The organism is Bacillus sp. ISL-47 (assembly GCF_018613175.1).
GTDB lineage: Bacteria > Bacillota > Bacilli > Bacillales > Cytobacillaceae > Cytobacillus.
The window spans coordinates 1-57671 of the sequence record NZ_JAGGQS010000048.1 but is presented as its reverse complement, the minus strand read 5'-3'; the positions used below and the strand labels follow the sequence as shown (position 1 = coordinate 57671).

The window sequence follows — 57671 nt, the reverse complement described above, 5'->3', positions numbered from 1 at the left end:
ATAGATAATTTGAAACTCCTTGCTATTTTGGATCAGTGCACCTTTTACTTCATTATTATCTTTTATTAAGTCAACAACTGCAGATTGTTCATGAAAATCAATTCCTATTTCAATCGCATAATCACGCATTGGTTTCGTAATGTTTTTTCCAAGCCCTGTTCCTGCGTAAACTCTTCTCGGTTGAGAATGGCCAGGAGTAATAATCACTTTTTCTCTTTCAAGGCTGATACCAAATTTACTTTCTAGTTCATTCACTCTGACCGTACATTCTTCAGCTAAAGCTCTAGCTAACCTTTTATCAGATAAATGTCTGCCGCCTTCTACTATATCCTGGATAAACTGTTCCGGAGAATCTTCAGGAGAAAAAATGGCTGAATGCACACTATCAGAAATAACTGAGGATCCACCAAGCCCTGCTTTTCCCTTCGTGACCAAAGCCACAGATGCTCCCTCTTCTTTTGCGGAAATCGCAGAAGCCAATGCTGCCTGCCCGCCGCCTATAACCATAACATCATAATGATAATATTGGATTGCTCTCATCCCCTTAGCCAGCTCCATAATGCATAACGATTTGCATCTTCATTTAATTCGGCAATAGCAGTTGTTAACGGTATTTCTTTCGGGCAGACCTGAATACAATTTTGGGAGTTCCCGCAGTTTGCTATCCCTTCCTCGCTAATTATAACTTCTAATCTATGATCCTTCTGCTGAGCCCCCGTTGGATGCATGTTAAAGTATTTTGTCTGCCCTAATGCCTGAGGCCCAATAAAGGGAGAACCGCTATTTACATTGGGACAAGCCTCCAGGCAGCATCCGCAGGTCATACAGGTGGAATATTTGTATGCTTCCTGCTGTGCATCAGAAGAAATCAGCGGACCAGCACCCATAGGATAAGTTCCATCAATGGGAATCCAGCCTTTAATTTTCTTGAGGGCACTAAACATTCTTTCTCTATTAACAACGAGGTCCTTCTCAACAGGAAAGGTTTCCATTGGCTCTAAAATAATAGGCTGTTCCAGGCGATCAACCAATGCCGAACACGCTTGTCTGACTTTTCCATTTATTTTCATGCTGCAAGCACCGCAGACTTCTTCCAGGCAATTATACTCCCAAGCTACTGATCTTACATTTTCACCCTGTGCGTTAACAGGATTTTTCTGTATCTCCATTAACGCTGAAATAACATTCATATTTTTCCGGAAAGGGATGTTAAATTCCTCCCAGTAAAATGCTTCACCTTCAGCATCTTTGCGTTTGATTCTCAGCTTAATAGAAGCTGCTGCCATGTTATCACCTTCCTTTCTATGTGTTAGATGTTTCTTCTTTTTTCCCTGAAGTGACAATGTCATATCTTCTTGGCCTTGGAGCTATATATTTTAGGTCTACCGGCTCATAAGATAGGCTTGGACCGAAGGGGGTATAGGTGGCAATTGTTGTTTTGAGCCAATTTTCGTCATCTCTTACGGGGAATTCAGGTTTATAGTGCGCTCCCCTGCTTTCATTCCTGTTAAGAGCTCCTACCGTAATAACTCTTGCAAGCTCAAGCATATTTTTAAGCTGTCGGACAAAGGGAACGGTTCTGTTATGCCATCTGGATGTATCATCTATTCCGATGTTCTTGAAGCGTTCCTGAAGTTCCTGAAGCTTCTCATCTGTTTGCTGGAGCCGGTCGTTATACCTAACCACTGTTACGTTGTCCACCATCCAATCACTCATTTCAACATGAAGCTGGTATGGGTTTTCACTGCCGTTCATCTTATAGATCTTTTCAATTTCTTCTTCTTGTTTTTTTTGTTCTTTTTCAAAAAGGGATAATGGAATGTCTTCACAGGACTTTTCAAGCCTATTTACATAACTGACTGCATTCGGGCCTGTAACCATTCCGCCATAGATTGCTGAAACTAATGAATTGGCTCCAAGCCGATTACCTCCATGATATTGGTAATCACATTCTCCACATGCAAACAGGCCAGGAATATTGGTCATTTGGTCATAATCCACCCAGAGGCCTCCCATTGAATAATGCATGGCCGGGAATATTTTCATCGGCAGCTTCCTTGGATCATCTCCGACAAACTTTTCATAGATATCAAGAATTCCGCCAAGTTTGCGCTGCAATAATTCTGAAGGAAGGTGGGAAAGATCAAGGTAAACCATATTCTCCCCGTTGATTCCAAGCTTGAGGTCTACACAAACGTGAAAAATTTCCCGTGTTGCAATATCCCTTGGTACCAGATTCCCGTAAGCGGGATACTTTTCTTCAAGAAAATACCATGGTTTACCATCGCGGTAAACCCAGACTCTTCCTCCCTCACCGCGTGCTGACTCTGACATTAACCTGAGTTTATCGTCTCCCGGGATAGCTGTCGGGTGAATTTGTATAAATTCACCGTTTGCATACCTGGCCCCTTGCTGGTACGCAATACTATGTGAGCTCCCGGTATTTATAATGGAATTGGTGCTTTTCCGAAATATATTACCTATTCCCCCTGTGGCTAAAATAACAGCATCTGACTTAAAGGTTTGAAGTTCCATAGATTTTAAATTTTGGGCTGTAATTCCCCTGCATTTTCCTTCATCATCTTTAATAAGCGATACCAATTCCCAATATTCAAACTTCTCAACCAAGCCTTCCGCTTCATATCTTCGAACCTGCTCGTCAAGGGCATAAAGAATTTGCTGTCCTGTTGTGGAACCTGCAAAAGCCGTCCTTGAATATTTTGCTCCTCCCAATCTCCTGAAATCAATATGACCTTCTTCTGTGCGATTAAATTGAACCCCCATTCTGGCTAATAAATAAATGATATCCGGAGCTGCTTCACACATTGCTTTTACAGGAGGCTGATTGGCTAAAAAATCACCGCCATATATCGTATCATCAAAGTGTTCCCATACTGAATCTCCCTCTCCCTTTGTATTTACCGCCCCGTTTATTCCGCCTTGTGCACATACCGAATGTGAACGGCGAACTGGAACAAGGGAGAATAATTTCACTTTCTTTTTTGCTTCTGCAATTTTTATAGTAGCCATTAACCCGGCTAAGCCGCCGCCAATCACTATAATTTCCTGATTTTGCATGGTATCCCTTCTCCCGTTTAAATTCAGATCATAAATATTGACCTTTTTGTGTATAAAAGTTGAGGTCCCGACCTTCCACTCCAATCAAAGGGTGCCAAACTTTAACTTAGCATAAAGTTTACATAACAAATGAAATCAAACTTCCCAGGCCCAGGCCAGCCAGAATAATAAAAATTCCGAAGCATAGGTTCATGACAATTTTTTGCGAAGAAGGACCCACAGTTATTCCCCAGGTTATAAGTGAAGTTGAAAGCCCATTAGTAAAATGATAAGTGGTGCTGAGTACACCAGCCATATAAAAAATCATCATAAATGGATTTGCGAGATGTTCGCTCACAAGCTGATGATTAACCTCGATTTGGCTGATAGCAGGACTTATCCTAAGCGCCCAAACATGATAAATAACGAAAATAAAGGTAATAATTCCTGTTACTCTTTGGAGCAGAAAACTAATATTCCGATTGTATTTGTACACATGTGCATTTGGCTTTGAAATGAAAGAAAGATAGATTCCATAGACAGCATGAAAGAATAAAGGAATTGCTATAAATCCAATTTCAAGGATAAAGAGAAATGGCAGGCTAAGCATAAATTCAATATGTTCATCATATTTTTCACTTCCGAAAATAGCCAAGGCATTCCCCATTAAATGCTGAATTAAAAAAAGGCCTAGCGGGATAATTCCCGCTAGTGAATGCAGTCTGGATAGGATAAATTTCTTTCTGGAAGATGAAAGAGGCGTCACTGTGGCTGTTTGCACGACTCTTCCCTCACTTCCATTGCTATCCATTCTGAAACTTGTATTTCCTCCAAGCGTAAAATAGCGTCAACTTGTTCTTCAGCATCTTGGATCTTATCCCGTGTCATTGTTTTAAACTTTTCGATGAGTTCTTTTCTCGAAGCTGCTTTTTCAGGGTCTCCTTTTGGGTAATCAGTTGATTCAATGAAAGTTCTTCCATCTTTTAGTGTAATAATTACTTTAGCTCCCCATTTTTGCGGATATGCATTTTCAAAGTATGGATCCTCTTGCACATCCACTTTTTTCATTAGCTCGTTTATTACAGGTGAATGCAAAATCTCTTCATTATAATCAATTAATGAGGCTGAGCCTTTAACAGCAATCAGAGCGGCGCAAAATTGGCTGCTGAATTTTGAAGCGTATACAGTTTTAGGAGTAGGGTTATCAGTAATATTAAGGACTGTTTGATAAGTGCCGATTGAGATATTTTGAATTTGATCATGTTGGAGGGAGTTTTCTTTCATGATGTCCAGGATACAATCCATTGCTGGATGGGTGTGTCGGCATGATGCATGAATTTTAAAGCTATTTTCCATTATTTTAAATTCACTGCCGAGATTCATGGTGATTTTTTCAGGATCATATTTTTCAGACATCGCATTAAAGAAGCCTCTTCTGCCTTCCAGGATTTTGGAAGCAGATGTAAAGTTCTTCCTTGCCAGAAGGGCTGCAAGAGCCCCATTGTACGCAGCTTTTGCTGTGTGAAGCTGTTTCGTATTGGCACCATCTTCAATAAATTCCCATAACCCAGCAGCCTGAGTACCAGCATTTCCAAGTGCATACATTGTCTGCTCAACAGATAATTTTAGAAGTTTAGCCACAGCAGCTGCAGAACCAAAAGTTCCGCATGTAGCTGTGTTATGCCAGTAATAATAATGTGAAGGGGACACTGCTTCCCCAATTCGATAACAGATTTCATACCCAACCGCCACAGCAGTTATTAATTCTCTTCCGCTTAGCTGATACGCCTCTGCCACTGCTACTGCAGCTGGAATAACCACAGTCCCGGCATGAATAATGGAAGATTTATGAATGTCATCCAGCTCAACAATATGGCTTGCTGCAGCATTAACCAGGCAGGCATTGCCAATGGAGGACTTACCGCCAGTTACTAGGCTTGCTTGTTCATTACCTCCCCATTCATTTAGCAATTCTTTTATAGATTGAACCGGTTTTTCATCTTTGCCGGCAAGAGCAGATCCGTACCAGTCCAAAATACATAATTTCGTAAATTCTACTACTTCGTCAGGCAAATCTTCGAAACTTATTTTATTGGCATACTCAGCTAATGTTTTGGTTAGTATCATTTTACTTCCCCCACCTTCGCTCCTAATACAGATTGTAAAACGCTGATAATATCATCATACTGTTCTACCACATGGGCCCCTGATTCCTTAAGCGCTTCCATTTTAAGTGAAGGGCGTCCAGTATTTCCTGAAATCATGGCACCGGCATGCCCAAAAACAGTTCCTTCCGGCATTGATTCAGTAAATTTACCAGCGACAAAGGATATAAGCGGCTTTGTAAACCCTCCTTCTTTTAATAATTTGGCCGCGTCTTCTTCAAAAGACGTTCCCGGTTCCGAAAAGGTAACAACTGCTTCTGTTTCGTCATCCTTTTCAAAAAGAATAAGAAGGTCCCTGATCGTTGATCCTATTAAACTATCGCCGCCAATGCCAATGCTAGTTGTAACTCCATAACCTGCTCTTTTTACCATCCAGGATGTTTCCGCTGTCATTCCGCCGCTGCGGGAAATGACACCTACACTTCCAGGCACAAAACAACGTTCAGGGCGGTCGCCGCCTATGGATCCCATTTTGATTCTATCCTTGGGATTGATCAATCCCACTGTATTGGGACCAATAATCGTGACCTTTTCTTTACGTGCAGCATGTAATAGTTTTACTGCATCATGCTGAGGTATATTTTCTGTTGTAACCACAATCAGCTTTATGCCGTTAGCTATTGCCTCAAGTGCAGCATCTAAGGCAAACGCGGGAGGGACAACTATAAGGGATGCATTGATATCATGTACTTTAACTGCCTCAGCCACTGTATCGTATACCGGAACACCTTGAACATGCTGTCCGCCTTTCCCTGGAGTAATACCGGCAAATATCTTTGTTCCATAGGCGAGCGTATGGCTGACGATCATGGAAGCTTCCCTGCCTGTTATTCCCTGTACAGCCATTCTTGTATTATGATCGATTAGAATTGACATTTAAGACACTCCCTTCATCTTTTTAATCATTTCCGCTGCCGCTTCTTCGATTGTCAGGTCTTCTCCAAAATAAGTAATGCCTGCTTCAAGGAAAATTCTTTTGCCTTCCTCATCGTTTACACCGGCTTCCCTTACTACGATAGGAAAAGTTTTAGGGTTTATGCCTAATTCATGTATTGCTTCTACAATTCCCCTTGCCATAACATCTATCTGTGTATTATTGGTAATGTTATGCGCTACAAAAAGGCCTTTAACTCCTTTTTTGGAAAGTATGCCTTTCGTCAATCCTTTTACTTTTTCTTCTGAAGGATTACCTCCTGTTTCTGTGTAATTTGCCGGGTGTGCACCTAAATTAGTGAGGGCATCAAAGCTAAGCAAGCTTCCTCCTCCGCCTCCGCACATAAAACCAATTTCTCCGCCATCCATTTCGGTATATCGAGCAGTGCCGCGATAATCTGCGTCATTGACTTTTACCATTTCTTTCTCCAGTTCGGTTAAAGGTCTCCAGGACCGCTCACTTCCAGATTCCACCTTTCCCTCAAGCTCTGGGTGCCGGTAAAGTGCAGCATCGTCCACTCCCATTACCGAAGCGGCTGCAATGACATTCTCATCCTTTGTCAGAACCAAAGGGTTAATCTCTAAAATATAACTGTCATATTTTATAAACACTTCATATAGCTTACAAAGAATGGCCGTTGCTTTAACTAAAGGCTTTCCTGTAACACCCAGCTTGCTCCAAATTTCTTTCGCCTGGTATGGGTAAAGCTGAGAGAATGGTTCAACATGAAAAACCACAACCTTTTCAGGTGCATCCTTTACAAGATCTTCTACTTCAATGCCACCCTCAGTTGTAGCAATAATTACTGGAACTTGCTTTTGAGAATCAATTGTAATTGAAACATACCATTCTTCATCAATATCAATCTTCTCTTCTAGCAGCACTTTTTCAACTGGAAAGTTCCTAACTGTCATTTCCAGTATTTCATCTGCTTTCCTTTTTGCTTCCTCTACAGTATTTGCAAACTTAATAGCTCCTGCTTTACCTCTCTTTCCTACTGGCACAAGTGCTTTTAAAACACATGGATTAGATAGGTGCAGATCCGTAATTTCCTCACTATTTGAAATGACTGAATGTCCTGGTACAGGAATTCCACTTTCTTTTAGGATTGTTTTACTTACATCTTCCAGCATTCGCCCCATTCTTGTTTTCCTCCTATTGGATATTGGATCCATTTTATAAAAAAGGGAAAGTTTATTTCCCTTCTTCCTTTAAACTTTTAATTAATGATTCGCCGGTTCGGAAAATATGTTCAGATAAAAGATTAGCCGCTGTTTCTTTGTCTTTATTAATGACTGCTTCAACTATTTTTCTATGTTCAATATTCGAGGTCTCTTGCTGGCCTGAAAGCAGATGAGGCGTTTGCTGAGGAAATCCATTCCATAATGTTCCAATAAATGAATTCAGCCGTTCCCACTTACACCGTTTTACCAGCATTCGATGGAACTCAATATTGTATTGAATAAAAGTATCAACGTCATCTGTTCTTTCCATTTCATTTACCAGAAAAGTAAGCTGTTCTACATCTTCCTCTGTAAGCAAATCCACACTTTGGTACACAGCCATTTTTTCAAGCTCAGCTCTTAAAGCATATATTTCTTCAATATCCTCAATATTAATGGATTTCACGACGGCCCCTTTATGTGGTTCAAGCCTTATAAGGCCCTCTGATTCCAACTTTCTGAATGCCTCTCTAATAGGCATCCTGCTAACACCCATTTTCTCAGCCAGATCGGACTGTTTTAATCGTTCTCCAGGTTTAAAATCTCCTCTGATAATGGCTTCCCTAATAACATTACATACTTTTAAGTGCAATGTATCTCTGTTTTCAATTCTTAAATCCTGATTCAATGACATTTTTAAATCCTTTCCTATTCCTATTTTAGCTTTAGGATATAGGATCCAATTTAACATGTCTATAGTTTTCAGCTATTTTTTGAATTTTTATAAAAATCCGATCCAATTCCACCATGTTACAGCTGTAAAAATGGTTACCAGAATCATAATCATAGTCATATGAAGTCCCGGTATCACAAACTCTTTCTGTTGGATTTGGCCAGTGCTGTGAACGATGATATTGGGTGTTGCTTCGACAACCAGTATATAACCGTGCAAACATGCCAGAGAGGCTGTAATGCAAATAAGCACAGGGTCAGCACCAGCTTTAGCTGATAATCCGATAAAAATTGGAATCAAAGTGACAACAGCGGTTGATACATTTGCTACTGCAAGATGCAAAATTTGGGTGATGAACAAAATAAAAATAACGCCTATAACTGGGGATCGGAGCAAATCAATGATCCAGTCTGCACTTAAACTCCCACCAACTAATTCAGCGGCACCCGAATGATTGAATCCATAGCCCAGGGATAAAGTAACTCCCATTATGAGAATAGTATCGAAATTAATTTTCACCATATTCTCCCACTTTGAACAGCCCACACCTGGCAGCGCCATCAATATGACGCCTATTAAAGCAGGAATACTTGGATGCAGGCCATGTAAAGATTCTGTAAACCAAAGCCCAACAATAAGCGTTAAAATTCCTATACATTTTTTTTCAGCGAGATTAATAGGACCTATATCTTTCAATTTGTTTCTCATTTCCTTTTTCACATGGTGAAATTCTTGACGGTCTTCAGGCAAGGGAAAAGATTTAATCAATACATACCAGGCCGCAGGAATAAGGAGAAGCCAAATGGGAAATGTGTAAATAAACCATTGAATATAAGTAATTTGAATCCCCAGGAATTGTTTTAAAAGCTCAACCGTTAAAATATTGCCAATTGCTGCTGTCATAACTACTGTTCCGCTTATCGTTCCGCCAAATGCTACCCCCAGCAGAATCATCTTGCGAAGGTTCTCATTTTCCTTCACTCCAATTTGATCAAGTGACATTTGTGCAACCGGCAGCAACAAAGTCGCTCTTACAGCAACAGCTGGGATAAAAAACGCTTGAATTTGGGGAATTATAAGGATGCTCGCTAATAGCCCTTTTGCTGTACCTGCCCACTTCGCTAAAATAAAATAAGCCAGCCTTTTGGCAAGAGGAGTATCATTTACCCCTTCTGCAAGCATCATTCCGCCTATTATAAGAAAGATAGCTGGGGATGAAAAACCGCTAAAGACAATCTCCATCGTAACAACTTTGAACAATAACATTAGAACAAGCAGTAAGATTGCAGTAACACCAAGTTCCAAGGGCTCGAACGTCCAATAAAAAACACTTAGTGCCAACAGCGCAAGCATGACTTTTCCCGAATAATTCTCCCCAGGCAATATTGCATATATGGCTGCTGCAAAGATAATTCCCGATAAAAGCATAATGATTTTTGAAGAATGAACAGAAATTGCCCGGGAAGCTTTTGGCACGAAATTTACTTTTGCCTTGGTATTCGGAGTACCCATTCTAGTCTCCTTCTTTCTTTAAGCTAAATTCGGCCAGCAGCTTCAACCGGTTTGCATAAATTAAAGAAGATATCCAAATCCTCCAGTTCTTCAAACCTATAAATTAAATCTATTAATCTATTTTTGGACTCTCCATTAATAATGTTTCCTGTTACGTCCTTAAACTTCTCGATTAATTGCTCATCTGTCATAGGCAGATCCTTGCTTCCGATAGCATGCTCCACAAAATGGTTAAGCTCTCTTCCATCTGTCAGTTTCACTGTTAATTTTGCTTGATCTTCTTTTATCTTTTCATCAATTGTTAAGTTTATTTTAGACCTTAAAGCCTTTACTTCAGGTTTATTTACAAACTCACCCGTAAACTCATTTACACCTGCTTTTAGATTGAGGAAGCCTGCAGCCACACAATGATATACACTAAACTTGCCTTCCAGCCCTGTTGAAAATTTAGTCTTTCCGGTAAGTTCTTTAACAAGCGGGTGTCCAGTTATTGTGATTTCTGCAATATCGTCAGCCTTTAAGTTATGGGCTTTTTGGATTGTTATTATACCGTCAATTGCAGGATGGGTCACGATTCCACTGGCAAATGGTTTATAGCTGTTCTTCTCAATTTCCCATTTATCTCCCCAGTTATCTGTCAGAAGCTCCAACTTATTTTCTTCAGATAAAACGCTGATAAACCCACGTTCTGCTTCCAATGCTTTTTTAGAACTTGTAAATCCTTCGCCTGCAATGAATGCAGCAAGCATCCCATTCATAGCCGCTTTTCCCGGATGGTAAGGCTTCGTCATGGTTCCAAACATTTCCCTTAACCCGGTAGGATCTGTAGCGGCAATCCCAATGGCAAAGGAGGTTCTTTCCTCGTCCAGCTCCAATAACTTGCCCATTGCCGCAGCGGCTCCAATTCCCCCTACACTGCCTGTTATATGCCACCCCCGCCAATAATGGGAAGGATAAACAGACAGGGCTAGTCTGGCCTGTACCTCACACCCTATAATAAAGGCCTCTAAAACCTCTTTCCCTGTTTTTTTCTTAAATTCGCTATAAGCTAATACAGCAGGGAAAACAGGTGAAGAAGGATGAAGGACCGTTTCAAGCAGTGTATCATCAAAATCATAGATGTGGGAGGACATTCCGTTTAGCAAAGCAGCAAAAAGCATATCCGCCTTTTCTTTTCTTCCCAGAATGGTCGCTTGCGGGCTGCTTTCCATCAATTTTGAAACATTTAAAACCTTGTCCATCGACTCATGATTGGCTGCCCCAATAGCAACGCCCAGCCAGTTTAATAGACTTCTTTTTGCTTCGTAAACAGCATTTTCGCTGATTTCGCCAAATTTTGTACGGATGATATTTCTGGCAATTTGACTGGTTACCATATAGATCTCTCCTTATTATAAAGCTGAATACTGCAATAACCCTTTTGCTTTTTTGTATACAGGATAATCCACCAATTTATTTCGAACAGAAATAGATGCACTTCCCTTTTGTTCTGCCTCTTCAAATGCTTCTACAATTTCCCTTGCCTCTTCCAATACTTTTTCATCCGGGGTGAAGACCTCATGGATTACATGCAGCTGTTTCGGGTGGATGGCCAGCTTGGATTTAAAACCTGAAATTCTGGCACGGACTGCCTCTTTCTTAAGTCCATCCTCACTAGAAAGATCCGGGTATACTGCGTCTACTGGGCTGCCAATTCCAGCTGCCCTTGATGCGTTTACAATCTGTGACCTTGCATAATAAAGCTCCTCGCCCCCATCCGTAAGCTCGCAATCTATATCAAGCGAGTAGTCAATGGAACCAAACACAAGCCTTGGGATTAAGGAATGAGAATTGGCAATTTCATAGGCAAAGTGAACGCCAGACGCTGTTTCGATAAGGGGCAGTACTTCAAAACGTTCCCCTTTTCTGCCTGTTCTATCAAGCAGCTCAATCACTGTTTGGCAAATAACTTTCATATTGCTGCCGCTTTCCGATTTCGGAACAATAATCCCCTTCGCTCCTGATTCCACGGCACACTCGATGTCTTTTCTCCAATACACTGTAGTAAAATCATTGACTCTAATATATACGTCTTTTTCAGCCGGATAATTTAGTAAATAGTTTTTTGCTCTTTCCCTTGCTATCTCTTTTTCATTCATGGCTACAGCATCTTCCAAATCGAAAATAACGCTGTCTGCTTCACTGGATATTGCTTTTCCCATCATTTTTTCAGAAATAGCTGGAACAAATAAATAGGAACGCTTTGGTGCCATCGTAACTCCCCCTTAATGGATATTGGATCCTATTCTTGTGAAGAAATAACTTACTCAATTACTTGAGTAAGCGCATTCCCTGCCCTCATGATGTGATTTTCAACCAGCTGCCTAAGCATAATAGGATCCTTCAATTCAAGTGCTCTTAGCATTTGTTTATGTTCTTCATTCGAAACAAACATTGTTTTTGGAATGAGGCTTGGAACATGTGCAGGATAACCCTCAATAAATTCCTTCGTCAGCAATTTTATTTTTTTCCAATTGCACCCCTTTTGAAGCAGCAGGTGAAACTGATGATTATGGGTGATAAAGGAATCCATATCATTGTTATCAATATCCTGATCCATTTTTCCAACCAGTGTGTTTAGTTCTGCCCTATCCTTTTTAGTAAGAAAATTCATAGATTTTTGGACTGTAATGCCTTCCAGGAGTGCCCTCAGATAATATAATTCTTCTATATCTTCCCTTCTGAAGCCAATTACCTGGGCCCCTTTATGGGGTAGAAATGCCACTAGCCCTTCTCTCTCCAGACAGCGAAGCGCCTCCCTTACAGGCATCCTGCTTACGCCAAACCTTGCAGCCAATTCATCTTGTATCAATCTTTCCCCTGGTTTATATATATGCGTGAATATGGACTCTCTAATCATATCTGTGACTTTTTCCTGCAGTGTATGAAACTCTTTAACTTGGTTCATTTGAAAACTCCTTAGACATTATGTAAACTGCCAAGAATTATTTTGCTAAAAATAGTGAAATTTGCGGGAAGATTACAATAAAAATAAGTGCAATCAGCATGAGTGCAAAGAAAGGAAGAACCCCTCTTACCACTTCCCCTACTTTCTCTCTTGTTATCCCGCTCACAACGAATAGATTTAATCCTACCGGAGGTGTAATCATTGCCAATTCCATATTAATGGTCATGATGATCGCAAAATGGATAATATTAATATCAAACATCACTAAAACCGGAAGAAGGATTGGCAGTGTAATCAAGATAATTGCTACAGCTTCCAGGAACATTCCCAGTACGAAGAACATTAAATTGACACCAATCATAAAGATCCATTTGTTCGTTGTGCTTTCTTCAATCCAAGCTGCAAAACTTTGCGGAACCTGTTCAGTCGTTAAGAACATTCCGAATATCATAGCAGAAGCAATAACTAAGAAAATCATTGAAGTAATATTGATTGATTCCTTAAGCACTTCCCTAAACTTAGGAAATGACATTTCTTTATAAATAAATACTGAAACAATGATTCCATAGAAGCATGAAACAAAGGCAGCTTCAGTCGGTGTTACAATTCCGCTATAAATCCCTCCTAGAATAATTACCGGAAGAAGGAATCCCCAAATAGCTTTATAAGTTTTTTTCCAGCGAACATCCATTGGCTGCTTTGGCAATTTACCATAATTATTTATTCTTGCATTCACGATTGCGGAAACCAGCAAAATACCTCCCAGCAATAAGCCAGGGATTATTCCTGCGGCAAACAGCTTTCCAACAGATTCTTCCGCAACCGATGCGTAGATGATCAAAGGGATTGACGGCGGAATCAGGATTCCTAGCGTTCCTGCAGCTGCAACTAACCCCATCGCATAACGCTTGCTATAGCCTGCTTTCACCATTCCGGGAATCATGATGCTTCCGATGGCAGCGGCTGTAGCAGGGCTTGAACCGGAGATAGCTGCAAAAATCATGCATGCAAGGATGGTTACAACCGCAAGTCCTCCGCGAATATGGCCCACCCATGATTTTAGAGCTTCAATCAAATGAAAGGATATACCGCCTTTTGACATGATGATTCCGGCAAATACAAATCCTGGAATAGCCATTAGTGTTGCGGAGTTTAAAGAGTTAAACATTTTTTGGATGACAGTATAGAGTGTAAAATCGATCATTGAAAGAGCGACGATACTGGATAACCCCAAGCTGACTGCAATCGGGACTCGAATAAGACACAAAACGGCAAACACCAAAAATAACACTAAAACCGGACTCATGCTCCTACTCCCTTCTGCTCAGTTTCTTTGTTTAATTCCTGCATCTCTTCATAGAGATGTTCAAGTTCTCCTGTGATTTCACGTTTATCTCCTGTAAATGCACGATAAGACTTCACAATAAAGTACAATCCCAGTAAACTCATGCCCACTGGCAGAACCAGATAGGTAATCCAGATTGGAATACCAACATCGATGGTAGTAATCCCCTGCTCCTTTGAAAGCGTTATCAATTCCAGGGATGAAAAAGCGAGATAAAAGGAGAACCCCGCTCCTATTATATTACTAATACCGGCAACGATCTTTTTTACTCCTTTTGGCAGCAAATCAAACAATAACTCTACTTGAATATGGCGATTGTCTTTTAAGGCCATTCCAAAACCGATAAATATGGCCCAAACCAGCAGAAATTCGAAAATCTCTGTTACCCATGCCTGTGGTGCATTAAGAACATATCTAGTAAATACACCATATAAACTTACCACTACTCCTCCAATAAATAGCAATCCAGCTGCTCCTTCTTCGATGCGATCGAGCCATTTAAAGAGCTTCATACAAATCAACTCCTTTTTTTGGATTGTATCCAATCCGTGCTTGGTTTCTTTTTCAATATACAAGAAATGAAAATAAAAATAAACAGAAAATTTTATTTTTTTATTATTTTTTGTGTATTCACAATATTCAACTGTTTTGTTATACTATTTTCATCAGCCTGTATTAACACCTTGTCAGAATTTATTTTGTATCCAAAATCCAAAAAGGAGGTCGAAAGGTGGTATTAAAAAATAGGACTTTAGCATTAAACGAAAAATTCTTCATACATTGTCATAAGAGATCCGAAGGGTTTTTGAAAAATGATGCTCTTGATCCAAGAAGAAAGCAGGGTGGCTCTTTACATAAGGAGCTTAAAGGAGTTTTTCCTTTATGATTAAAAATATTGGTTTTATCGGGCTTGGAAAAATGGGATTGCCAATGGCAAAAAACCTCTTGGAAAAAGGCTATAATGTTTTTGGGGCAGATGTAAGTGAAAACGCATTAGAAGAACATCGGGCATCTGGCGGCCATACCGGCAATATACAAGATTGGATTCACCAAGTGCAATGTATTATTCTGATGCTTCCTTCTTCTGTTATCGTAAATAAAATACTGGAAGAGATCATAGCTGTCAGCACCTCCGGAAACCAGACAAATCAGGATGCCCTCATGATCATTGATATGAGCAGTTCTTATCCCGCAGATACTAGAAAAAATCATAAAAAGCTGGAGCAATACAATATAGGTTTTATTGATGCTCCTGTTAGCGGGGGAGTCAAAAAAGCGGTTGATGGGACGTTAACCATTATGGCCGGAGGAAGAGCAATACATTTCGAGAAATGTAAGCGTTTGCTAGAGGCCATGGGCAGCAACATATCATTAGTTGGACCTTCTGGAAGCGGCCACTTAATTAAAGCAATCAATAACTACTTATCTGCTACCCATCTTTTAGCATCATGCGAAGCTGTTCAATTATTGGAGAACTTTGGTGTAGAGCCGGAAAAAGCCATCCATGTGATCAATCAAAGTACCGGAAGAAGCGGTTCTACAGAATATAAGTTTCCAAACTTCATATTGACAGAAGCGTATAACTCGGGATTTTCTCTTGAACTAATAAAAAAAGACATAGGAATGGCAAACCAGCTTTTCAAAGATGCAAATGCTGCTACCTCATTGCCTCAATTCATATACCAAAGATTCAGTGAAGCTAGCAGTGCATTGGACAAAGAAGCTGACCATACAGAGATAAATAAATTTGTCTCAACCTATCTATTACAAAGGGGGATTTTAAATGATGAAAATGAAAAAACTGTTCCTGGCGGCTCTGACTCTGGTATTGATGTTCGCCCTGGCAGCCTGCGGTAATTCTGAAAAGACTGAAGGATCAAGCTCAGGCGGCGGAGCGGAGAGTGACGGAATTCAAGAGATAACCATTAAAATTTCTCACGTCGTAGCTGAAAATACGCCAAAGCACCAAGGTGCCTTAAAAATGAAAGAGGTAATTGAGGAAGAGTCTGGCGGCAAAATAAAAGTTCAGGTTTATCCTAATAGCTCTTTATTTGGCGACAAAGACGAGTATCAGAACTTAGTTGCCGATAACGTCCAATTTATCCTGCCAGATATGTCTAAGCTAGTTGGTAACGATCCTGGGTTCAATATCCCTGCAATGCCTTTCCTTTTTGAAACTGATGAAGCAGCTAATGCTTTCTGGGATGGAGAAAAAGGAAAAGAAATCTTTCAGCGCTTAGAAAAAGATGGCGTGCTGGGACAGGCGATGTGGCCAAATGGCGCCAAGCACATGACTAATGATAAAAAACCAATTACTAAACCAGAAGATTTGAAAGGCATGAAAATCCGTACGCAAGGTGGCCAATTACTTGAGGCGTTATATGATGAGTTAGGAGCAGGGTCTGCCTCCATTCCATTTGGTGAATTATACACTGCTCTTCAGCAGGGAACTGTTGACGGCCAAGAAAACACATTCAGCAACATTGAATCCAAGAAGTTTGACGAAGTTCAAAAGTATATGACCATTATGGGCCATACTCGTGTTGACTATGCATTGCTTACTAACACTAAGTTTTGGGATAGTCTGAACGAAGAAACAAAAGCGGTTGTACAAAAAGGTGTTGACGAAGGAACCAAGCTTGCAAGAGAATCGGCTAAACAGCTTAATGACGATGCTTTGGCAAAATTAAAAGAAAATGGGCAAGTTGAAATCAATGAGCTTTCAGATGCTGAAATCGAAGCATTCAAAAAAGCTCTTGCACCAGTTTATGATGAATATGCAGAAGTCATCGGCAAAGATATTATTGAAGACGCTGAAAGTAAATAATAGAATCCCCATTTACAAAGGGAAAAGAGAAAAACAACCGCTGCTAAATTGGCAGCGGTTGTTTTTGTTTCAGCTATTTTTGAGTTTGATAAATGTCTTGGTTAATAGACAGTTTCATTTAACATGATCTAGACGCGGAAGATGTTATCGGTCTGCTTCTGATTTTAGAATAACGCTGTTTTCCCAAAGTTTGTTGCTTTCAAACCAATTTTAATCACTGAGTTGATTGGAGCGGAAGGCGCGAGATCCTCGAAAATGCTGCCACATTTTCTTACGACGAGGTGTCCGTTCGAAGAAGCTTATTCAACGTCCTACGGGAGTAGCGTTCCAAGGGAAACCCCGCAGACGCAGAGCGTCGAGGAGGCTCCCGGTAGCCCCGTGGTTCGCTGAGTGCCTCGTGCTGAAATCAACGGGCAGAGTTCTTAAGCAAAAACAACAATCTATACGAAAAGAAATATTTATCAAGACAAAAAAAGAATCCCAGTTCATTTCGCTGCTGGGATCCCTTTTTATAAATATTATATAAGTAAGAGTTACACAGAAACCGCCTTTTTAAGCCTTCTGCATATTTCATCTCCAACCTCTTCAGTGGATGATGTTCCCCCAATATCCGGTGTTTTAAAACCGTCATTTGTAACGTCCTCAATTACATCAAGAAGCTTTTTACCAAGTTCCTCTTCACCGAAGTGATCCAGCATCATTTTGGCAGTCCAAATTTGTCCAATTGGATTAGCTATTCCCTTGCCAACGATATCAGGAGCAGAACCGTGGACAGGCTCAAACATGGATGGATATTTTCCATTAATATTGATGTTCGCAGCTGGTGCAATTCCAATGCTGCCCATAATTGCTCCTCCAATGTCGGTTAAAATGTCACCAAACAGGTTGCTCGCCACAATTACATCAAATATTTGCGGACGGGTAACAAAAAATGCAGCAAGTGCATCAATATGATAAGATGCTGTCTGGACATCCTGATAATCTCCCTTAACATCATTAAAGACTTCGTCCCAGAAAGGCATGGAATGGAAAATACCATTAGACTTGGTGGCTGATGTTAAATGCCCTCTTCTTTTCTTTGCAAGTTCGAAGGCATATCGCATTGCCCGTTCTGTCCCTTTCTTTGTAAAAACAGCATTCTGGATGGCAAGTTCATCCTCACCTTTGTGAATTCTGCCTCCTACTTCACTATATTCACCTTCGCTGTTTTCTCTTACTACGATTAAATCAAAATCATTAGGGTTAACTAACGGCGATTTTAAGCCTTTAAAATATTTTGCAGGGCGAATATTAATCGACTGTTCAAATTCTCTTCTGATTTTAATTAACAGACCCCATAAAGAAATATGGTCTGGTACTATAGCTGGGTTGCCAATGGCACCAAGAAAAATAGAATCAAAGTTTTTTAGTGTACCTAAACCATCTTCCGGCATCATCTTTCCGTGTTCGATATAATATTCGCTGCTCCATGGAAAGGATTGAAAATCAAATTTTAATCCTCCATGCACTTCTGCAACCGTCTCTAATACTTTTAATGATACAGGCACTACTTCTTTTCCAATTCCATCTCCAGGTATTACGGCTATTTCATATTTTTTCATCGTCATACAGCTCCTTTGTTTGTTTTTTGGTTATAATTTTCATATTTTGCTATTTCCTGCTGGTATAAGTCCTCACCGTTTGAGTCATATGCCACAAGCAGCGGAAAATCTTGTACTTCTAATCTTCGGATTGCTTCTGGACCCAGATCATCATATGCAACTACTTGAACTGCTTTAACTCTCCTGCTTAAAATGGTGGATAATCCGCCTATAGCTGCAAATGAAATGGCACCATATTTCTTGCACGCTTCTTTGACCAGATCCCTTCTTGGCCCTTTGCCGATTGTTCCTACAACCCCATATTCGTACATGGCAGGTGCATACGGATCCATTCTAAATGCTGTTGTCGGCGCTACCGGGCCAATTACCTGTCCTGGTTTTGGAGGACATGGACCGGCATAAAAGATAATCTCCCCTTTCAAGTTAACTGGCAAAGGCTCATTGTTCTCAAGCAGCTCTACCATTCTTTTATGTGCAGCATCTCTAGCCATGTAAATGGTTCCTGATAGGAGAACCGTATCGCCGATTTTTAATTTTTTTATATCTTCCTTGGTAATAGGTGTCTGCAGCCTGTATTCTGGCATTTTAAACCCTCCTATCTATTTATTCAGATAATTACTGATTTCTTTCTTGCAGCATGGCATTGTATATTTACTGCAACCGGCAATGCCGTAATATGGCATGCATAGGTTTCTATCGGCACCCAAAGAGCTGTACTGGTCCCTCCGAGGCCTTGAGGTCCAATTCCAGTATCATTAATAGCTTCTAGCAATTCCTCTTCCAGCTGTGCGATATGTGGATCAGGGTGATGAACGCCAATTTCTCTTAATACCGCATGCTTGGCCAGGGAAGTCACTTTATCAAAGCTTCCTCCTATTCCCACCCCTACAACGACTGGCGGGCAAGCCTTACCTCCAGCATCTTTGATCGTCTGCAAAACAAACTTCTTTACTCCTTCAACGCCTTCCCCTGGGAGCAGAAATTTCATGGCACTCATGTTTTCACTGCCGCCGCCCTTTGGCAGAACAGTAATTTTTATCTGATCACCTGGTACTATCTCCGTATGTACCACAGCTGGTGTGTTATCTCCTGTGTTAACGCGCAGCAGAGGATCACCTACAACCGATTTCCTTAGATAGCCCTCTCTGTATCCAGTCCTTACGCCATCTTGGATGCTATCGAGGTAATTGCCGCCTGTAATATGCACATCCTGCCCTATTTCTACAAAAACCACTGCCATCCCCGTATCATGGCAATAAGGCATATGATTATTTTTGGCTTCATCTGCATTTTCCATCAGCTGTTGAAGAATGGACTTGCCAATAGGAGAAGCCTCTGTTTTTTCGGCACGCCTAAACCCTGCCAAAACATCCTCTGGCAAATAGTAACAGGCTTCCCAGCAAAGCTTGGCAACGCTTTCACTTAAAACCTCCGCATCAACTATCCTCATCTTATCTCCCCTTTTCCGTCAATAAGTTCAATTAGATTCTTTAAATCCATTTGCTTATGTTCCTTTAAGCTCTCCGATGCTTTTTCAGGATCTCTCTCTTTAATCGCTTTAAAGATATCTTTGTGTCCTTTTAGAATAATGCGGCCTCGTTCGTTACCCTCGATATTCAAAAGCCTATAATAATAGGTTAATGAATGAAGCTCATCCACCAGTTTCTTTAATCTTACATTTCCGCTAATTAAGATAATTTGTTCATGAAACTTTGTGTTCCATTTAACGATTTCTTCCTTATCATTTTTTTCGATCGAAGTTTCCGTTTCGGCTAAAATTCTTTCAAGTTCAGCTATTTGTGACTCTGTTGCCCGTTGTGCTGCAAGAGCTACAGCAGCGGATTCAAGAGCAATTCTGCAGCCATATATATCTTTTACATCCTTTAAAACAGGCTTATATACAGTTATTTGCGACTTTTCATCCATGATCAAAAGACCCTCATTAATCAAAGTTCGAATCGCTTCTCTTACAGGGCTGCGGCTGATTGAGAATTGCTTGGCAAGCTGAGCTTCATACAGACGGTCTCCTGGCTTATATTCTCCGTGCCAAATTCGTTCTTTTATGGTTTGCTGAATTTGGAGGTAAAACGGAAGTGCCTTTTCAAGTGGTTTTTGATTCACATTTGCCCCCCTTTCGTTGTCCATGTTTTCAGATCTGTCGGCTGTCGACACCTTTACTTTTATAATAGTATAAATTATCTAAATATTCAATAAAAATTAACTGTATTTAAAAAACACCATTCCAATTCTAACCTTCTAGAATGGTGTTTCAGTGAAAAGAGGATAACTATTATTCTTCTATTTCCATTTCCTTAAATATTTCTTGAGCTGCCTTAAAACTATCAAGTGATGCAGGCACGCCGCAATAGATGGCAGTCTGCAAAAATATTTCCTGGATCTCTTCTTTTGTTACTCCATTATTAATGGCACCGCGTAAATGGAGCTTTAATTCATGCGGGCGATTTAATGCCGTTAACATAGCTAAATTAATGATGCTTCTCGTCTTTCTAGGCAAACCATCTCTAGTCCAGATTTCTCCCCAGCAATATTCAGTAACTAATTCCTGGAGAGGCTTTGTAAAACTTGTTGCATTTTTTATGGAGTTATCAACATACTCAGCTCCTAATACTTCACGCCGCACTTGCAAACCTTCATCAAATTTTACTGTCATTATAATTCCTCCTTAGTTAACTTTTTCATTTTTTAGGCTCTGCTACCTTGATTGTTGATCTTCACTACAGGTACTCGCTTTACGCTGGCGGTCATTTTTTAAAAAAAATGTGCCTAAAGCAATTGCCACTGTTTGATCTTTTTCGTCTATAATCCTGCACTCTGAAACAACTGTGCTTTTCCCTAAATGAATTAATACTGGTTTTGCAAACAGCTTTTTTCCTTTGCCAGGCCTAATATAATTCATTTTGAGTTCCAAAGTGTAGACTTGGGAATCTTTTGGTATCTTAGTCATTATGTGAAAACCAATAGATACATCTGCCAATGTATAGAGGGCTCCTCCCTGGGCAACATCATATGTATTGGCATTCTGCATACCCAATTTCATACTCATTTCGCCATTCTCTTCAAAACCAATTCCTAATAATCTGCCAGTATAATGGAGTTCTTCTTTTGCTCCTTTAAGCGCCTTAATAACATGGGATACCTGATTTAATTCCTCACTCGAAAGAGTCTCAAGCTCTCTTAAAATATCACTGGCAACTGTCATTGTTTTAATTCGTCCCCCTCCTCCCTTTAATGTTTGGCTCTGTTGAACTTTCGGGGTTATTTCTGCTTAAGAAGCCCAGCGAACCGCGTGCAGGCCCGGAGAGTCTCCAAGCTATAAGCAAGCAAGGTCTTATCCCTTTGAATCGCTTATACCGCAGAACATTAAATCCGCTCCTTGAACTGAATGCATTTTCAAGGATTTCCCGCTTCAGGTTCAATCTAACAAGTCAAATATCAACCATGAACGTTAACAGCCAAATTTTTTAATATCTACTATTAGGATACTGGATCCAATAAAAAACGTCTATACTTTTCTGAATTTTTTTAATGTTATAAAACAAATATTTATTTTGCATAGAAATAAGCATTATTGCACTATGAAAGTATTTATAAAACTGATATAATATATAAAAAGATAGAAAAATACTATAATTATGACACTGAGGTGACAATTAAAATGGATATCAAACAGTTAGAGGTTTTTAATACAATATATAAACATAAAAATTTTTCAAATGCAGCTAAGGAGCTTTTTATTTCACAGCCTACTGTAAGCGCTCACATCAAAAGCTTGGAGGAAGATTTGGGTTTGCAGTTATTCAACCGAAAAAATAAAGCGATGGGCAATTTAACGGATGCCGGGAAAATTTTATACCAATATTCCACGCAAATCCTTTCCCTTGTCCGTGAGGCTGAAGATTCATTGGCCGATTATAAGCAGGGCCATTCAGGTTCGTTATCTTTGGTCACATCCCATTCATTTTGTTATTGGATTTTGCCTAAAATCCTTGAAAATTTCAACCATATGTATCCTTCTGTAGACATCATTTTGCATACTGAATTTACGCCTAAAATGATTGAAATGGTTTATAACCGGGAGGTTCATTTTGCCATTGCCAGAACTAGTACCCCGGACTTTAGCGACGACTTTCTACATAGTGAACTAATTGGGCAGGATCCTGCTGTTTTTGTTGTTTCACCGCATCACCCCCTGGCTGATTCAAAAAGTGTCTCAATTGAAGACATTGTTCAGGAAGAATTTATTGTTTACGGCAAAAAATCAAGCTTCTGGCCACAGGTGCAAGGTGCCTTTACCAATATGGGCTATACGATTAAAACCGGCATGGAGCTGAATGATATTAATGCAGTAAAAAAAATGATTGAAATCAATATGGGGATTTCAATCTTGCCCCAAATCTCTGTCCAGAGTGAGCTTGAGAACGGAACAATAAAGCTGGTTAAAGTAGAAGATTTCCCTCAAATTATGAGGTATTCAAATTTAATATACCAAAAAGATTTAATAATGACAGGTGCCATCGATAATTTCGTCAAATTTATTCGGGAGACTCAGCCTTACTTATTGGATGGAGCAATATAAAAAATCAGGTCCCATCAACAGGGACCTGATTTTTTACCTTTTATCTGCCGTAGCCTTCGCGGGTTTTGTAATAAATCCCCATAGGTCTTGCGGATGACTTAGGATCTTTTCCCCAAGTTTCTTGGCTAACATACTCTCCATTCCGTATTCATCACGCCAGGCCCATAATCGCCGTGTACTTTGGTGAAGCGGGTGTTCATCTGTAAACCCCATCGCCCCATGTACCTGGTGGGCAATACGTGACCCTTCCTGTGCTGCATCACCAAGCTGGATTTTCGCCATTGAAGCTTCTTCGGTACTGATCCCGGCATCAATATTTGTGATAATAAAATCTGCAACAGCCATTGATGCTGTTGTTTCTCCAGCCAAAATAGCAAGCTTCTGCTGAACAGCCTGAAATTTGCCAATTGGACGGCCGAATTGTGTTCTTTCTTTTGTATAAGTAACCGATAACCCCAACGTTCTTTCCATAGAACCCGTCATAAGCATAACTCTCGTCAGAGTAGCCAAGTCAAGAATTTGTCCTGCTATACTATGATCTATGGCCGTTACTTCATTATCACCCAAGAGGATATGATTCATCATCACTTCATCACGAGGGTCTCCAGCTAAATTTTCATGATTGCGGACCTGACATTCCTCCAGGCGAACATTGGCAATTTTATATTGATTATCAAAGGTTTTACCTAAGATCGTAATCGTTTTGGCGTTTCGGGCCCAAGGGACATGTTTAGCTATCCCCGATAGTATCCATCCTGAATCGGTTTTATCAAAATCAATTTCGTTTTCAAAAGAAAATGTACTAATAGTATTAGTAACAGGCAACCCACATTCTGACAAAGCGTAATTAGAGAGAAAATGTTCTGCCAAGGGCACAGGAGCAGCATAATACCCAACAATCTTAAGCAAAGCCATAAAGTCGCCTAAATCTCCGCCGGACCCGCCTTTCTCTTCATGAATGCCAACTGCATTGACACCAAGCTCTCCAAGTGTCTCCCACAGTGTTTCAGGAAATTCACCTTTTTCTGCTGCTAATATTAACTCCTTCGTACATAGGTCCCTTAATACCTTGCTAACGGTATCCTCCAGCATTGACCTTATCTCACTCATCGAACACCTAACCCCCTTGCAATAATTCCGCGCAGAATTTCTGTTGTTCCTCCTCGTAAAGTAAACCCTGGTGCATGAAGAATAGCCTGAGCCAATAAGGCATCAAAATTGGAATCAGCTGTTACAGAAGGGTGGCTTGGGATCAGGAGCCGTGCAATTTTGATAATCTCGTTTTCATATTCTGTTCCTAAATCCTTAACAAGTGCGGCCGCTATTTCCGGTGATTTTCCTTGTTCCAGCATACCAGCGACACCTAAAGACATCTTTCGGAGGGTCCATAGCCTTGAAACAAGCCGTCCAACCGCAATCTTTGCATAATCACTGTCAGAATCTGAAAGCTTCCTCACTAATTCTTCCAAAAGAGGGTATGTACTCATAAACCGTTCTGGACCGCTGCGTTCATATGCCAGTTCTGCCAGACTCTGTTTCCAGCCTCCACCTTCCTCCCCTATAATCATGTCCTCTGATACCTCAACATCTTCCATTATGACTTCATTAAAATGATGTTCTCCCGTCATTAGGTGTATTGGGCGGATTGTAATGCCTGGAGCTGATAGATCAAGCAGTATTTGGCTTAATCCTTCATGTTTTTTCTCTCCTAAAGGGGCAGTTCGCACTAAAGTGATCATATAATGGGCGTGATGGGCTCCGCTGGTCCATATTTTGCTGCCATTTATAATCCATTTATTACCTGATTTTTTAGCCTTTGTGGAAACTGAAGCAAGGTCTGAACCGGAATTAGGTTCACTTAACCCTATTGCAAAAAAGATTTCACCCTTGGCAAGCAAAGGTAAAAAGCGCTGCTTTTGTTCTTCTGTTCCATAGCGCAGCAATAAAGGTCCCGTTTGACGATCTCCAAACCAATGTGCCGCAACAGGTGCACCAGCTGCCAATAGCTCTTCGGTCACAACAAATCGTTCTAATGCTGATCGTTCATGACCTCCATATTTTTTTGGCCATGTCATTCCAAGCCAGCCTTGTTCACCAATCTTACGGCTAAATTCAGCTGAATAACCGCCAAGCCATGTATCACATTTTGGTTCAAAGCTCCCTCGGCTTCTCTCCATACTTAAAAACTCTCGTATTTCCTTACGTAAATATTCGGTTTTTTCAGATAATTCAACATTCGGCAGTTTTAATTCTTTCAAAATAATGCCTCCGTTCTTCAAAGAGTAAAGCAGACATATAACCGATCTTTATCTGCCTTTAAAAACTGGTTTCCGCTTTTCCCTGAAAGCAGCAAGTGCCTCATTTCGGTCTTCAGTATTCAGCACTCTTCCATATGCTTCAGCTTCATAAAAAAGCCCCTCTTCAAGTGTGACGCTGCGTCCAAAATTGATGGCAGCTTTTGATTCTTTTAGTGACAGCGGCGCATTCTGATTTATCTCTTCTGCAATTTCCAAAGCCCTTTCCAAAACTGGTCTTCCTTCAACAACCTCACTGATCAAACCGATGGATAAAGCCCTCTCTGCGGTTATCTTCTTGCCGGTAAAGATAAGCTCTTTTGCGTGCAATTCACCGACTGCTCTTAAAAGTCTTTGTGTTCCTCCCACACCAGGGATAATTCCAATTTTGACTTCGGGAAGACTGAATAAGCTATGGGAAGCTGCTATTCTTAGATCACAGGCAAGAGACATTTCCAATCCTCCGCCAATGCATAAACCGTTTACTGCCGAAATAACAGGCTGAGGGAGACTTTCAATTTCACGATAAGTTTGTCTGGCTTTGTCCAGATAATCCTGTACCTCCTGGGGGCCCATGTTTATCCTTTCTTTTAAATCTGCCCCTGCAGTAAAAGCAATAGAGCCTGAGCCTGTAATAATGACTGTTTTATATGAATCAGATTCCTTAATTTTTATGAGTGAATCATGCAGCTGCAAGAAAGTTTCATAGTCCAGCGCATTATAGCCATTTTCCCTATAAAGCTGTAAAATAGCCGTTTCTTCGTTTTCTTTAAAAATAATACTCAAAAATATTCACTTCCTTGAAAAACTGATTATTGAACTTTATATTCCAATATTAGATGGCTTTTACCATTCCACCGTCAACCAAGAGAGAAGTACCGGTAACAAACGAACTTGCATCTGAAGCCAGGAAGGCAACTACCTTTGCAAATTCTTCCGGATGGCCATAGCGTCCTAAAGGAATCGTCTTCTTAGAGGCTTCTTCAACTTCCTCGCGTGTTTTCCCCTGATTTTCCGCTTTCATTTGATCCAGAAAAGCTACCCGATCAGTCGCAATTCTGCCAGGAGCTACAGTGTTTACCAGGATATTATAAGGTGCCAGCTCTTCTGCCAGGCTTTTTGCAAGTCCGACAACTCCCAAACGGAATGTATTCGATAAAATAAGACCTGGGATTGGAGTCTTAATAGAGGATGAAGCAATATTGATAATTCGTCCCCCATCTTTCTTTAAGTCAGGAAGGGCAGCCCTGATCAGCCTAACATAGCTTAGCAGATTTAATTCAAATGCGTTTTGCCAATCTTCGTCGTTAAATTTCTCAAACGTCCCCCCTGGAGGTCCGCCTGCATTATTGACCAGAATATCAATCTTTCCTAATTCTTCTTTTGTTTTTCGGATAAGGGCCTCTATCTCCTCAGGTTTTGTTATATCGCAAGGATAATAGGATATTTTCCCTTTACCCAATCTATCAAGCTCTTCTCTTGCTGTTTGAAGCTTATCTTCATTTCGGCTCGTAAGCATGACGTTGGCACCCTCTTTGGCCAATTCTGATGCTATCGCTTTTCCTAACCCCTGGCTTGATGCAATAACCAATGCTACTTTTCCTGCTAGATTAAGTTCCATTAAAAAACCGCCTTTCTTTAATCCCCTACTATTAATTTTAGGCCCTGTTAAACCTGCCTGTTCATCCAACTCCAATTAACAATGAGCTTTCACATGCCTTTACTAAATTATTGCTATTCTTAATTATGGCAGCCTAGTTACACAGAATTGTTCATCATGACCCAGAACTTCTGCTTTTACATGCTTCCCGGAAGCTACCTCTAAAATCTCCTGATAAATTTCATTTCCCATTTGTTCTAATGACTTTTCACCAGTTAAAACTTGGCCTGCGTTAATATCGATATTTTCCCTCATTTTTGTGTAGGTTTTCGGATTGCCTGTGATTTTTATTACTGGCACACCTGGAAACCCTGTAGGTGTTCCCCTTCCGGTTGGGAATAGAATAATTTGGGCTCCTGCTGCCGCTTCCCCTGTTGATACTTCACCATCGTGGCCAGGAGAATCAAGTAAAAATAACCCTTTTTTATCTGGCTGATGCCCATATTGAATGACACCTGAAAAGGGAGAATTGCCGGACTTTTTCATGCTGCCAAGAGACTTCTCAACGACGCTTGATAATCCGCCAGCATAGTTTCCTGTAGAAATTAAGTGGGTTCTGTCTTTATTGCTTGAGTTCTGTGTCTGTCTTCTTAGTTTTTCTTCTGTACGATAAATCGTTTCCCTAATTTCCTTTGCTACATTTTCATTAATCGCTCTTCTTGCCAAGATATCCTCTGTTCCGATTAATTCTGTAATTTCACTTAATATTGAAGAGCCTCCCTGTGACACAAGTTTATCCGAAGCTATGCCCAAAGCTGGATTTGCAATTAATCCGGATGTCATATCAGAACCCCCGCAGTTAAGTCCGATCATTAATTCACTTACAGGAACCTCCTCACGAACCTGCCCGGAGGCAATTTGCTGCATTTCCCGTGCAATCTTGCTTCCTTTTTGAATCGCTGCCAGAGAATCTCCTTCCGTTTGAATAATGACTGTTTCCAGCATTTTATTTGCTGGAGCAATCCCTTCTGCTAATTCATAGGGAGAAAATCTTTCACATCCCAAACCTACCACTACAACTCCGGCAAAATTGGGATTTTTCCCAATCGCTATTAGCGTTTTAGCAGTAACCTCTAAATCCTCCCCAACCTGGCTGCATCCCACTGGGTGCCTAAAATATACGCTGCCTGGCACCTGATAAGCTATTCTTTCTGCCACTTTTGCCGAGCAAAAAACAGATGGGATAATGGCTATTTGATTACGGACGCCTACAGTTCCATTTTTTCTCCTGAATCCCATAAATGTATCTGCCATTATGATTTCATACCCCTTTCACAGTACATATTATGGTTATGAATATAAGCTCCCTTTTGAACACTGACCAACATTTTTCCAATTTCCTCACCATACTTTAAAACGCTTTCATCTTTTTCAATATCAAAGATTGCCAGTTTATGGCCAAAAGCTATATCTTCAAGGAGCGTTACCTCTTCCTCTTTGTCACTGAAGCGCAAAAAACACATTTCCCCTTTTTTCAGGTCAGTGAGGGCAACCGCCACATTATCTGAAGGATCTATAACAAGAGCAGCTTTTTGAAGATTAATAGTGTTTTCCATGTTAACCTCCTAGTTAACTATACTGGTGGACAGTCAATTTCTTTAATATGTCACCGCTCTCGTCAAATGTCAGCTGATGAGAACCTTTTATAGTAAACTTACGATTTGATCTCTTTAACTCCTCTAGAACGGGAGAAGTTGCAAATATTCGATTTAAATGGAGTGTATTAGGAATTTGGACAAGTTTAATAGTCCCCTTGTCAATTTTCGGACCTAGGCTGTAAATGGCTGTTTCTACTGTTTCTTTTTCTGTATCATAAATCATTGGCAGCATCGCGCGCCTTAAATATGTGGCTGTTAGTGCATTTGTGTATGTAGATTTGCGGTCCATTTTATCCACCAATCTTTGTGTTGTAAAATCAGCCAATCCAATTCCTTGAGCGTTGCCAAAGGACCTTTCTGCCAAGTCCAGAACCGCCAGTTTGCTTACAGCAGGAAATTTCGGTTCCTCTACCCCATCAATTCGCCATCTTCCGATAATATTAGGGTCCATTCCCGTACCGCTAAAGCACTTACCCATTTCTTCAACCAGCAGAAGGTCAATATTATTGACTGGCAGGCTCGGCATCATGGACTTAGAATAATGAAGAAGTTCCTCTTCCTTGGAATGCCAGCTTTCCACTGTTACACCTGCTATATCAGCCGTTTCATCATATCCATTTTCGATAATGGCCAATCCCATTAAAATTGGACTATGTTGAAGAGCAAAAGATGAAACTTCTTCAATATTTTCTGCCATCTTTAAAGCGCCATCACTGTGAACAAAAGAAGCTCCCTTAATCTTCCCCAGGCCAATTGTGACCATTTTGCTCAAGCCGCTTTCCACTCTTCCTCTAAAAGCTGTGTGTGCTTTAATTCGGTTAATAACCAGGATTCCATCAGCATGATACGCGATTTTATCCATATAAACCGGCTGCCCTTTTGGTGTATGTCCCAAAAGCTCAACGTCCATGGAAGAACGGATTTCTGCACCAACTGTTTCTTCAGTAATGCCCAAATGTTTAAGCACCTCTACCTGGCCTTCTGCTGTCGCCCCCCCATGGCTGCCCATTGCAGGAACCAGAAACGGCCTATACCCTAAATTTTTTAAAAAAGTTGCCGTTTCTTTAAGAATTAGTACGATATTTGATATTCCCCTGCTCCCGGCTGTAATCGCAATCTCTGCTCCTTTAGGCAAATGTTCAGTACGCAGGTATTGATTTAGTTCACTATGAATTTTCCCTTTTATATCGGTAAGTCTATCATCTGGAAACTGCTGTTCGATTTCAAAAAGCTCAAACATCTCTTCACTCCCTTTCAATTTCAATCAGTTTATTATTTATGGAAAAAAGTTAATCATATATACCAAGTATAGAATATTTCTGAAAATTATGTCAATGAATTATTGACTTTCATTAATAATATATAAAATTTTATAGAAATTACTAATAAAATAAAATATAATTATATTCATAATTTTCAATTAGTGTTTTTAATTTTTGGCACAATTTAGATTGGAGCTAATGACTTGTAAATTCTAAGAATGGTTTTGCTTCCCCGCATGCTATGCGAGTTTCTCAATGATAACCAATCGGGAGAGAAAATTAATAGGTAAGCCTGCAGGAACAGACCGCCGAGAGCTCCCCGGAATAACTCAGACTGTAGATTTCACCAACGAAAATCTACAGACAAGATTAATAGAACTAAAATTCTATAAAAAAGGAGAATAAGATCATGACAGAAGAAATTAAAAAGAAGAAATTGACCTCTTATGGAGATAAAGGGTTTAGCCAGTTTATTAGACAAGCCTTTAATAGACATCTGGGATATGACCCGGAGGATTTTAATAAACCGGTTATTGGCATTTGCAATACAAAGAGTGAAATCAATCGGTGCCATTCCCATATTGAACCTTTAATTACTGCTATTAAAAACGGCGTTCTAATGGCTGGCGGAATCCCTTTAGAATTTCCTACTATATCTTTGGGTGAAATAAATACTAGCCCAACCACAATGCTTTATAGAAATCTAGCTGCAATGGATACAGAGGAAATGATACGTGCACAGCCTATTGATGGGGTTGTATTAATTGGGGGATGCGATAAAGTTACTCCATCTCAATTGATGGGTGCCGCCAGTGCTGATATTCCTTCTATTCTTATTACAGGAGGACCGATGAATAATGGCGAGTATGAGGGCCGAACGCTGGGAGCTTGTTCGGACTGCAGATATTTCTGGCAGGAATATCGCGGAGAAAAAGTAAATGATCAGGAAATTGAAGAAATCAATAAAGCGCTGGCACCCACTGCCGGACATTGTATGGTTATGGGGAGTGCCAGTACGATGGCGGTTTGTGCAGAAGCGATGGGAATGATGCTTCCTGGCGGTGCTGCCATACCTGCAACACATAACCGCAGGCTCGAGCATGCTGTCCAAACTGGGAAAAAAATTGTTGAATTAGTAGAAAAAGATATTACCCCTTCACAGATTATTACAAGGAAATCAATCGAAAATGCAATTCGAATGCTGATGGCTGTCGGGGGATCGACGAATGCCGTTATCCATCTAATAGCTATTGCAGGGCGTCTGAATATTGAACTGCCATTAAATCTTTTTGATGAATTAAGCCGAACCACTCCATTTATCGCCAACTTGCGCCCAGCTGGCAAGTATCAAATGGAGGACTTCTTTAAAGCGGGCGGGGCCCCAGTTGTCTTAAAAGAGCTGGAATCATTGCTGCATACCGATGAATTAACGGTCACTGGACAAACCATGGGTAAAAACCTGGAGAATATCAAGTGCTCAGATACATACCGCGATATTATTACACGGTTTGAAAAACCATTGCATGGTGAAGGCGGCATAGCCGTATTAAAAGGAAACCTTGCACCCAATGGAGCCGTCATAAAACCAAAGGCAGCTTCCAAGGAGTTATTAAAACATAAAGGCCGTGCAGTCGTTTTTTCTTCATTAAAGGATCTTGAAGAACGAATCGATGATCCGGAGCTGGATATCTTACCAGATGATATCATGGTGCTGCAAAATGCAGGACCGGTAGGCGGTCCAGGTATGCCTGAGGCAGGAATGCTTCCGATCCCGCAGAAACTCCTAAAACAGGGGATCCGTGATATGATTCGCATCTCTGATGCGAGGATGAGCGGAACTGCCTTTGGAACAGTTATACTCCATGCAGCACCAGAAGCAGCTGCTGGGGGTCCAATCGGACTGGTTAAAACCGGAGACATCATTGAACTCAATGTAGAAGAACGTATTCTTCAGCTGCATGTACCAGAAGAGGAATTGGATAAACGGCGTTCGGAGTGGCAGCCACCATCATTTCTTGAGAGGGGCTATGCATCCCTATATCAAAAGCATGTTCTCCAGGCTGATCAGGGCTGTGATTTTGACTTTTTGCTATACAAGCCAAATAATGATTAATAAAAATGGCTGTGCCCGTTATGGGCACAGCCATTTTAAATTAGTTCACTTTTAAATCCCTAACCGGGTTGGCCAATGTTTCGAATCCATCAATCTGGCATTCTACTACATCCCCATCCCGTATGACGACTGCTCCTGGTGTACCGGTAGAAATAATATCACCAGGAAGAAGTGTCATAACTTTTGAATGGAAAGAAACTAAGTGCCAAGGATTAAATGTCATGTTTGAAACAATGTTTTTCCGGTGCAATTTTCCGTTGATAACAGTAGAAACATTTAAATTAAGTACATTTTCGACTTCATCTGGTGTCACTAACTGCGGTCCAAAACTAAAGAAAGTATCAAAACTTTTCGAACGGGTCAAATAGCGGGGATTTACCTGTAAAATATCTTCAGCTGTCATATCTATAATCGTTGTAAATCCAGCAATGACATTGGGGGCATCTTCTATGGAAACGTCCTTGCATTCTTTGCCGATAATGACACCCAATTCAGACTCTGCTGTCGTACGGTTCGATTGATGAGGTATCTTTATTGCATCATTTGGACCAATAATGGCTGTTGTTGGCTTCATAAAGCTTGCCGGCTCTGTATTAGGGGCAGACTCGCTTAAGTCAGCAGCATGCTCCACATAGTTTAGCCCTATCCCCCAGATCTTTTTTGGGAATCTGTACAATGGACCATATTCAATAGTGCTTGCTGGTATCACTTCATAAAAATCTTCAATCAAGCTTTTTCCGTCTTTATTATACCAGTCTGTCAAATGTTTTAGCTGGCCTGATTCAATAATATCAAGGAGATTTGAAGCCCAGTTTAAATTCAGGTTTTTATTGATGGCTTCTATTAATATTGCTCCCTGTCCAGTAATAATTGCTGCTTTCTCTTCTCCAAATCTTTTTACAGTAGCTAATCTCATAATTTCATCTCCCTATAAAATGGCTAAGCAATTAAATTGTTGCTTTTTCATTTCTTTCTTCGATTTCAATCCCTTTTTCCTTTAAAATTTTATCCACCCATGACCTATCCCACTTTCCTTGCCCAATGGCACGGAGTATTTCTTCTTCCTTCTCCGACAACTCCGTCGCTTTTTCCAAAATAACATGGGCTTCTCCTTTAGGAACGACAACTACCCCATCATCATCACCGATAATGACGTCACCAGGTGACACGGGGACGTTTCCGCAGCTAATAACTGTGTTAATTTCACCCGGTCCTTCCTTATATGGCCCTCTCGGTGTAGATCCTTTTGCAAAAACAGGCAGCCCCAGTTTGGCAATTTGCATTCGATCCCGGATTGCTCCATCTATTACAAACCCGCCAACCCCTTTCGTTTTTGCATAGTAGGACATGATTTCACCTATGATGGCATGTTCCGTATCACCGCTTGCATCAACAACAATAATATCTCCAGGCTGGGCAAGATCCATTGCTTTATGTACAAGTAAATTATCCGATGGATGTGTCCTTACTGTCAATGCTCTCCCAGCCATGTGGACACCGGAAATATTGACTGGTTTAATAGCATAATTCATAACTCTCATTCTTCCCATTACATCTCCAATAACAGGAGTAGAAATATATTTGTAGCCATCTATTATACTCTGATCCAGCCGTCCAAAATCTTTAATTACACGATAGCCTGTGTTTCCCATCTAACCGCCTCCTGGATTGAATGTTGAGGAAGGATCTTAAAGTCAAAATCATTTTACTGATATTAGAGATTTATTTAATAGGGATGGCGGTGTTTCGCCAGATACTCCCTTTACGAGGTTTTCTGCAGCAAGTAACGCCATTTTAGTTCTTGTTTCTGCAGTAGCTGAACCCATATGCGGCAGTGTAACGGCATTTTTTAACTTTAGGAGCGGGTGATCAGGATTAATTGGTTCTTCACTATAGACATCAAGCCCTGCCCCTGCTATTTTTTTTGTATATAAAGCCTTCACCAGCGCTTCTTCATTCACGGTTTCACCCCTGGAACCATTTATAAAAAACGCGGTTTTTTTCATCAATTTAAATTCAGGATAACTGATTAAATTTTTCGTTTCATCCGTGAGCGGAGTCATTAAACACACAAAATCCGATTTGGACAAAAGCTCTTTAAGCTCAGCTCTTTTTGCACCATATCGTTTCTCGGCATTTTCATTCCTGCTTCGGTTATGGTACAAGATTTCCATATCGAACCCGAGGCTTGCCCGCTTGGCAATAGCTGAGCCGATTCTGCCCATACCGATAATCCCCAGGACTTTATGATGGACATCTGTGCCAAATAAATCCTCGCCGATAAGCTTTTCCCACTTTCCATCCTTTACAAATCTATCCATTTCACAAATCCTTCTTGATGCAGAAAGCAATAAACCGAAAATGGTATCAGCCGTTGTATCTGTTAAAACATCAGGTGTATTAGTCGCCATAATTCCCCTTCTTGTAAGCTCATCCATATCAAAATTGTTATATCCGACTGATGCATTGCAGACAATTTTTAATTGAGGGGCTTTATCCAGCAATTCTTTGTTTATGCTCATACTGCTGCCGATCAGCCCTTGAGCATCGCTTAAGTCCTTTAAAAACTGCGGATTTAACCAGTTGTCCAGATTTTCATAATAGCTCACATGACAATGTTCCTTAATATAAGCAAGTACTGTATGAGGAATCTTTTTATAAATAATAACTTTTGGTTTCATATATGCTCCTTAATCATTCTTTTATAGATTGCAGGGTTATGAAATTTCGCAGGATTCTGCAAGAAGTTCAACTAAATGGACCGCTTCTGTTTTCTCATTCATTTTTTCCCTATCAATTCCCAGCTTCATTTGAAGTAAACACCCTGGATTCGTTGTAACAATGACATGCGGGGCTGTTTTCTTCATATCAATCATCTTTTCATCCAAAATCTTCATAGATTCTTTATAGTTTACGATATTATAAACTCCAGCTGACCCGCAGCACATATCTTCATTTTCCATTCTTCTTATGGACAATCCTTTAATTGATGACATTAGTGCAAGTGGCTCTTTGTCTACCTTTTGAACATTTTTCATATGGCAGGAAGGCTGATAGGTTGCAATCTTATCAATCTCTTTTTTGAGCGGCAATTCGAGCTTGCTTAACAGAACGCTAATATCAATACTCTTAAGAGCAAATTTGTCTGCCCTATTTTTCCATTCTGGTTCATCCTTAAGAAGATGGCCGTATTCATTCAGCATGGCACCGCAGCCACCAGCATTGTTAATCAAATAATCATAGGTTACATTTTCAAATGCGCCAATGTTTTTCTTTGCAAGTTCTTTTGCCAGGTTCACCTCTCCGCTATGGCTATGAAGGGCCCCGCAGCAGGTTTGTTCGGGTATAATTGTGACTTCACAGCCTCCTGCCTGCAAAAGCTTCATGCTTAAATCATTAATTTTATGGAAAACGGCATCCATTACACAGCCGGTAAAAAAGGCAACCCGGTATTTTACTTCACCATTCGGTTTAAGAATCTGCAGCCGTCTCTTTCTTGCGGCCGGACTGGGTACAGCAGGAATAACATTATCAAATGCTGCTAAATTTTCAGGAAGAATGTTTATCAACCCTGTTGAATGGGCAACACTTTTCAAGCCAGTTTTTTGATAGAACCAAAGCAAATGTCCCGCCATCGTTAAATTTTGTTTCTTTGGGAAGAACTGGTTATACACCATGTTCTTGACTGTTTTTCCCGTATAGGACATCTTCTGCGTCTTTTTCTGTTGTAGAACTTCTTTTGCTGATTCCAAAATGGCGCCATATTGAACATTGGTCGGACAGACTCTCTCACAGGCCCTGCATCCTAAACATAGATCTATTGGCTCCATCAATTTGTCTATAGAAATTTTTCCTTCAGCAGCCATTTTTACTAGATTTATTCTGCCTCTTGGTGAATGAGTTTCCTTTTTCATTGTTTTATAAGTAGGGCAAGCTGGCAGGCAATAGCCGCATTGAACGCAATTAAAAGTTTCATTGTAGGCCAGGCTTTCAACTCCATTCATTCACTTAACACCAACTTTTGACCTTTTTCAGGAAAAATTTTCCCAGGATTCATAATATTATTAGGATCCCAGGCCTGCTTAATTCGCTTCATCATATCAACACCATGCTCTCCTAGCTCAAGCTCCATAAATGTGGCTTTCATGGTGCCGATGCCATGTTCCCCAGAGAGTGTTCCCCCGAGCTCTACAGCAGTCTTAAAGATTTCAGCTACCGCCTTTTCAACCCTGACCATTTCTTCCTTATCCCGTTTATCACAGATTATATTTGGGTGTAAATTTCCATCTCCTGCATGGCCAAAAACAACAAGAGAAACATCGTACTTTTTCTTAATATCATTTAATCTCTTGAAAAATTCGGGAATTTGGCTTCTCGGAACAGTAGCATCCTCTGATATTTTGGTAGGTTTTGTTTTTACAATGGCTGGTGAAACCAGTTTACGGGCTTTCCAAAGTTCTTTCGCTTCATCTTCTGTATCGGCAATAACCGTTTGAATGGCCCCAGTAAGGTCCATAATTTCTTTGACTTTAATGATTTCATCCCTGATTGCAGATGGGTGTCCATCCAATTCAATTAACAGGATGGCCTCAGCATCCAACGGCAGCCCGAGCGGCTGATAATCTTCCACGGCCCTAATGGATGCCTGATCCATTAACTCTATTTTCGAAGGAATGATCCCTGAGCTTAGAACTTTAGAAATAGCCTTTCCAGAGCTGATAAGGTCATCAAAAATGGCCATCAATGTCTCGGAAGCCGGGGGCTTTGGCAACAATCTCAAAGTTGCTTCAGTAATTACGCCAAGGGTGCCTTCTGATCCGACAATCAGCTTTGTCAAGTCATAACCGGTAACGTTCTTGACTGTTCTTCCCCCTGTCCGGATAATATTGCCTTCAGGCGTTACAAATTCAAGACCAAGCACATAATCCTTTGTTACACCGTACTTTAAACCTCGTGGACCACCCGAATTCTCCGCAAGGTTGCCTGCTATTGTGGATATATTAGAACTGCTGGGATCAGGCGGATACATTAATCCGTATTTATTCGCAGCTTCATCAATCCTTGCCGTAATAATTCCAGGGGAAACAACAGCGACCAGATCATCTGGATCTATTAGTAAGAGATCATTCCATAGCGAAACATCGAGCACTATCCCGCCTTTTACCGGCAGGGGACCACCACTTAAGCTTGATGCACTGCCTCTTGGTGTAACAGGAACTTTTTCTTTATTGGCAATTTTCATGACCTTGGAAACCTCATCAGCTGAAGTAACCTGGACAACAAATTCAGGCAGAAAGCTTCCAAATGAGGCATCAAACGAATAGCTGCAGAGATCTTCTATATTAGAAAGAATTCTATTTGGATCTGTAATAACCTCTTTTAATTGCCGATAAATATTATCCGCATTTTCCAATGGATATCTCCTCCAGAAAGAGGGAGCCAAACATTAGCTGCAAATATGACCTCAGCTATGTTTTAGTGCTCCCATATCAAATAAACCTCTTAATCAGCTTATCTTTCATACTTTCACTTAGGGTACTTTCGATGCCTTCCCCTTGCTCACCGTCAATAACAATTGTAAGCTCCTCCACATTCTTCCTCCTTACGGATACTGGATATTGTATCCCTTTTAAATTTTAGAAATACTGTTAATCGACAGCTCCCTTTCCGCCATCTACATTGACTGATGTCCCCGATACGTATGAGGCTGCATCAGAAGCTAGGAATGCAATAACCTTTGCTGCCTCTGAAGTCTCTCCTATCCTTCCAAGCGGAATATCGTGTCCGGGATCCGTCGAGAACTCTTCCCATGTCAAGTGGCTTGCATTCTTTTTCCACTTCTTTTCTTCAATCTGGCTGCTGCGAATTAATCCAATACAGACTGTATTAACCCGGATGGAGTATTTCCCAAGATCTCTGCTCATAGCTTTCGTCAACGCAATCCCTGCTGCTCTGGTAGCCGATGTAGGCAGGGACGAAGCAGGCGGTGCTTTTCCGATTACTGCAGTAATATTTACAATGGCTCCCCCGCCGTTTATTTTCATATGCTTCACGGCCGCTCTTGAACAATTTATCCCGCCAAACAGCTTTAAACCAAAATCTTCTTCCCACATTTCTTCATTTACCTCTTCAAAAGCATGTGCAGATGATGTTCCCGCATTATTTATCAAAATATCAATAGCCCCATAATGGGATGCTGTTTCTTCAATTAATTTATTGCAATCCTCCGCTTTGGAGACATCAGCCTGTATAGCCAAAATCTTCTCTCCAGTCTCCTTATAAATGAATTGGACAGCTTCGTTTAATGCTTCTATTCCCCGTCCGCAGATTGCCACTTTTGCTCCTTCATTTACTAGCTGAAAAGCTGTTTCAAAGCCAATTCCCTTGCTTCCGCCTGTGACAATAGCTACCTTTCCCTTTAATCCTAAATCCATCCAAAAACTTCCTTTCATAGTTTATAAGAATTGAAGTTAGATAATTCCTTCCTCTCTTAACCTGGCAATCTCGTCCTTGCTGATTCCCAGCTCCTTCTCCAAAAATTCCTCTGTATGTTCGCCTAATAAAGGAGGGGGATTTTTTGTTTGTATTTCCAGCCCTGAAAACCTTATTGGGCTCTTCACCAATTTTATGGTTCCAAGTGTTGGGTGTGATACCTCTTCAACCGTTTCCCTTGCTTTAACTTGAGGATGTTCAAAAACTTGTTCAATGTTATTAACCGGTCCGGCTGGTACACCCGCATCCGAGAGCAAATGAAACCACTCATCAGCTGTTTTACCGGAAAAAACCGCCTGGATTTGGCTTGTTAATTCATCACGATTTTCAATCCGTTTGTTATTGGTTATATATTTTTCATTTTCTGCCCACTCGGAATGCCCTAAAACGTCGCATAGCTTTTTATATAAACGATCATTTCCTGCACATACCATCAACGGTCTGTCCTGGCATTGAAAAACCTGATAAGGAACAATGTAGCTGTGGCTGTTTCCAATTCTTTCAGAGATGGAGCCTGTATTTAAATAGCTGCTTGCGACATTTGCAAGGGAGCTTAATTGAACATCCAATAATGAAATGTCGATATGCTGCCCTTCTCCTGTATGATCTCTTAACCTTAGAGCAGAAATGATGCTGATGGCAACGTATTGAGAAGTCATTATATCAACAACAGGAACTCCTACCCTCGTTGGTTCTCCATCGGGGAAACCGGTGACATCCATAATACCTCCAATAGCTTGAATCACGGGGTCAAATCCAGGTTCATGGCTAAAAGGGCCTGTTTGGCCGTATCCTGTTACAGAGCATAAAATGATGCTTGGATTTTCTTTTTTTAGTTCTTCATACCCAAGGCCCATTTTTTTCAATGTTCCAGTTTTAAAATTCTCTAAAACAACATCAGCGTCCTTAACCAGTTTTAATAATAATTCTTTTCCTGTTTGATCCTTCAGGTTCAGTGTAATGGACCTTTTATTTCGGTTCGCGCACATATAATAAGTGCTTTCTCCCTCAATAAAAGGTACCCAATCCCTCATACTGTCAGTTCCTTTTGGTGATTCAATTCGAACCACATCTGCTCCCAGGTCTCCTAAAATCATTGATCCGCCCGGACCAGCATAGACCCTTGATAAATCCAGTACCTTTATATCCTCTAATGGCTGTTTCATGTGTATTCCTCCTATGTAAAGTGTTTTTATATTTATTTATGGAACGAAGAGTCAATGTCTCAGCAAAAACTTTTGATCAGGTTCAGGAAAGATTTTTGCGGGATTCAGTATATTATTAGGATCCCATGCCCGCTTAATTGATTTCATTAATTCAATCCCTTCTTTACCTACTTCCAGTTCCATAAAGGGTGCTTTCATCGTTCCAATCCCATGTTCGCCGGAAAGGGTTCCCCCCAATTCGACTGCAGCTCTGAAAATTTCTTCAACTGCTTTCTCAGCTCTTTCCATTTCCTCCTGATTACGTATATCCGCCACAATATTTGGGTGAAGGTTGCCATCACCTGCATGGCCGCAGACCACTAAGCTGACATTGTATTTTTCCCTGATCTCTTTTAATCTCTTAAACATCACAGGAATTTGGCTCAAAGGAACGGTTGCATCTTCCGATATTTTTGTAGGTTTTATACGAGTAATGGCAGGAGACAGTAATTTTCTTGCCTTCCACAATTGGCTGCTTTCTTCACCTGAATCGGCTATTTTAACCATCTTAGCTCCAATCTCCCTGCACTTTTCGGCTATTTCCATAATTTCTTCTTTTGTTGCTGAGGGATGCCCGTCGACTTCAATTAAAAGAACAGCTTCCGCATCAAGAGGAAGCCCGCTGGGTGAATATGCTTCAACTGATTGAATACATCCCTAGTCCATTATCTCCAGCTTTGAAGGCAACAGTCCGGAAGTAAGGATTTTGGAGACCGTTTCTCCTGCTGTTTCAATATCTGCAAAAGCAGCAAGAAGCGTTTCGTCGGATTTTGGTTTAGGAATAAGTTGAAGGATAGCTACAGTAATAATTCCAAGGGTTCCTTCCGATCCAACCAAAAGTTTAGTAAGGTCATAACCAGTTACATTCTTCATCGTTTTTCCGCCTGTCCGGACGATCTCCCCTTTAGGGGTTACCACTTCCAAACCAAGAACATAATCTTTTGTGACACCATATTTCAAACATCTTGGTCCCCCGGAATTTTCCGCCAGATTGCCGCCAATGGTACAAATGGATGAGGAACTCGGGTCTGGCGGATACATTAACCCGTATTCTTCGGCGGCTTTGTGAATATCTGCAGTGATAACACCAGGTGAAACAATAGCAATTAAATCATCAGGGTGAATTTGCAATTTGCTCTTCATCTGGGATAAATCCAGGACAATCCCTCCCTTAACAGGCAATGGTCCGCCTGATAAGCTAGTGGATTGTCCCCTGGGGTAAATGGGGATTTTATTTTCATTAGCAAATTTAACAATGCTGGAGATTTCACGTGTTTGGAGAGGCTGGATGACCACTTCAGGTTTAAAGCTGCCAAAAGAGGCGTCAAACGAATAACTTAATAGATCAATGTCCTCAGTCAAAATACGGTTCCGATCAGGGATGATCCCATATAGCCTTTCAAGAAGATCCGAGTCTATTTTTCTATATGTCATAAAGTTCCCCCCTCTTTTTATCATCCATGTTTGGCAGCTGCACCCTAATCTGGCAGCATTATTTATTGCACTGCACTCTCCTGCTTAAACTTCTATCTTCCGCCGCTGACTGTTATGATTTCACCCATCATATAGTTAGCAGAATCGGATGAAAGAAACCCTACAACCTTTGCAATATCCTCTGAAGTTCCTGCTCTGCCAATTGGGATGGTAGGCACAATGCGGTCAATCCGTTCCTGAGTCGAATATTTATCCTGAAAAGGTGTAAGGATAAATCCAGGGGCAATTCCATTCACTAAGATTCCGTGTGGGGCAAATTCCTTTGACAGGCCAACAGTAAGAGTGTTAACTGCACCTTTTGCTGATGCATAGTGAATGCTTTCACCAGGCCCCCCAAGCCTTGCAGCTACTGATGAGATATTTATGATCCTTCCTGTCTTACGGGGCACCATATGCTTTAGGACTGCCTGTGATACGAGAAATACACTTTTTACATTGACATCGTAAGTTTTTTGCCAAAGCTCTTCATCAATATCTAAAAAAGAACTGCGTTTTATGGCTGCTCCTGCGTTATTTACTAATACATCTATTTGTCCAAAAGCTTCTATTGATTCCTCTACCAGGTTTTGAACCTCTTTCTTAACGGTTATATCTGCTTTAAAGATCAGGCACTCACTGCCTGCATTCTCTACTATTTGTTTTGTTTCTTGAGCACCACTTAAATTTGAATTATACGCTGCAACAACTTTATATCCTTTTTCTGCTAATTCCTTTGCCGAAGCCTGCCCGATTCCCGAACTGCCTCCTGTTATTAAGGCAACCTTTTTTTGATCAGTATTCATAGCAATCCACCTTTTGACTATTTATAATTTTATGGCTGCAAATTAATTGCAGCCATAAATTAAATTGCATTAACCTGATATGTTGCTTGTTGTTTCACTTACATCATTATTTTTTTGATCTTTAATATTAATTGAGGACATTTTTTGCCAAATGATAACGGCAGCTAATATCGACAGTCCTAAAATGTCAGTCAATAACGTTGGCTTTATCATCAAAAATGCTGTAACAAATAGAGCAATTCTTTGAATTAAGTTTGTTCTCGTTACGAACCACCCTTGCAATCCTCCAGCCAAACACACTACACCAATAGTAGATGTAGCCATAGCGATTAAGCTTGAGGCAACAGAGTCACCGTTGAATAAAAGGACCGGATTGAAAAGGAAGAAAAAAGGAATGATAAACCCTGTTATTCCAATTCTCATTGCTTCCATCCCAACTTTGTTTGGGGAAGCACCGGCAAGCCCTGCTGCAGCATAGGAAGCAAGCGCCACAGGAGGCGTTATGTTTGAAAGCGCTGAGTAAAAGAATGCAAACATGTGTGCCGCTAAAGGAGGTACGCCAAGCTTGACAAGCAAAGGTGCCGCAATAGTAGCAACGATAATATAAGCAGCAGTAGCAGGAATACCCATTCCCAGGATGATACTAATTAACATTGTAAGGATAGCTGCAATAATCAAGTTATCTCCTGCCAAGGCAAGAATGTTGTTTCCTAATGTTAATCCCAAGCTTGTCAATGAAATGGTTCCCACAACCACACCGACAATAGCACACGCAATACCGACTCCAATTGCTCCCTTGCTGCCTTCAACTAAAGAATCTACGATCGTTTTAAAGTTCATTCTAGTTGATTTTCTAATCCAGCTTGCCAGAACGGTAGAAATTAAAGCAAATACTGCTGCATATAAAGGTGTTACCCCTGTGCTGAGCAAACCTATTAATATAACAAGGGGCAAGAGCAAATGGCCTCTTTCTTTCAAGACATTGAGCATATTGGGGATATTTTCTTTTGAAATTCCAGTTAGCCCTATTCTTTTTGCTTCAAAATGAACAACCATGAAAACTGTTACGTAATAAAGAAATGCTGGAATAATCGCTGCGAGCATGATGGTTCTGTAAGGAACCCCTAAAAACTCTGCCATGATAAAGCCCGCTGCTCCCATAATTGGAGGCGCGAATTGGCCACCTGTTGAAGCTACAGCCTCTACTGCTCCGGCAAACTTTGATTTATAGCCTGTTTTTTTCATTAAAGGTATGGTCACAGCTCCTGTTGTAACAACATTTGCCACCGCGCTTCCATTTACCATCCCCATAAACCCGCTTCCGATAACGGATACTTTCGCTGGTCCGCCTGCAGTCCAGCCGGCAATGGATAGAGCAATATCATTAATGAAGTCTGTAAAACCGCTGTTTTTCAAAAATGCCCCAAATAAAACAAATAAAAAGATATAGGTTGCAGAAACACCTAAAGCGATACCGAATATCCCCTGGCTGCCCCAGAACATAATATCCGTAACGCGTTCAAAACTAAAGCCTACATGGCCGAGTGTACCTGGAATATATGCGCCTATGAAATTATAAATTAGAAAAACAGCACAGATGATTGTGAGTGCATTCCCGACAACCCTTCGGCTGGCTTCAAAGACAACAAGGATTCCTATAGCAGCCATGTAATAATCCATCTCAACATGAATACCAAATCTTTCCCTTGCAAAAGTGTCATATGTTAATAGTAAATACCCAATTGAAATGAATGTCAGCAGGATGCATATCATGTCCCAAACAGTCGGCAATTTCCGGCTATTTGCTGATTTTTTTGATGCTGGATAAATGAGGAATGACAGAATAAGCAGAAAACCAAGGTGCCACGCACGCATCTTAATAGCTTCCAAAATCCCCAAACTGCTAGTGTAAAGCTGAAAAACAGACCATATTATCAATATCCCTGTAACTACTTTGGCAGTTACGCCGAGGTAGTCTCGGGTTCTAAATTCACTGTCATATTTTTTAAGGATCTCTTCTTCATTTTGTACTTGGTTCGTTAATTGACTCAACGTTCATTCCTCCTTAATAGATCGCAATATTCTAGGTCTTTCTTTTATTAACAAATGTCCCGGTTGCAAATGCCACCATTTTGTCCTGTTCATCATAAATTTCACTTTTGCAGATTGTTACAGTATTTCCATTCTGGATTACCTCTCCTTTTCCGATCAGAATCCTGCCTGTTGCTGGCCGTAAGTATTGGATTTTCATTTCAGCAGTCACAGAAAAAACATGGTCTTCCAAAACAGAATTAATGGCCGAAGCCATCGTAGCATCTAAAAGAGTTGCCAATATCCCGCCATGGACTTTTTCGAAAATCTGCAGAAATTCTTTTTTCACAGGCATGGAAACCTTTGACTTTCCGCTCTCAGCATATTCCAGTTCAAGCCCAATATGATTCCATACCGGCGAAGATGAGAGCGTTTTCAATTTCTCAGTTAACATGTTGAAACCACCTTTTAATATTCTCATTTTCAATATTTCTCTTTGTTTTATTTAATTTTATAATAAATGCTAGATAAAAATCTATAATTATTTAAAAATTATAATAATTTTATATATTTTATTTATTTAAAATTTTATGAATATAATTTTTATAACGACTTCTTGATTTCCTTCCCAATAGTGTTTCTTAATATCTCATTGCTTCCGCCTGCGATCTCATAAGATTTTGCATCTCTTAAGTAGCGGCCAAAAGGGGCATTTATAGTTGTTCCATAAGCCCCGCATACTTGAATGGCATCAGAGCATACCTTTGTAGCCATTTGTCCGGCAAATAGTTTCGCCTGGCTGGATTCAGAAATAGAAGCTTTTCCAATATCATGTAAGTAAGCAGCCTGATAGGTTAATAGCCTGGAAGCATTTATATTCATAAGCATGTCTGCAAACATCCACTGGATGCCCTGAAAATCGATTACAGACTGGTCAAATGCTTTTCTGGATGACACCCACTCCAAGCTCTGTTCGTAGGCTGCCCTGGCAATGCCTACACTGATAGCAGCTGCTGCAGTCCTGCTATTATTAAGTGTAATGACGGCTTGCTTAACCCCTTTTCCTTCCTCTCCGATAAGACAATAATCCGGAATAGCGACATTTTCAAAATATGCATCCACATGCGGCCCGTTGCGAAGGCCTATCGTCTGTGAATTATCACCAATTTCAGTGGTTATTCCTGGAAGGTCACGGTCAACCGCAAAGATCGAAACCCCTTTCTCTGTTTCAGCCAGCAAAATAAAAAATTCGGCTGCAGAGCCGGATGTAATAAATGTTTTTTTGCCATTTATGATCCAGCTCTCGCCCTGTTTAACTGCTTTTGTATCAACACTTCTGATATCCGATCCTCTTTTGGATTCTGTTAAAGAATATGAAGCAATTAATCCTTCTCTAAAAAGCGGCAGGTAATGGTTTTTAACTTTTTCATTACCAAACAACATGAGCATGGTTTCAGCCTGAAAAATCGTAATCAGCGATATGGCTGTTGCTGCACAGCCGTACGCCACCTCTTCCATTAAAATACAAGCATCGATTTTGGAACGATTTAAACCATTATATTTCTCGGGCACTGTAAGAGCTGTATAACCCTGTGCGGCCATTTCTTTAATTATTTCTCTTGGATACACATCCTCGCGGTCTCTCTCATCCGCTGTGGGAACTATTTTTTCTCTTGTAAAATCCCGAATTTCATTCTGAAGTTTAAGCTGCTCTTCAGTCAATTGAAGTTTCAAGCTATGCACCTTACTTTCGTTTGTTTTTCATTTGTTCCAGTAGAGCCATATATTCATGTGTATCTGTTACAACAGCCATATGCGAAGATACCATATCCAGGTGGTTCCTCAGACTGACGTTGTTATGGTTTTTTACAAGCCTTTTAATCATCCTTATTGCATTCTGTGGCTTTGAGCATAAGACCTTTGCAAATTCAAGTGCCTTATCTAACACTAAATCTTTCTCATATACATAATCGACTAGCCCGATCTCTAAAGCCTTCTCTGCATTTAATCTTTCTCCTGTCCACAATAACTCCAGTGCTTTTGATTCTCCCACTATTTTAGGAAGGAAGTATCCGCCTCCATCTCCAGGCACAAGTCCCAGATGGATGTATCCTTCTCCAAGTCTTGCATGGTCTGCACAAAAACGAATATCACACATGAGGGCCATATCCAGCCCGGCGCCAATGGCATCGCCGTTTATGCAAGCAATTACCGGCTTATCAATTTCTTCTAATAATAGAGGGATTTTCTGAATGTTTTCCCACAAGGAAGCTTTTCTCTTAACGGCATCACCCCATAAATCCTCTTTAGGGTCTCCTATAAAGCCCTCCCCATTTGATAATGCTTTAATATCTCCTCCTGCAGAGAACGCCTTCCCTGTACCTGTTAGGATGAGCACCTTTAAATTATCATTCTCTTTAAATTCCACTAGTGATTTATACCAGTCCGCAATCATCTCGTGGCTAAATGAATTTAGAAAATCCGGCCTATTTAATCTAAGAACGGCAATTTCTTCTGTAAGATTTTCAAATACAATATGATTATTTTCCATTATAAAAACTCCTTTTATCTGCTTATTTTTTCTTCCCCATCCCATACATGTTTAATTCCTTCATCAATGAGCACCTGGAGCTTAATTTTTTCTGATGATGTCTTCTCAAAGGCTTCCCTGATTTCCAAGTACCTTGGAACCATATGGGACGGCAGGTTTTCCAGCAACCACATATATAATTCCTCAATGGAAACCTCTTCTCCTTTTTTGCAGACAACACTTAATTTAGCCTCTTGTCCGGCAATTTCATCTGGAATCGGTACGACTGCGTTTTCCAGGATACTTGGATGCTGCTGTACGATATTTTCTATGTCATAGGCGGAAATATTTTCTCCTTTTCTGCGAATCATATTTTTCTTTCTTCCCTTGAAATAGAAGAAACCATTTGGATCTTTCTTAGCCAAATCACCCGTGTGGAACCATAAATTCCCCATAGCTGATAATGTGTTTTTCTCCATATTAAAATAGGAAGTGAACATCGAAAACGGAACTTTGGGACGTACAACAATTTCCCCCACTTCCCCAGCAGGCAACTCGCAGTCATGGTCATCAAAAATGCGAATGTCATATAGTTCACGCGGTTTGCCAATGCTCCCAATCTTTGACTCTTTCAAGGAATTCATAATAGCAAAGCCGCCAATTTCAGCCATCCCATAGCCTTCCATTATTCGGGCATTTGTTTTATTCTCAAGGCTTCTCCAAATGTCCTCTGGTGCACCGCCGCCATAAGCCGTCCTCAAACTGGTGTGAACCTTTGGCGGTGTCACTTTATCCAGTATGCTTAATACTGTCCCAACATAGGTGAAAAGGGTAACATGATAATGGTTGACCGTATCCCAAAAAGAAGAAGCTGAAAATTTCCTTCCCAAAACGACCGTTGCCCCATTTAAAAGCAAAGCGGGTATGCCCATTAATTGGGGATTGGCATGAAAAAGGGGCAAAAATAAATATAAATTATCAGTCTGGTTCATTCCGACTGCATCTCCTATATCTTTGCCCGATAATACAAAAGTTTCGTGTGGATTCACGACTCCTTTAGCGGGGCCGGTAGTTCCTGAAGTATAAACGATCGTTAGAGGCCATCCAGACTGAAGAGTATATTCAATTAAGCCTGAATCAACTTCATTTTCGTTTAATAAACAATTAAAATGGATCAAATCGATTTCACTGCCTGCCATTTCTTTATCCGACACGATTATTAAGCGATCGATATCCATATCAAGTATGGCAGGGAGAAACTCTTCCTCTGTTATGATTGCCATGCTTTCACTATTTTTTAATTGATGCTGCAATAAGGAACCTTTTAAACGTGTATCAATCGTTACAGCAATTGCACCAATCTTCGCCAATGCAAACCAGCTCCAAATAAACTCTGGCCGATTTGATAGAATAATGGAAACATGGTCACCTTTCTTAATTCCACTTTTTAAGAACCCGTTTGCCAGCCTGTTCGTGATTTTCCACATGTCTGCATAGGTATAGCATTCTTCTTCAAATCTTAAAAATATATTGTGGGGATAATTAATATTTCCAGCCAGAAGAAGTTCATTAAAATTCATGTTAACCGGGCCTCCTTTCATTTAATCAGGCGCCGGGGGTAATGGCATCCACTTCGACATTGAGGTATTCAAGACATTCAATTACAACTCTTTTGCCCGCCCTGCTCAAAGCGTCATATGTCAGCCCAGCAATGTGCGGGGTTGCAATAAAGTTATCAAGGGAAAATAATGGTGAATGGTAGCAAGGTTCTGATTCCTGAACGTCAAGTCCTGCGAATCGCAGGTGATTATTACTTAAAAATTTATATAATGCATCTTCATCAATAATCCCGCCTCGCCCTGCGTTTAGCAGTACGGCATCCTTTTTCATCTTTTTCATTTCTTCTTCGCCAATCATATGAAAAGTTTCATCTGTTAGGGGGGCATGGATTGTTACAACATCCGATTGTGCCAGCAGTTCTTCAAGTGACACTAATTTTGCTCCGCCAGCTTGTGCTTCTACTTCATCAATGTATGGATCATATGCCAGCACCTTCATATTAAAACCATTCTTCAAAATAGCACTTACGTTTTTTCCAATATTTCCAAATCCAATAATGCCAACTGTTTTGCCGTACAGTTCCAAAGCAGAAGTGAATCCATGTTTATTCCAGATAGACTCTTTCATTTGCTGATAGGCAAGGAGGATATGCCTCATTCCACACAAGAGAAGAGAAACAGTATGTTCTGCCACAGATGCTGAGTTGACACCTGGAAGATTTATTAACTTAATCCCTTTTGAAGCTATGTAGTCCTGATCAAACTGATCAAGTCCGACAGATGCAATTCCTATTACTTTTAGTTTTCCGCTGTTTTCCAGTAATGGTTTTTCTATTCTGCCTGTTAAATGGGTTGCACGGCCAAGCAATATATCATAATTCCCTACTATGGCAGCCAGTTCTTCCTGTGATAGACCGTGTTTAAAGTCTACTTCACAATATTGTTTTAGTAGGGTAATACCCTCCTCATGAATGTGGTCTATGACTAAAGCTTTCATTTATATCCCCCTCAATATCATGTTTTTCGAAGTTTTCTGAAAAAATATTTTGAATTTCTATTTTACATTTGGAGCCTTGCGTTTTATGATTAAAATACAATCTGTTAAGACTGTATAGAGAAAGTTACTTCCCTATACAGTTTTTTTATTTTCTATTAATTTAGGAAGCTCGAAAATTTATACGACAGTACAGCAGGATCGTCATTTATAAAAGGATTCTTTTGATTTTCCTGATTAATTTTTGCATGTATAACAATAGGTCCATCCTCTTCGATGGAATTCTGAACCGCCTTTTCAAAGTCATCGGCATTATCTGTCTGAATCGTTCTTAAATTAAAACCTTCTGCTACTTTGGCTATATCAATGCGGCTTGCCAAAGAGCATTGCCCTCCGGTCGAGGCAAAACATTCATTATCAAAAACAATCAGCATCCATTTGCGCGGGTTCAAATAGCTGGCTGATGCCAAAGAATTGGGGTTCATTAGAACACCGCCGTCCCCTTCAATGCCAATACACTTTTTAAATCCTTTCTTTTCTAAAGTCAAGCTGACACCGATTGCAACAGATGGAGTTAACCCCATGGTGTCCACCATATATAAATGGTTATCCCGTCTTCCAAGACTTGCCCACTCTCTCGAAGTATTCCCGCAAGAAGAAATGACAGGTATATTCTCTGTATATTTAAACAGGATTTTAAGAGCATCCAGTCTAGACATCATTGTTCCGCACCCCCTTTAATATTGAACATCACAATAATCGGGCGATGTGTATCCTTGGCATACTTAGCCCCTTGCTTAATGGCTGTACTCCATTCTTTCAAGGGAACACGATAATCAAGTTTAAACGTTTTAACTCTTGCTGCATCCAAAATCTCCGGCAGCGGTTCTGAAAACAAATTAACTGCGGAATTAATCTCACCGAATCCGCCTCTGCGAGTAACCAAAATAAGCATAGGAACATGATAGGCCTGAGCAAACGTGGTGAGGGCCAGAATTGAATTCCCGATTCCTGTATCCTGGATAAGCATTATTGGAAATTGTCCGCCTAAACTGATCCCTGACGCAATTCCTATCCCATCCTCTTCCCGGCTGATTGGGAACGAAGTTATTCCATTCGAGTTCTCAAAGTGTTCAATAACCTTGCCAATCGTGCTGCATGGCAAAGTCAGCAAGTAATCAGCCCCTGTGTCTTCAATCCCTTTAATGATTTCTTCACATGCTAAATCCTGAAACGCTGACATGTTTATCCCCCTTTACCATTTGCTCGGCGGCAGGATTCTGGTTATTTCTTCAATTGAAGCGCCGCTTTCAAAAAGCCTCACTACTTCATCTTCTCTTTTGGTGGCATTAATTGTCTTTTCTAAAACTTCTTCTGCTTTGGTTCCTGGAACTACCACAATCCCACTGTCATCGGCAATAATCAAATCACCTGGATTTACCCTGACACCTGCAATTGAAACGGGTCCATTGATTTCCATCGCCTCTACACGATACTTTCCTGTAATTGGAGTTTGGCCAGTACTCCAGACCGGATAATCCAATTTACGAACGGTATCAATATCTCTTACACCGCCATCTACTATATTTCCTGCCATTCCCCATTGTTTTGCAACGAGGGTTGAGAGCCCTCCCATTACAGATACATCTCCCAGCGCAGCTGCATCGAATACTGCTACATCCCCCTTTTCTGCAACGGCATATACGTCTCTGTCCGCAAGCTTTGCCCGTTCCATATTGTAATAACCATGATCGGGAGTGTTACTTTCAGGAATATAGCGGATGGTAACGGCAGGACCGACTATCTTTTTGCCTGTTATAATAGGGCGCAGCCTGCTTGCTGAAATGGCCCCTTTAATACCCATGGAATCAAGAACATCTGAAACTGTAGGCGTAAGTCCATCCAATTCCATAAAAGCTTCTATAATTTCCCGCGAAGGCCTTGTAAATTCCACTTTTACGATTCTTTCTGGCGGTATCAGACCCATTAATTTATCTTTATACTTTTCCAATTCGGCTGTCTTCATTTAGCAGCTGCCTCCTTTTGCTTAAGTAACAATATAACTCTATCGATTCAGACTCGACCGATAGAGTTATATTGGTGTTCATACTAATTTACTTAAGAATACCCTTCTCTTTGTAGAACTTTTCAGCACCAGGATGAATTGGAATACCCGAAGTTCCTTCTAATGCCTTTTCAATATCAAATTGTTCAATTACAGCGTGTGACCCTTTTAATTCTTCCAATCCTTCCCATAAAGTTTTGACCAAGTCGTAAGCTACTTCGTCAGGCATATCCGCTGTACCTACAAGGAAGTTATTTTGAGCAACTGATAACACATCTTCAGGCTGATTCTCATAACTGTTTGCTTTAATTGTGTACTCCATTGTCCAAGGATACTTTTCTTTTAGATAATCAACAGCTTCTTGAGAATAAGGAAGCAGCATGCCGTCAGCGGTTGATAGCATTTCAGTAACAGCGGATGTTGGAACCCCAGCCATGACCATTGCAACATCTGTTTGCTTATTTCTCATCAAGTCGGTTGCTTCTGTAAACCCAACGAAATCTTTGCCTAACCCTTCATAATCCACGTCATAAGCTTCCATTGCACGCTGGGTTTCAATTTCAGTTGCACTACCAGTTGCACCTGGAACGATCTTTTTCCCTGCAACATCAGCGATTGTTTCGATACCTGCACCTTTTCTTGCTACCAGATGATTGACGTTTGGATATAGACCAGCCAAAATGCGTACATTTTCAACTTTATTTCCATCAAATGAGGCCTCTCCGTTATATCCCTCATATAGAGTCCCTGTTGGTGTTAAAGCAACTTGAGCCTCACCCTGCTTAATGAAAATTAGGTTTTGAACACTTCCGTTTGTAGCCTGGGAGGACGCTTGAACATAATCCAGTTTCTTATTCCAGAAGTCAGAGAAAATAGCACCCAGAGGATAATAAGTTCCAGTAGTTGTTCCCGTAGCAAACATGATGGAATAGTTATCCGGTTTTCCAGATGATCCTGAATCTGATCCAGAACCCGAACTTGAATCGGAATTCCCTCCGCCTCCAGTACTGCTTGAGCTGCACCCGATTAAAGCAAAAGCCATTAATGCAATGATAAAAATAGATAAAAGTTTTTTCATCTCTCTTTCTCCCCTCGTTTATTAGTTTGGTGTCATATTCATTATTAAAAAAATGGCTCGAATAATACTTCTTATAATCACCTCCCTAAAGTAATAGGAACCTTGATACCGCTTTCAAAAATAATGGAATGTTCCCCTTTTTCTAAACAAACATGTTTATCAAATAGATTGATACGGATGAAACCAGGATGACTGAAAGGGCATATTTTATATTCCAAATCCCTATTTCAAATGGTTTTGTCTTAAATAATGCAGATGCAAGCAAGTTTGCTGCAGAAACTGGCGATAAAAGCGGAGTTATACCCCAGCTTATTACCAGGATTAAAACGTATAGTTCAGGCTTTAATCCAATGACATCAGGGGATAGCGTAGTCGCAAAAATTGAGATGGGAAGCACTTGGTGTATGAAAAAAGATGATATAACACAAGTCAAGATGATGGTTATTACCGTTAGAATAAGAGAGATCTCGCTTATGCTGGAAAATAAGGATGATAAGTAAGCAGGAAATTCTGTCAGCAAAACCATCTGGGAAAAAAATGTTGCTGAAATAATCATGATGGACTCTGTATGGACATTGGGGGCAACTTCCGTAAAATAATTCTTTAAGGAGAATGCAAACTCCTTTATTTTATTTATAGCTAAAGACCAAACGATTGAATATGAGATTGCCAGTATGGAAATTAGTAAAAGCACATTATAATGAAGCCATTTTTCCAGGAAGAATAATGCCAGGAATAAACCAATAAACGCAATTATTAATTCAATTCCTCTTTTATGCTCTACCTTTTTTGTTTGCTTCTTGCTTCCATCTTCCTCCAGACTGACAGCTACATAGGGAGCTGAATTTGTCGATACCTCTTTGGATAGGAACCTTAAATTAATCACTACAGATGTCAGGTAGCAAATGATGACCATTACGAGGCCATATCCAAAAAATGATACAAAGCTAACCCCAACAAGGTGCAGGATAATCGCCACACCCGCAAAGTACGGTGACCAAAAGGCTGCCAGTGAAAATCCCTGAACAAGGCTTCTTACAAATACTTTGTTTAAATACTTGAATCGTACTGAAAATAAATCATACATAACTCTTAGCGAACCTAAATTTAAAAACGAACTGACAATACAGGTTATCGCTGTTACAAAGGCAATCCTTTTCATATCTTTTTTCAAGAAGTTCACCACAAAGTAATCCATGTACTCTATATATCCCCCATTTTTTAAGGGGTAGGATAACAAAGGGACTGTGATAAATAATGAAACCAAAGCGACATTGTTAAGAATGGAGGCAATCCAGTATTCAACATTTCCGCCATATAAGAAAAAGATCATATTGCCAAAAACGAGAAGTGCTGCGCTCATTACTTTTGGAAACACAGCCATCCATGGCAATGATATTAAAAATGCGATAACCACCAAAGATACTAGAAAAAGATCCAAAGGCAGCGAGAAAAAAGAATAAAGCATATAGGACAATGCCAATGTTAATAAAATAACTCCCCTTGTTAATATTAAAACCGGCATTAAGTGCTGCATAACTTCACGACCTTAACTGTTTGAAATTTCCTCTTTATGAATGGCAAAAAAGAAATCGCTGTATTCATCTTTTTTTTCTTCCCACTCTTCCAAAAAACTCATATGCTGCTGAATGGCAGCCAGAGATTTTACAGCTCTCTCGGCACTTGGGTATAAAGGGATTTTTGCCTGGCGGAGTTTAACCATCCCATCCTTTGCTAATGATTCTGCAATTGTCCAGGCGACGTACATTGGTTTTTCAGTCTTTTTTGAAAGCTCTATGATATCTTCTGCTACTTTAGCAGCAATTGACCCGCCAATCGTTGTCAGCATAAGTACAAGGCCGTCAATATTTTCATCATGGATAAAAACTTCCAAACTCTTTTTAAATGATTCAGGATCATTTAATATTTGAGCGGTTGTGTCAAATGGATTCTGAGGGGTAGAAAAATCAGGTGAAATTTCTGTTAACGTTTTAATACTTGCATTTGAAAGTTCAGGGACCTCTAATCCATATTTGACGCACTGATCAGAGACAATCGTGCATGCTCCGCCAGACGTCGAGATAATCCCTATCCGGCTGCTTTTCAACTTATTTGGTGAATCAAAGGCGATGGCATAATCAAATAAATCGTCCAGATCTTCTGCATTAATTGCTCCGTATTGTTTAAAAACAGCTTTATATACTTCATGATTTCCCGCAAGTACACCGGTATGGGACTTTACTGACATTTGTCCAATTTCGCTTCTGCCGTTTTTATAAATTATGACAGGCTTTTTTTTATTAGCTGCTTTAGCCAATGCCGACTTAAAGGTTTTTCCATCTGCCAAGCCTTCAAGGAAAATACAAATCGTGCCAGTGGACGGATCATCAACTGCATATTCAAGATAATCGGATGCATTCAAATCAGCTTCATTACCTGAACTAATCCATTTATTGATTCCTATCTGTTTTTCCCACCCCTGGCTTAGCATGGCACCGCCGATAGCTCCACTTTGAGTTATATAGGATATTCTCCCACCCATGGGAATTTCTTTGCTCGTCATAGCCATGCTAAAGCTGGCAAACACCCTATTATTTACATTTGCAATCCCAATGGTATTTGGGCCGCAAATTCGTATATTGTGTTTCCTGGCAAAATCTATGATTTCCTTCTGCAGCAATTCTCCACTTTTGCCAGTTTCCGCAAACCCTGAAGCATGGATCATAACCATCTTAATCCCTTTTAAGGCACAATCCTTCAATGCTCCCATAAGCAGCCGCGGCGCAATTAAAAGACAGGCAAGATCCGGAGTTTCGGGAATCTCTGCAATTGATTTATAGCAGGTTAATCCTTGAATTTCTCCCCCTTTGGGATTTACCGGGTAAATTTCACCCTGGTATTGGTGTTTAAGCAAATGCTCAATCAATCTTCCTCCATGCTTTTGAACATTGTGGGAGGCACCTATCACAGCTATTGATGAAGGATTAAGCAATTTTTCAATTACCTTGTAATTACTCAACTGGCTGCCACCTCCGTTGTTCGATGATCAAGAATGATGCGGGCATCCAGTGCAACGGCACCTTTCCCTTGCTCATGGACAATCACAGGATTTAATTCAAGTTCAGAAATTTCAGGGAAATTAGAAGATAATTCTGCCACTTTTTTTATGATGGCCTTTAAGCTTGAAGAATCAGCAGGCAAAGTACCCCTAAACCCTGTGAGTATTTTGTTCGCCTTAATTTCAGTAAACATGTTATCAATATCCTTTTCTGCTAAAGGCAGTACTTTTAAAGTTACATCCTTAAGTACTTCAACAAAGATTCCACCTGCCCCAAATAATAGGACTGGACCAAAAACATCATCACGGTTCATGCCTATAATAACTTCTTTATCGCCGCTTACCATTTGCTGAATGGATACCCCTATTATTTTCGCATCTGAATTATATTCATTTGCATTTATCATAATCTCTTTATAAGCATTTCTCAGTTGCTGCTCGTCTTGGATATTAAGAATTACCCCTTTAGCATCAGACTTATGAACGATGTCAGGCGAAACAATTTTTAACACTAAAGGAAAACCGATATATTTTGCCTGCTCAACGGCTTCATCAGCAGATCTTGCCAGTCGAAAATCCGGAACTGGAATTCCTATATGCCGAAGAATTTGTTTCGACTCTATCTCCGTAAGAACTGCTCTTTTTTCTTCCTTTGAAATGTTAATGATATGCTGTATAGCTGTCATAAAGGATATCCTTTCTAATCACTTTAAAAATTGAAATTCTTTTATATTCGTGTTGCTCATTGGGAAACCTATGCTCTTTTTTAATACAGAACGGCTATTTATCGATTCATAAACGTACTTTTTTCTCATCTGTAATATCACTGCTTAGTGCAAACCTTCGTTCAATATGATGCCTGTTTGCATTTTTTATTCCTAAAGCATCATTAGCAATGAGGATTCGCTGAATATTAGCAGAACCTTCACCGAAATGAAGCATATTTGCGTAATTTACATATTTCATAATGGGGTATTCATCTGATATACCATTGCCTCCAAAGATTTCTAAAGCGTTCCTGGAGACTTTGGCAGCTACTTCTGAGGCAAAATATTTGGCATAAGAGCTTTCCCTTGTAGCCGTTTCACCTTTGTCCTTCAAGTAGGCACTTCTATAAGTTTGGAGTCTCGCTGCATCTGTTTCAACAACCATGTCTGCAATCAAATGCTTGATCATCTGGTATTCGCCAATCGGGTTCCCGCCTACTAATCTTTCATTACAGTATTTAATAGATTCATCTACACACCCCTGCGCAATTCCAACAAGACGGGATGAAACAGTAAGCCTCCCGTAATCCAGTGCATTCATGGCAATTTTAAATCCTTCGCCTTCTTTCCCAAGAAGATTTTCTTTCGGGATCCGGTAATCTTCTAAAAACACTTCGCAGCTTCTCATCATGTGGCCCAAAGAGCTAATCTCTATGGGTTTGGCGGTAAAACCAGGGCGGTTTGTTTCAATAATAAATGCTGAGATCCCTTTGTGGCCTGCTTTCATGTCCGTTTTAGCAAAAAGGACTCCAACGTCTGCTTCGTTCGCAAAAGTAATCCATGTCTTTGATCCATTGATTACATATTCATTGCCCTCTAAACGTGCAGTCGTCTTCATGGATCCGGCTGGGTCAGACCCCCCGCCTGATTCTGTAAGAGCAAACATACCAATGAGATTGGCTTTTATTAAATCGGGAACATATTTCTGAATTTGCTCCTCTGTTCCCCAATTTAAAATTGTGAAAGGACAAGTCATCGCCTGCATATTGAAAGCGTATCCAAAAGAAGGATGGGCTTTAGAAATTTCCTCTGCAATAATGGCTAAGTTCAGAAAACCCATTTCCGATCCGCCATACTTTTCCGGAAAACAGGCTCCAAATAATCCAGCTGCTCCCATTTTCTGTAATATTTCCTTCGGGAATCTTCTTTCTTGCTCAAAGTATTTTACATTCTCTAAAATCTCCTTTTCAGCAATGGCTTTAGCCATGTTTTTCACTTGTAAATTTTCATTGCTTAATTCAAAATTCATATAATCAAACCTTTCTATAAGTCTTTTATTCATCTCCAAGAATCTCAATTCTCTTTTCCAATGAATCTTTATATGGATGCTCCCATTCGATTAGCTGCAGCAGCAAGCCAAGTGAGCTTTTTGGATGGGTGAAAAACTCCTTCTTTACACCATGATTCTCTTTAGAACCAATAATGTTAACTTCATTTTCCAGTAAGCTGTTATGTAACTCTTCGGAGTCTTCAATTTTGAATGCGATATGGTGCAAGCCTTCTCCTTTCTTTTCCAGGAATTTGTATACATCCCCCTCGCAACTCAAAGGTGTCTCAAAACCAATTATCACTTCTCCCAATAAAAAATACGCAGCACGGGCATTTTGTTCCGGCAAATCTATTTCTTTTATAAATTTTCCTTTAAAAATGGTCGAAAAGAGCTGCTTGCTTTTTTCCAGGTCTTTCACAGCGAAAACAATATGATCTATATTACCCAATATTGAAGCACTTCCTTATGAGAATACGATTATTTAAGTTAGAATTTTTAGAATGTTTGAAATTAACTTTGTTTTTATATTATTATATAT

The 57671-nt window shown here is 40.3% G+C and carries 55 protein-coding genes and 1 pseudogene (1 of these 56 running past the window's edge); 5 read left to right on the top strand and 51 right to left on the bottom strand.

The window, feature by feature from the left end; genetic code table 11:
• The 14 genes from J7I93_RS16715 to J7I93_RS16650 form a co-directional block, all read right to left on the bottom strand.
• Positions 1-540, bottom strand: partial view of an FAD-binding protein gene (locus J7I93_RS16715; RefSeq protein ID WP_214727028.1) — the 5' end (the start) only. The gene continues 1002 nt to the left of window position 1, outside the view; the window shows 540 of its 1542 coding nt (coding positions 1-540); the start codon lies at positions 538-540; the stop codon falls past the left edge of the window.
• Positions 537-1286, bottom strand: coding sequence for a succinate dehydrogenase iron-sulfur subunit (gene sdhB / locus J7I93_RS16710; RefSeq protein ID WP_214727027.1), 750 nt, complete (start codon positions 1284-1286; stop codon positions 537-539). Before sdhB ends, J7I93_RS16715 begins: the two co-directional genes overlap by 4 nt.
• A gap of 16 nt (positions 1287-1302) precedes the next feature.
• Positions 1303-3078 carry a succinate dehydrogenase flavoprotein subunit gene (gene sdhA, locus J7I93_RS16705; protein ID WP_214727026.1) on the bottom strand — a complete coding sequence of 592 codons (1776 nt, stop codon included), beginning with the start codon at positions 3076-3078 and terminating at the stop codon, positions 1303-1305.
• Positions 3079-3196: 118 nt separating this feature from the next.
• Positions 3197-3838: a succinate dehydrogenase/fumarate reductase transmembrane subunit gene (locus J7I93_RS16700; protein WP_214727025.1), complete on the bottom strand. Its 642-nt coding sequence runs from the start codon at positions 3836-3838 to the stop codon at positions 3197-3199.
• The gene (locus J7I93_RS16695) at positions 3820-5184 is read right to left on the bottom strand and encodes an MmgE/PrpD family protein (RefSeq protein ID WP_214727024.1); all 1365 of its coding nucleotides are present in this window, start codon (positions 5182-5184) and stop codon (positions 3820-3822) included. The genes J7I93_RS16700 and J7I93_RS16695 overlap by 19 nt, the downstream gene beginning before the upstream one ends.
• On the bottom strand, positions 5181-6098 hold the full coding sequence (locus J7I93_RS16690; protein ID WP_214727023.1) for a succinate--CoA ligase subunit alpha: 918 nt from the start codon (positions 6096-6098) through the stop codon (positions 5181-5183). Before J7I93_RS16690 ends, J7I93_RS16695 begins: the two co-directional genes overlap by 4 nt.
• Positions 6099-7298 carry an ATP-grasp domain-containing protein gene (locus J7I93_RS16685; protein ID WP_214727022.1) on the bottom strand — a complete coding sequence of 400 codons (1200 nt, stop codon included), beginning with the start codon at positions 7296-7298 and terminating at the stop codon, positions 6099-6101.
• Positions 7299-7350: 52 nt separating this feature from the next.
• Positions 7351-8013 (bottom strand): GntR family transcriptional regulator, encoded by a 663-nt coding sequence (locus tag J7I93_RS16680; RefSeq protein ID WP_214727021.1) that lies wholly within the window; start codon positions 8011-8013, stop codon positions 7351-7353.
• Positions 8014-8100: 87 nt separating this feature from the next.
• The gene (locus J7I93_RS16675) at positions 8101-9564 is read right to left on the bottom strand and encodes an SLC13 family permease (RefSeq protein WP_214727020.1); all 1464 of its coding nucleotides are present in this window, start codon (positions 9562-9564) and stop codon (positions 8101-8103) included.
• Between the two features lie 23 nt (positions 9565-9587).
• Positions 9588-10940 (bottom strand): MmgE/PrpD family protein, encoded by a 1353-nt coding sequence (locus J7I93_RS16670; protein WP_214727019.1) that lies wholly within the window; start codon positions 10938-10940, stop codon positions 9588-9590.
• A 15-nt stretch (positions 10941-10955) separates the two neighbouring features.
• Positions 10956-11816 carry an HpcH/HpaI aldolase/citrate lyase family protein gene (locus tag J7I93_RS16665; RefSeq protein ID WP_214727018.1) on the bottom strand — a complete coding sequence of 287 codons (861 nt, stop codon included), beginning with the start codon at positions 11814-11816 and terminating at the stop codon, positions 10956-10958.
• 50 nt (positions 11817-11866) lie between these two features.
• Positions 11867-12511, bottom strand: coding sequence for a GntR family transcriptional regulator (locus J7I93_RS16660; protein WP_214727016.1), 645 nt, complete (start codon positions 12509-12511; stop codon positions 11867-11869).
• 37 nt (positions 12512-12548) lie between these two features.
• A complete protein-coding gene (locus J7I93_RS16655; RefSeq protein ID WP_214727015.1) occupies positions 12549-13817 on the bottom strand; it encodes a TRAP transporter large permease in 1269 nt (422 codons plus the stop codon).
• On the bottom strand, positions 13814-14368 hold the full coding sequence (locus J7I93_RS16650; protein ID WP_214727014.1) for a TRAP transporter small permease: 555 nt from the start codon (positions 14366-14368) through the stop codon (positions 13814-13816). Before J7I93_RS16650 ends, J7I93_RS16655 begins: the two co-directional genes overlap by 4 nt.
• A 218-nt stretch (positions 14369-14586) precedes the next feature.
• Here J7I93_RS16650 and J7I93_RS16645 point away from each other — a divergent pair, with 218 nt between their 5' ends.
• Genes J7I93_RS16645 through J7I93_RS16635 form a run of 3 tightly spaced genes read left to right on the top strand, consistent with a single transcriptional unit; the run spans position 14587 to position 16683 of the window.
• Positions 14587-14742 carry a hypothetical protein gene (locus tag J7I93_RS16645; protein ID WP_214727013.1) on the top strand — a complete coding sequence of 52 codons (156 nt, stop codon included), beginning with the start codon at positions 14587-14589 and terminating at the stop codon, positions 14740-14742.
• Positions 14739-15713 carry an NAD(P)-dependent oxidoreductase gene (locus tag J7I93_RS16640; RefSeq protein ID WP_214727012.1) on the top strand — a complete coding sequence of 325 codons (975 nt, stop codon included), beginning with the start codon at positions 14739-14741 and terminating at the stop codon, positions 15711-15713. The genes J7I93_RS16645 and J7I93_RS16640 overlap by 4 nt, the downstream gene beginning before the upstream one ends.
• Positions 15640-16683, top strand: coding sequence for a DctP family TRAP transporter solute-binding subunit (locus J7I93_RS16635; RefSeq protein ID WP_214727011.1), 1044 nt, complete (start codon positions 15640-15642; stop codon positions 16681-16683). The genes J7I93_RS16640 and J7I93_RS16635 overlap by 74 nt, the downstream gene beginning before the upstream one ends.
• Before the next feature lie 533 nt (positions 16684-17216).
• Here J7I93_RS16635 and J7I93_RS16630 read toward each other — a convergent pair.
• From J7I93_RS16630 to J7I93_RS16605, 6 genes are all read right to left on the bottom strand, one after another.
• A complete protein-coding gene (locus J7I93_RS16630; protein WP_214988225.1) occupies positions 17217-18290 on the bottom strand; it encodes a tartrate dehydrogenase in 1074 nt (357 codons plus the stop codon).
• Entirely contained in the window at positions 18287-18868 is a 582-nt protein-coding gene (locus J7I93_RS16625) for a FumA C-terminus/TtdB family hydratase beta subunit (protein ID WP_214727008.1), read from the bottom strand. The genes J7I93_RS16630 and J7I93_RS16625 overlap by 4 nt, the downstream gene beginning before the upstream one ends.
• Positions 18869-18891: 23 nt before the next feature.
• Positions 18892-19734, bottom strand: coding sequence for a fumarate hydratase (locus J7I93_RS16620; protein ID WP_214727006.1), 843 nt, complete (start codon positions 19732-19734; stop codon positions 18892-18894).
• The gene (locus J7I93_RS16615; protein WP_214727005.1) at positions 19731-20405 is read right to left on the bottom strand and encodes a GntR family transcriptional regulator; all 675 of its coding nucleotides are present in this window, start codon (positions 20403-20405) and stop codon (positions 19731-19733) included. Before J7I93_RS16615 ends, J7I93_RS16620 begins: the two co-directional genes overlap by 4 nt.
• 169 nt (positions 20406-20574) lie before the next feature.
• Positions 20575-20955: a 4-carboxymuconolactone decarboxylase gene (pcaC, locus tag J7I93_RS16610; protein ID WP_214727004.1), complete on the bottom strand. Its 381-nt coding sequence runs from the start codon at positions 20953-20955 to the stop codon at positions 20575-20577.
• 42 nt (positions 20956-20997) lie between these two features.
• Positions 20998-21504, bottom strand: a complete 507-nt coding sequence (locus J7I93_RS16605) for a PaaI family thioesterase (RefSeq protein WP_214727003.1) — start codon at positions 21502-21504, stop codon at positions 20998-21000.
• Positions 21505-21960: 456 nt separating this feature from the next.
• On the opposite strand from J7I93_RS16605, the gene J7I93_RS16600 reads away from it, so the two are divergent.
• Positions 21961-22881 (top strand): LysR family transcriptional regulator, encoded by a 921-nt coding sequence (locus tag J7I93_RS16600; RefSeq protein WP_214727002.1) that lies wholly within the window; start codon positions 21961-21963, stop codon positions 22879-22881.
• Between the two features lie 33 nt (positions 22882-22914).
• Here the strand turns inward: J7I93_RS16600 and J7I93_RS16595 are convergent, their stop codons facing one another.
• From J7I93_RS16595 to J7I93_RS16565, 7 genes are all read right to left on the bottom strand, one after another.
• Positions 22915-23991: an acyl-CoA dehydrogenase family protein gene (locus tag J7I93_RS16595; protein WP_214727001.1), complete on the bottom strand. Its 1077-nt coding sequence runs from the start codon at positions 23989-23991 to the stop codon at positions 22915-22917.
• Positions 23988-25139: an acyl-CoA dehydrogenase family protein gene (locus J7I93_RS16590; RefSeq protein ID WP_214988223.1), complete on the bottom strand. Its 1152-nt coding sequence runs from the start codon at positions 25137-25139 to the stop codon at positions 23988-23990. Before J7I93_RS16590 ends, J7I93_RS16595 begins: the two co-directional genes overlap by 4 nt.
• 48 nt (positions 25140-25187) lie before the next feature.
• Complete coding sequence (locus J7I93_RS16585; RefSeq protein ID WP_214727000.1) at positions 25188-25961, bottom strand: enoyl-CoA hydratase/isomerase family protein; 774 nt, start codon at positions 25959-25961, stop codon at positions 25188-25190.
• Positions 25962-26010: 49 nt separating this feature from the next.
• Entirely contained in the window at positions 26011-26796 is a 786-nt protein-coding gene (locus J7I93_RS16580) for an SDR family oxidoreductase (RefSeq protein WP_214726998.1), read from the bottom strand.
• A 123-nt stretch (positions 26797-26919) separates the two neighbouring features.
• Positions 26920-28089: a UxaA family hydrolase gene (locus J7I93_RS16575; protein WP_214726997.1), complete on the bottom strand. Its 1170-nt coding sequence runs from the start codon at positions 28087-28089 to the stop codon at positions 26920-26922.
• Positions 28089-28391, bottom strand: a complete 303-nt coding sequence (locus tag J7I93_RS16570) for a UxaA family hydrolase (RefSeq protein WP_214726996.1) — start codon at positions 28389-28391, stop codon at positions 28089-28091. The genes J7I93_RS16575 and J7I93_RS16570 overlap by 1 nt, the downstream gene beginning before the upstream one ends.
• 13 nt (positions 28392-28404) lie before the next feature.
• Entirely contained in the window at positions 28405-29673 is a 1269-nt protein-coding gene (locus J7I93_RS16565) for a nickel pincer cofactor-dependent isomerase, group 22 (RefSeq protein WP_214726995.1), read from the bottom strand.
• Between the two features lie 431 nt (positions 29674-30104).
• Between J7I93_RS16565 and J7I93_RS16560 the strand changes: the two genes are divergently transcribed.
• Entirely contained in the window at positions 30105-31808 is a 1704-nt protein-coding gene (locus J7I93_RS16560) for an IlvD/Edd family dehydratase (protein ID WP_214726994.1), read from the top strand.
• A gap of 40 nt (positions 31809-31848) precedes the next feature.
• Here the strand turns inward: J7I93_RS16560 and J7I93_RS16555 are convergent, their stop codons facing one another.
• The 24 genes and pseudogenes from J7I93_RS16555 to J7I93_RS16440 form a co-directional block, all read right to left on the bottom strand.
• A complete protein-coding gene (locus J7I93_RS16555) occupies positions 31849-32724 on the bottom strand; it encodes a fumarylacetoacetate hydrolase family protein (RefSeq protein ID WP_214726993.1) in 876 nt (291 codons plus the stop codon).
• 31 nt (positions 32725-32755) lie between these two features.
• Positions 32756-33460, bottom strand: a complete 705-nt coding sequence (locus J7I93_RS16550; RefSeq protein WP_214726992.1) for an RraA family protein — start codon at positions 33458-33460, stop codon at positions 32756-32758.
• A gap of 48 nt (positions 33461-33508) precedes the next feature.
• Positions 33509-34489: a 2-hydroxyacid dehydrogenase gene (locus J7I93_RS16545; protein WP_214726991.1), complete on the bottom strand. Its 981-nt coding sequence runs from the start codon at positions 34487-34489 to the stop codon at positions 33509-33511.
• Between the two features lie 36 nt (positions 34490-34525).
• Entirely contained in the window at positions 34526-35812 is a 1287-nt protein-coding gene (locus tag J7I93_RS16540; protein WP_214726990.1) for a (Fe-S)-binding protein, read from the bottom strand.
• Positions 35809-37221, bottom strand: a complete 1413-nt coding sequence (locus tag J7I93_RS16535) for an FAD-binding oxidoreductase (protein ID WP_214726989.1) — start codon at positions 37219-37221, stop codon at positions 35809-35811. Before J7I93_RS16535 ends, J7I93_RS16540 begins: the two co-directional genes overlap by 4 nt.
• 235 nt (positions 37222-37456) lie before the next feature.
• Entirely contained in the window at positions 37457-38242 is a 786-nt protein-coding gene (locus J7I93_RS16530; RefSeq protein WP_214726988.1) for an SDR family NAD(P)-dependent oxidoreductase, read from the bottom strand.
• 36 nt (positions 38243-38278) lie between these two features.
• A complete protein-coding gene (locus J7I93_RS16525) occupies positions 38279-39466 on the bottom strand; it encodes a CaiB/BaiF CoA transferase family protein (protein ID WP_214726987.1) in 1188 nt (395 codons plus the stop codon).
• Between the two features lie 51 nt (positions 39467-39517).
• Positions 39518-40939, bottom strand: a pseudogene (locus tag J7I93_RS16520) (FAD-binding oxidoreductase).
• A 92-nt stretch (positions 40940-41031) separates the two neighbouring features.
• Positions 41032-41781: an SDR family NAD(P)-dependent oxidoreductase gene (locus J7I93_RS16515; RefSeq protein ID WP_214726986.1), complete on the bottom strand. Its 750-nt coding sequence runs from the start codon at positions 41779-41781 to the stop codon at positions 41032-41034.
• A 69-nt stretch (positions 41782-41850) separates the two neighbouring features.
• Positions 41851-43833 (bottom strand): TRAP transporter permease, encoded by a 1983-nt coding sequence (locus J7I93_RS16510; RefSeq protein ID WP_214726984.1) that lies wholly within the window; start codon positions 43831-43833, stop codon positions 41851-41853.
• 31 nt (positions 43834-43864) lie between these two features.
• The gene (locus tag J7I93_RS16505) at positions 43865-44266 is read right to left on the bottom strand and encodes a PaaI family thioesterase (protein ID WP_214726982.1); all 402 of its coding nucleotides are present in this window, start codon (positions 44264-44266) and stop codon (positions 43865-43867) included.
• 149 nt (positions 44267-44415) lie between these two features.
• Positions 44416-45546 (bottom strand): acyl-CoA dehydrogenase family protein, encoded by a 1131-nt coding sequence (locus tag J7I93_RS16500; protein ID WP_214726980.1) that lies wholly within the window; start codon positions 45544-45546, stop codon positions 44416-44418.
• A gap of 10 nt (positions 45547-45556) precedes the next feature.
• On the bottom strand, positions 45557-46363 hold the full coding sequence (locus tag J7I93_RS16495) for an enoyl-CoA hydratase/isomerase family protein (protein ID WP_214988218.1): 807 nt from the start codon (positions 46361-46363) through the stop codon (positions 45557-45559).
• Positions 46364-46377: 14 nt separating this feature from the next.
• Positions 46378-47922, bottom strand: coding sequence for an AMP-binding protein (locus J7I93_RS16490; protein WP_214726979.1), 1545 nt, complete (start codon positions 47920-47922; stop codon positions 46378-46380).
• 25 nt (positions 47923-47947) lie between these two features.
• On the bottom strand, positions 47948-48898 hold the full coding sequence (locus J7I93_RS16485) for a hydroxyacid dehydrogenase (protein WP_214726978.1): 951 nt from the start codon (positions 48896-48898) through the stop codon (positions 47948-47950).
• Positions 48899-49053: 155 nt separating this feature from the next.
• Positions 49054-49617: a thiamine pyrophosphate-dependent enzyme gene (locus tag J7I93_RS16480; protein ID WP_214726977.1), complete on the bottom strand. Its 564-nt coding sequence runs from the start codon at positions 49615-49617 to the stop codon at positions 49054-49056.
• The gene (locus tag J7I93_RS16475; protein WP_214726976.1) at positions 49614-50138 is read right to left on the bottom strand and encodes a thiamine pyrophosphate-binding protein; all 525 of its coding nucleotides are present in this window, start codon (positions 50136-50138) and stop codon (positions 49614-49616) included. The genes J7I93_RS16480 and J7I93_RS16475 overlap by 4 nt, the downstream gene beginning before the upstream one ends.
• Positions 50139-50150: 12 nt before the next feature.
• Positions 50151-50921, bottom strand: coding sequence for an RraA family protein (locus J7I93_RS16470; RefSeq protein WP_214726975.1), 771 nt, complete (start codon positions 50919-50921; stop codon positions 50151-50153).
• An 88-nt stretch (positions 50922-51009) separates the two neighbouring features.
• Positions 51010-52038, bottom strand: a complete 1029-nt coding sequence (locus tag J7I93_RS16465) for a TAXI family TRAP transporter solute-binding subunit (protein WP_214726974.1) — start codon at positions 52036-52038, stop codon at positions 51010-51012.
• A 142-nt stretch (positions 52039-52180) separates the two neighbouring features.
• Positions 52181-53575 carry a hypothetical protein gene (locus J7I93_RS16460; protein ID WP_214726972.1) on the bottom strand — a complete coding sequence of 465 codons (1395 nt, stop codon included), beginning with the start codon at positions 53573-53575 and terminating at the stop codon, positions 52181-52183.
• A 12-nt stretch (positions 53576-53587) separates the two neighbouring features.
• The gene (locus J7I93_RS16455; RefSeq protein WP_214726971.1) at positions 53588-55057 is read right to left on the bottom strand and encodes an acetate--CoA ligase family protein; all 1470 of its coding nucleotides are present in this window, start codon (positions 55055-55057) and stop codon (positions 53588-53590) included.
• Positions 55054-55782, bottom strand: a complete 729-nt coding sequence (locus J7I93_RS16450) for an acetate--CoA ligase family protein (protein ID WP_214726970.1) — start codon at positions 55780-55782, stop codon at positions 55054-55056. Before J7I93_RS16450 ends, J7I93_RS16455 begins: the two co-directional genes overlap by 4 nt.
• A gap of 106 nt (positions 55783-55888) precedes the next feature.
• Positions 55889-57145: an acyl-CoA dehydrogenase family protein gene (locus J7I93_RS16445; protein WP_214726969.1), complete on the bottom strand. Its 1257-nt coding sequence runs from the start codon at positions 57143-57145 to the stop codon at positions 55889-55891.
• Complete coding sequence (locus J7I93_RS16440; protein ID WP_214726968.1) at positions 57138-57581, bottom strand: VOC family protein; 444 nt, start codon at positions 57579-57581, stop codon at positions 57138-57140. Before J7I93_RS16440 ends, J7I93_RS16445 begins: the two co-directional genes overlap by 8 nt.
• Between the last annotated feature and the right edge of the window lie 90 nt (positions 57582-57671).

Excerpts from the sequence above, each read along its gene's own strand:
- J7I93_RS16460 (WP_214726972.1), bottom strand. The coding sequence starts at position 53,575 with ATGCAGCACTTAATGCCGGTTTTAATATTAACAAGGGGAGTTATTTTA.
- J7I93_RS16570 (WP_214726996.1), bottom strand. The coding sequence starts at position 28,391 with ATGGAAAACACTATTAATCTTCAAAAAGCTGCTCTTGTTATAGATCCT.
- J7I93_RS16665 (WP_214727018.1), bottom strand. The coding sequence starts at position 11,816 with ATGGCACCAAAGCGTTCCTATTTATTTGTTCCAGCTATTTCTGAAAAA.
- J7I93_RS16445 (WP_214726969.1), bottom strand. The coding sequence starts at position 57,145 with ATGAATAAAAGACTTATAGAAAGGTTTGATTATATGAATTTTGAATTA.
- J7I93_RS16580 (WP_214726998.1), bottom strand. The coding sequence starts at position 26,796 with ATGGAACTTAATCTAGCAGGAAAAGTAGCATTGGTTATTGCATCAAGC.
- J7I93_RS16505 (WP_214726982.1), bottom strand. The coding sequence starts at position 44,266 with ATGTTAACTGAGAAATTGAAAACGCTCTCATCTTCGCCGGTATGGAAT.
- J7I93_RS16475 (WP_214726976.1), bottom strand. The coding sequence starts at position 50,138 with ATGTCAGCGTTTCAGGATTTAGCATGTGAAGAAATCATTAAAGGGATT.
- J7I93_RS16470 (WP_214726975.1), bottom strand. The coding sequence starts at position 50,921 with ATGAAGACAGCCGAATTGGAAAAGTATAAAGATAAATTAATGGGTCTG.
- sdhA (WP_214727026.1), bottom strand. The coding sequence starts at position 3,078 with ATGCAAAATCAGGAAATTATAGTGATTGGCGGCGGCTTAGCCGGGTTA.
- J7I93_RS16660 (WP_214727016.1), bottom strand. The coding sequence starts at position 12,511 with ATGAACCAAGTTAAAGAGTTTCATACACTGCAGGAAAAAGTCACAGAT.
- sdhB (WP_214727027.1), bottom strand. The coding sequence starts at position 1,286 with ATGGCAGCAGCTTCTATTAAGCTGAGAATCAAACGCAAAGATGCTGAA.
- J7I93_RS16620 (WP_214727006.1), bottom strand. The coding sequence starts at position 19,734 with ATGAGGATAGTTGATGCGGAGGTTTTAAGTGAAAGCGTTGCCAAGCTT.
- J7I93_RS16485 (WP_214726978.1), bottom strand. The coding sequence starts at position 48,898 with ATGAAAGCTTTAGTCATAGACCACATTCATGAGGAGGGTATTACCCTA.
- J7I93_RS16575 (WP_214726997.1), bottom strand. The coding sequence starts at position 28,089 with ATGGCAGATACATTTATGGGATTCAGGAGAAAAAATGGAACTGTAGGC.
- J7I93_RS16530 (WP_214726988.1), bottom strand. The coding sequence starts at position 38,242 with ATGGATTTAGGATTAAAGGGAAAGGTAGCTATTGTCACAGGCGGAAGC.
- J7I93_RS16525 (WP_214726987.1), bottom strand. The coding sequence starts at position 39,466 with ATGAAACAGCCATTAGAGGATATAAAGGTACTGGATTTATCAAGGGTC.
- J7I93_RS16450 (WP_214726970.1), bottom strand. The coding sequence starts at position 55,782 with ATGACAGCTATACAGCATATCATTAACATTTCAAAGGAAGAAAAAAGA.
- J7I93_RS16670 (WP_214727019.1), bottom strand. The coding sequence starts at position 10,940 with ATGGTAACCAGTCAAATTGCCAGAAATATCATCCGTACAAAATTTGGC.
- J7I93_RS16685 (WP_214727022.1), bottom strand. The coding sequence starts at position 7,298 with ATGGGGCGAATGCTGGAAGATGTAAGTAAAACAATCCTAAAAGAAAGT.
- J7I93_RS16480 (WP_214726977.1), bottom strand. The coding sequence starts at position 49,617 with ATGATGTCTAGACTGGATGCTCTTAAAATCCTGTTTAAATATACAGAG.
- J7I93_RS16680 (WP_214727021.1), bottom strand. The coding sequence starts at position 8,013 with ATGTCATTGAATCAGGATTTAAGAATTGAAAACAGAGATACATTGCAC.
- J7I93_RS16630 (WP_214988225.1), bottom strand. The coding sequence starts at position 18,290 with ATGACGATGAAAAAATATGAAATAGCCGTAATACCTGGAGATGGAATT.
- J7I93_RS16675 (WP_214727020.1), bottom strand. The coding sequence starts at position 9,564 with ATGGGTACTCCGAATACCAAGGCAAAAGTAAATTTCGTGCCAAAAGCT.
- J7I93_RS16625 (WP_214727008.1), bottom strand. The coding sequence starts at position 18,868 with ATGCCAGAATACAGGCTGCAGACACCTATTACCAAGGAAGATATAAAA.
- J7I93_RS16550 (WP_214726992.1), bottom strand. The coding sequence starts at position 33,460 with ATGGGAAACACAGGCTATCGTGTAATTAAAGATTTTGGACGGCTGGAT.
- J7I93_RS16560 (WP_214726994.1), top strand. The coding sequence starts at position 30,105 with ATGACAGAAGAAATTAAAAAGAAGAAATTGACCTCTTATGGAGATAAA.
- J7I93_RS16695 (WP_214727024.1), bottom strand. The coding sequence starts at position 5,184 with ATGATACTAACCAAAACATTAGCTGAGTATGCCAATAAAATAAGTTTC.
- J7I93_RS16490 (WP_214726979.1), bottom strand. The coding sequence starts at position 47,922 with ATGAATTTTAATGAACTTCTTCTGGCTGGAAATATTAATTATCCCCAC.
- J7I93_RS16565 (WP_214726995.1), bottom strand. The coding sequence starts at position 29,673 with ATGTTTGAGCTTTTTGAAATCGAACAGCAGTTTCCAGATGATAGACTT.
- J7I93_RS16605 (WP_214727003.1), bottom strand. The coding sequence starts at position 21,504 with ATGACAGTTGCCAGTGATATTTTAAGAGAGCTTGAGACTCTTTCGAGT.
- J7I93_RS16545 (WP_214726991.1), bottom strand. The coding sequence starts at position 34,489 with ATGAAACCAAAAGTTATTATTTATAAAAAGATTCCTCATACAGTACTT.
- J7I93_RS16655 (WP_214727015.1), bottom strand. The coding sequence starts at position 13,817 with ATGAGTCCGGTTTTAGTGTTATTTTTGGTGTTTGCCGTTTTGTGTCTT.
- J7I93_RS16495 (WP_214988218.1), bottom strand. The coding sequence starts at position 46,363 with ATGGAAAATAATCATATTGTATTTGAAAATCTTACAGAAGAAATTGCC.
- J7I93_RS16640 (WP_214727012.1), top strand. The coding sequence starts at position 14,739 with ATGATTAAAAATATTGGTTTTATCGGGCTTGGAAAAATGGGATTGCCA.
- J7I93_RS16515 (WP_214726986.1), bottom strand. The coding sequence starts at position 41,781 with ATGAATACTGATCAAAAAAAGGTTGCCTTAATAACAGGAGGCAGTTCG.
- J7I93_RS16600 (WP_214727002.1), top strand. The coding sequence starts at position 21,961 with ATGGATATCAAACAGTTAGAGGTTTTTAATACAATATATAAACATAAA.
- J7I93_RS16595 (WP_214727001.1), bottom strand. The coding sequence starts at position 23,991 with ATGAGTGAGATAAGGTCAATGCTGGAGGATACCGTTAGCAAGGTATTA.
- J7I93_RS16690 (WP_214727023.1), bottom strand. The coding sequence starts at position 6,098 with ATGTCAATTCTAATCGATCATAATACAAGAATGGCTGTACAGGGAATA.
- J7I93_RS16555 (WP_214726993.1), bottom strand. The coding sequence starts at position 32,724 with ATGAGATTAGCTACTGTAAAAAGATTTGGAGAAGAGAAAGCAGCAATT.
- J7I93_RS16540 (WP_214726990.1), bottom strand. The coding sequence starts at position 35,812 with ATGAATGGAGTTGAAAGCCTGGCCTACAATGAAACTTTTAATTGCGTT.
- J7I93_RS16650 (WP_214727014.1), bottom strand. The coding sequence starts at position 14,368 with ATGAAGCTCTTTAAATGGCTCGATCGCATCGAAGAAGGAGCAGCTGGA.
- J7I93_RS16635 (WP_214727011.1), top strand. The coding sequence starts at position 15,640 with ATGATGAAAATGAAAAAACTGTTCCTGGCGGCTCTGACTCTGGTATTG.
- J7I93_RS16465 (WP_214726974.1), bottom strand. The coding sequence starts at position 52,038 with ATGAAAAAACTTTTATCTATTTTTATCATTGCATTAATGGCTTTTGCT.
- pcaC (WP_214727004.1), bottom strand. The coding sequence starts at position 20,955 with ATGACAGTAAAATTTGATGAAGGTTTGCAAGTGCGGCGTGAAGTATTA.